General features: G+C 74.5%; 11 protein-coding genes (2 of these 11 only partly in view). All 11 read left to right on the top strand.

The genetic code is table 11. The features are described 5' to 3' along the window. Positions 1-3,014: the 3' end of an SDR family NAD(P)-dependent oxidoreductase gene (locus tag ACIQ6R_RS23595; RefSeq protein ID WP_404223431.1), read on the top strand. Its footprint begins 4,594 nt before the window's first position; the window shows 3,014 of its 7,608 coding nt (coding positions 4,595-7,608); the start codon falls outside the window, past its left edge; its stop codon occupies positions 3,012-3,014. An 11-nt stretch (positions 3,015-3,025) separates the two neighbouring features. Next, entirely contained in the window at positions 3,026-12,052 is a 9,027-nt protein-coding gene (locus ACIQ6R_RS23590) for an amino acid adenylation domain-containing protein (protein ID WP_404223170.1), read from the top strand. Continuing rightward, on the top strand, positions 12,049-13,731 hold the full coding sequence (locus ACIQ6R_RS23585; protein ID WP_404223169.1) for a cytochrome P450: 1,683 nt from the start codon (positions 12,049-12,051) through the stop codon (positions 13,729-13,731). The genes ACIQ6R_RS23590 and ACIQ6R_RS23585 overlap by 4 nt, the downstream gene beginning before the upstream one ends. A 277-nt stretch (positions 13,732-14,008) precedes the next feature. Then, positions 14,009-14,749 (top strand): SDR family NAD(P)-dependent oxidoreductase, encoded by a 741-nt coding sequence (locus ACIQ6R_RS23580; protein ID WP_404171307.1) that lies wholly within the window; start codon positions 14,009-14,011, stop codon positions 14,747-14,749. A gap of 56 nt (positions 14,750-14,805) precedes the next feature. Then, on the top strand, positions 14,806-15,909 hold the full coding sequence (locus ACIQ6R_RS23575; protein ID WP_404223168.1) for an SIS domain-containing protein: 1,104 nt from the start codon (positions 14,806-14,808) through the stop codon (positions 15,907-15,909). Positions 15,910-16,191: 282 nt separating this feature from the next. Next, positions 16,192-31,158, top strand: a complete 14,967-nt coding sequence (locus ACIQ6R_RS23570; protein WP_404223167.1) for an SDR family NAD(P)-dependent oxidoreductase — start codon at positions 16,192-16,194, stop codon at positions 31,156-31,158. Next, entirely contained in the window at positions 31,155-34,628 is a 3,474-nt protein-coding gene (locus ACIQ6R_RS23565) for an amino acid adenylation domain-containing protein (RefSeq protein WP_404223166.1), read from the top strand. The genes ACIQ6R_RS23570 and ACIQ6R_RS23565 overlap by 4 nt, the downstream gene beginning before the upstream one ends. Positions 34,629-34,693: 65 nt before the next feature. Continuing rightward, positions 34,694-35,827, top strand: a complete 1,134-nt coding sequence (locus ACIQ6R_RS23560; protein WP_404171295.1) for an OzmP — start codon at positions 34,694-34,696, stop codon at positions 35,825-35,827. Positions 35,828-35,850: 23 nt separating this feature from the next. Then, the gene (locus tag ACIQ6R_RS23555) at positions 35,851-38,496 is read left to right on the top strand and encodes a type I polyketide synthase (RefSeq protein ID WP_404223165.1); all 2,646 of its coding nucleotides are present in this window, start codon (positions 35,851-35,853) and stop codon (positions 38,494-38,496) included. A 65-nt stretch (positions 38,497-38,561) separates the two neighbouring features. Then, positions 38,562-57,083, top strand: a complete 18,522-nt coding sequence (locus ACIQ6R_RS23550) for an amino acid adenylation domain-containing protein (protein WP_404223164.1) — start codon at positions 38,562-38,564, stop codon at positions 57,081-57,083. After that, positions 57,080-57,671: the beginning of an ACP S-malonyltransferase gene (gene fabD, locus ACIQ6R_RS23545; protein ID WP_404223162.1), read on the top strand. Its footprint extends 2,675 nt past the window's final position; the window shows 592 of its 3,267 coding nt (coding positions 1-592); the start codon lies at positions 57,080-57,082; its stop codon lies off the right edge, out of view. Before ACIQ6R_RS23550 ends, fabD begins: the two co-directional genes overlap by 4 nt.

Raw genomic sequence — 57,671 nt, 5'->3', positions numbered from 1 at the left:
GCGACCAGCTCGTCGGTGCGGGTCTGCGCAACGGCCGCACCGTGTCCGTCAACTGGCCCCTGTGGGACGAAGGCGGCATGGGCACCGAGGGCACCGTCCGCGAGCAGCTGCGCGCCGCTGGGCTCGCCCCCCTCGACACCGAACGCGGCCTGGCCGCCCTGCACCAGGCCGTGGCCGGTGCCGCGGGCGGCGTCACGGAGGGCAGGCTGCTCGTGGTGGCGGGCGACCGCGAGGCACTGCTGACCCGGCTGACGGAGCGCGCCGGGAAGGCGACTCCGCAGTCCGCGTCGGCCCGGTCCGCGTCGGCCGAGCCCGCGTCGGCCGAGCCCGCGTCGGCCGAGTCCGCGTCACCCGAGCCCGCGTCGGCCCGGTCCGCGGCCGCCCCGGCACCGGAAGCTCCCGCGCCCGCCACAGTCACCGGTGGCGGATCCGTCCGGTCCGTCGAGGACCGTGCCGTGGCCCACCTCAGGCGCGTGCTGGCCTCCGCCCTCAAGCTCGGACCCGAGCGGCTGGACCCCGACACACCGCTGGAGCGGTTCGGCATGGACTCCGTGCTCGCCGTGACCATGGTCCAGCCCCTGGAGGACACCTTCGGGCCGCTGTCGCGCACCCTGCTCTTCGAGGTGCGGACAGTGCGCGGGCTGGCGCGGTATCTCGCGGACGAGCACGCGCAGGCACTGCGCGCACTCGTCGGCGAGGCGGCGCCCGAGGCCGTCCGGCCGCAGTCCGCCGTATCCGAAGCCCCCGGGGCGCACACCACCGCACCCGTGACGGCCCGGTCGAACAGCACCGCCCCCGCTCCCGCCCCCGCTCCCGCACCGGTCACGCCGGCGGCGGGCCGGGACATCGCCGTCATCGGCATCGGCGGGCGCTACCCGCACGCCGACGATGTGGACGGCTTCTGGTCCGTGCTGCGCGAGGGCCGGGACTGCGTCACCGAGGTCCCCGCCGACCGCTGGAAGACCGACGGCGATGCCCGGTACGGCGCCTTCCTCGACGGCGTGGACCGGTTCGACCCGCTGCACTTCGGCATCTCGCCCCGCGAGGCCGCCGCGATGGACCCGCAGCAGCGGCTGTTCCTGGAGACCGTGTGGCACCTGCTCGAACAGGGCGGCGTCACCCAGGAGGTCATCGAGCGGCGCTACGACCGGCGCGTCGGCGTGTACGTCGGCGCCGCCTACCAGATGTACCGGGCGGACGCCTCCGAACCGGTGCTCGCGGCGCTCACCTCGTCCGCCTCCTACAACCTCATCGCCAACCGGGTCTCGCACTTCTTCGGCCTGGAGGGTCCGAGCCTGGCCGTGGACAGCATGTGCACCTCCTCGGCGATGGCCGTGCACCTGGCCTGCGCCGACCTGCTGCGCGGCGAGTGCGAGCTGGCCGTCGCGGGCGGGGTCAACCTGACCGTGCACGAGGACAAGTACGTCGCGCTCTCCGAGATGCGGCTGCTCGGCTCCCACCCGGGCGCGCGCAGCTTCCGTGACGGCGACGGCTACCTGCCCGCCGAGGCGGTCGGCGCCGTACTGCTCAAGCCGCTGGACGCGGCGCTGCGCGACGGCGACGCCGTCCTCGCGGTCATCAAGAGCACGTCCTCGCTGCACGCGGGCCGCTCCAACGGCTTCATGACGCCCAGCCACCGCACCCAGGTGGCGACGATGCGCCGGGCGCTGGAGCGAGCCGGTGCCGAGCCCGGCTCCATCGGCTACGTGGAGTCCGCCGCCAACGGCACCGCCTTCTCCGACGAGGTCGAGCTGCGCGCCCTGCGCGAGGTGTTCACCGGTGTCACCACCCCGGTCCCGGTAGGCACCGTGAAGTCGAACCTCGGGCACCCCGAGGCGGCCTCCGGCATCGCCCAGCTGACCAAGGTCGTCCTCCAGATCCAGCACGGCCAGATCGCGCCGCTCGTCGAGGCCGGCACCGCCAATCCCCGGCTGGACCTGGACGGTTCGCCGCTGGAGCTGTGCGACCGGCTCACCGACTGGGAGCCGCGCGGCGGCACGCACACCGGCGGCCCGTCCCAGCCCCGCCGCGCCCTCATCAACTGCGTCGCGGCGGGCGGCTCCCACGTCAGCCTGGTCGTGGAGGCACCACCGGCCGCCGCCGAGGCCCGGACCGTCACCCCGGACACCACGCCGCAGCTCGTCGTCGTCTCCGCCCGGACCGGGGAACGCCTGCGCACGGCGGTCTCACGCCTGCTCGACCACCTGGCGGACCTGCCCGGCGAGGACGGTACCGACTCCACCGTGAGCCTCGCGGACATCGCGTACACCACACAGCTGGGCCGCGAGCCGCTGGCCGAGCGGCTCGCCGTGGTCGCCGCCGACCGGGCCGAACTGGCCCGTGGGCTCGCCGAACACCTGGCGGGCACCCCCACGACCGTACCCGTGTACCGGGGCAACGCCGACGACGACGCCGGACCCTGGACCTCCGTCCTGTCCGGCGCCCGGAGCAAGGCCTTCCTCACCGGGCTCGCCGAGGACCGGGCCCTGGAGGAACTGGCCGCCCTGTGGGTGCGCGGAGTCCGGGTGCCCTGGAGCGCGCTGCACACCGGGCGGCCCCGGATGGTGCCCCTGCCCGCCACCGCGTTCGAGGCGGGCAGCTACTGGGTGGGACGCGACCCGCAGGCGGCCGTGCCGGAGACGAGGGCGCAGGGACCCGTGCCGCCCGCCGGCGCGGTCACCGATGCCCAGCAGGCCATGGCGCAGGCCTGGGCGGACGTCCTTCAGGTCGACGCGGCCACGCTGACCGCGCGGACCGACTTCTTCTCGCTCGGCGGCAACTCGCTGCTGGCCACCCGGCTGATCAACCTGCTCAAGGAGCGGGCGGGCGTCGAGCTTCCGGTCGAGGCGGTCTTCGCCGCCCCCCGCCTTTCCGACATGGCCCGGGAACTGGGCGAACGGCTCCTCGTGGCCGGGGACACGAGCACGCCCGAGCTGGATCTGATCCTCGAGAGCATCGTCCTCGTCGAGCACATGGACGACGAGGAGCTGGACGCGCTGGACATCGAGAGCTGAGGCGGACGACGATGGGCACCACCAGTCAGGACACCGGCCTTGAGCTCATCCGCAGGATCCGCTCCCTGCCGGAGAAGCGGCAGCGCGCCCTGATCGCGCTGCTGCGCAAGCAGGGCGTCGACCTCTCCGCGCTCGAGAGCATCCCCCGGCTGCCCCGGACCGACGGCACACCGGTGCCGCTCTCCTTCACCCAGCAGCGGCTGTGGTTCCTCGCCCAGCTGGACGGCACCAGCGCCGCCTACAACATCCCGATGGCGATGCGGCTGCGCGGCCGCCTCGACCGCCCCGCGCTGCTGCGTGCCCTGGCGGCGATCGTCCAGCGGCACGAGGTGCTGCGCACCCGGTTCGCCGACGACGGCGGCGTACCGCGCCAGATCATCGGCGACGGCGGCGACTTCACGGTCACCGAGGAGGAGCTGACCGACCCGGCGCGGCTCGGCGCGATCTGCCGCGAGGAGGCCGCCACCCCGTTCGACCTGGAGCGCGGGCCGCTGATCCGGGTACGGCTGCTGCGGCGGTCGGAGCAGGAGCACCACTTGCTCGTCACCACGCACCACAGCGTGTCCGACGGCTGGTCGGTCGGCGTCTTCTTCCGCGATCTCGTCGCCCTGTACGAGGCGTTCCACGCGGGCCGCCCCGACCCGCTGGAGCCGCTGCCGGTGCAGTACGCGGACTACGCGCACTGGCAGCGTGAGCGGCTCGCCGGCGAACCGCACGGCCGTCAGACGGACTACTGGAAGCGTCGGCTGGCCGGTGTCGACCCCCGGCTGACGCTGCCCCCGGACCGGGAGCGCCCGCGGGTCAAGACCTACACCGGCGCCAAGGAGAACTTCACCTGCCCGGCGGAACTGCTGAACGCCCTGCGTGACGTCGCCAAGGTCCACGAAGCCACGCTCTACATGACCCTGCTGGCCGCCTACACCGTCGTCCTCAACCGCTACACCCGCCAGACGGACATCGCCGTCGGCACGGTCGTCGCGGGCCGCGGGCGGCGCGAGGTCGAGGATCTCGTCGGCTTCTTCGCCAACACCCTGGTGATGCGCGCGGATCTCGCGGACGACCCGGAGTTCCGCGATCTGCTGGCCCAGGTGAAGAAGACCGCGCTGGAGGCCTACGCCCATCAGGACGTCCCGTTCGAGGCCGTCGTGGAGGCCCTGGACACCGAGCGCAGCCTCGCCCATTCGCCCGTCTTCCAGACGATGTTCGTCCTCCAGGAGGCGCAGACCCGACGGGACGTCACTCTCGGCGGTCTCGAGGTGTCCCCGGTCGACTTCGACCTGAGCTTCACCAAGTTCGACCTGACGCTCGACCTGAGGGAGTCCCCCGACGGACTGGTCGGCACCGTCGAGTACAACCCCGACCTGTACGACCGCGAGACGATCCGGCGCTTCATCGGCCATTACACCCGGCTGCTGGCCGCCGTCGCCGACGACCCGGAGCAGCCCGTCTCCCGGCTCGCCATGATCGACGCCGAGGAGCGTCGCCAGGTGGTCGAGGTGTTCAACGACACCGAGCGCCCCTTCAGCGACGACCGGTGCCTGCACGAACTGTTCGAGGAGCGGGTGGCCCGGCACCCCGAGCGCACCGCGCTGGTCACCACCGACCGCTCATGGACGTACGCCGAACTCGACGCCTGGGCCGAACGCGTCGCGCGCGGCCTGCGCCGGCACGGTGTCGGGCCGGACACGCTGGTCGGTCTGCACGCCGAGCGTTCCGCCGAGATGGTCGCCGGCATCATGGGCGCCCTGAAGGCCGGCGGCGCCTACATGCCGATCGAGCCGTCCTACCCGGCGGCCCGCCGCACGGACCTCGTGGACCGCTCCGGGGTCGCCGTGGTCCTCACCCAGCCGCACCTGGACGCCGAGCCCCTGCACGGCGTCGAGCACCTGCTCGTCCTGCACCCCGACGGCACCCTGCGCGACCGGACCGGCACCGACGTCCCCGAGGAGCGGGACAGGGACGCCCCCGCGGCCGGACCCGGCGTGCACGCCGGTCACCTGGCGTACGTCATCCACACCTCCGGCTCCACGGGACGCCCCAAGGGCGTGATGATCGAGCACCGGGCCGCCGTGAACCGCATCGAGTGGATGCAGAACGAGTACCGGCTCACCGGTGACGACGTCGTCCTGCAGAAGACCCCCTACAGCTTCGACGTGTCCGTCTGGGAGTTCTTCTGGCCGCTGCTCGCCGGCGCGCGTCTCGCGATCGCCGCGCCCGGCGGTCACCGCGACCCGGCCTACCTGCTCTCCGCCGTCCGCGCGTTCGGCGTGACCACCCTGCACTTCGTGCCGTCGATGCTGCGCAGCGTCGTCCAGGAGCCGGACTGGGCGCGGTGCACGACCGTACGGCAGGTGTTCTGCAGCGGCGAGGCGCTGCCCCCGGACCTGTGCGTACGCCACTACGAGCAGCACACCGCGCCGCTGCACAACCTGTACGGGCCCACCGAGGCGGCCGTCGACGTCAGCCACTGGACCGTCCCCGCCGACGGCACGCCCCGCGTCGTCCCCATCGGCCGGCCGATCCAGAACATCCGGCTGCATGTGCTCGACGAGGCGCTCGCGCCGCAGGGTGTCGGCTGCGTCGGCGAGCTGTACATCGCCGGCGTGGGGCTGGCCCGCGGTTACCTGCACCAGCCGGAGCTGACCCGCGAACGGTTCGTGCCCGACCCGTTCGGCACTTCCCCCGACGCCCGCATGTACCGCACCGGTGACCTGGTGCGCCGACTGCCCGACGGCGACCTGGAGTTCCTCGGCCGCGCCGACGACCAGGTCAAGGTGCGCGGCTTCCGCATCGAGCCGGGCGAGATCGAGCACCGGCTCACGGAGCACCCCTCGGTCGGCTCCTCGGCCGTCCTGGTCCGTGAGGACCAGCCCGGCAGCCCCCGCCTGGTCGCCTACGTGGTACCGGAACCCGGGCACGCCCTCGCCGACCATCGTGCCGACCTGATCCGGCACCTCGAAGGCGTCCTGCCCGAGTACATGGTGCCGAGCGCGTACGTCGAACTCGCCGCCCTGCCGGTGACCGCGCACGGCAAGCTCGACCGCCGTGCCCTGCCCGCCCCCGGCATCGACGCCTTCGCCCAACGCGCCTACGTCGCACCCGTCACCGACACCGAACGGCATCTGGCCGAGGTCTGCGCCGACCTCCTCGGCTTCGACGCCGACCGGGTCAGCGCCGAGGACAACTTCTTCGCCCTCGGCGGCCACTCCCTGATGATCACGGTGCTGGTGGCGCGGCTGAAGGACAGCGGTCTGCACGTCACCGTCCAGGACGTCTTCACCGCGCCCACACTGGCCGACCTGGCGGCGCGCATCGACGCGACCGGGTCGGCGCCCGCCCACACCGTCCCGGCCAACCGGATCCCGGAGCACTGCGAACGCCTCACCCCCGACCTGCTTCCGCTGATCGACCTGACACAGGAGCAGATCGACACCGTCGTGGCCGCCGTGCCCGGCGGGGCGGCCGGCATCCAGGACGTCTACCCCCTGCTGCCCACGCAGGAGGGCATCCTCTTCCACCACCTGATGGACCCGGACAACGACCCGTATCTCGTCTCCACCCTGTACCGGGCCGACGACGAGCAGGCCTGTGCCCGGTTCATCGCCGCCCTGCAGCGCATCGTCGACCGCCACGACGTAATGCGCACCGCCGTTCTCACCGCCGGCCTGCCCGAACCGGTCCAGGTCGTGCACCGGGCCGCGCGGATCCCCGTGCGGCGGACCACGCTCGACGCCGGCCGGGATGTCGAAGAGCAGGCGAGGGAACTGCTCGCGCGCCAGGAGCGGATGAGCCTCGACAGCGCGCCGCTGCTGCGCCTGGTCGTCGCCGAGGAGCCGCACTCGCGGCGGCGCTACCTGCTCCTGACCGCCCACCATCTCATCGAGGACGCCACCTCCCTGCGGCTGATCCTCGCGGAGCTGGCCGCGCACATGGCGGGCCGCGTCGACCTGCTCGCCGCCCCGGCGCCCTACCGGGACTTCGTCTCTCACACCCTGGCCAGGCACTCCGCGGACGACACGGTGGCCCACTTCCGGGCGGCCCTCGGGGACGTGACGGAACCCACGGCGCCGTTCGGCCTCACCGACGTGCACGGCAACGGCCGACGGGTCGGCCGGCTGCGCCGAGCGCTGCCCGAGTCCCTCGCCCGCGACCTGCGCGCCCAGGCCCAGCGTCTGCGACTGAGCCCGGCCTGTCTCTTCCACGCGGCGTACGCCTGCTTCGTCGCCGCCACCAGCGGACGCGACGACGTGGTGTTCGGCGCCGTGATGTCCGGACGCCTGCAGGGCGTGCCCGGGGTGGAGCGCATGCTCGGCAACTTCATCAACACGCTTCCCCTGCGCACCCGGCTGGCCGGCCGGACCGTGCGCGAGCTGGTCGCGGACGTCGACACCGGGCTGCGGGAGCTGATCGCACGGGAGCAGAGCCCGCTGAGCCTGGTCCAGCGGTGCAGCGGCCTGGACGGCGACGCCCCGCTGTTCAGCGCCGTGGTCAACTTCCGTCACTTCGAGGCGGGGCAGGACGAGGCGCTGCCACGCGTCGACGACCACGGAGTGCGCTTCCTCGCGGCCGTGGACGCCATCAACTACCCCGTGACGGTGTCGCTCGACGACTTCGGCACCGAACTGTCGCTGGACGTCCAGGTCGAGGAGACGGTCACCTGCGAGGCGGTGGCCGACTGCCTCGAAACCGCGTTGGCGGGCCTGGTAGACGCCCTCGCCACGGACGACGGGGCCGGAACCGCCGCGCTGGACGTCAACGTCCTGCCGGCGGGCGACCGGCGGCGCCTGGCCGAGTGGAACGACACCGCGACACCCCTCTCGTACGAGACGCTCCCTGCCGCGTTCGAGGCTCAGGTCGCGCGTACTCCGGACCGCACCGCGCTGGTCTTCGAGGGCCGCACCCTGTCCTACGAGGAGCTGAACACCCGGGCCAACCGGCTCGCGCACTGGCTGATCGAGCGGGGCGCCGGGCCGGGTCAGCGGGTCGCGATCCGGATGCCGCGCTCGTGCGACCTGGTGGTCGCCGTCTACGCCGTGGTGAAGACCGGAGCGGCGTACCTCCCCATGGAGACCGACCTTCCCGACGAGCGCGTGGAGCAGGTGCTCGCCGACAGCGAGCCGCTGCTCGTCCTGGAGGAGCTGCCGGACACCACCGGCGGCCGGGACGACGACCCCCGGCCCCGGGTGGACAGGGACGACCCCGCGTACGTGCTCTACACCTCGGGTTCCACGGGCAGGCCGAAGGGTGTGGTGATCCCGCACCGCGCGGGCCTGAACTGGACCGCGTGGAAGCAGAGCCACTACGGCATGAGCGGCGAGGACCGGATGCTGCTGAAGACGTCGGTGGGGTTCGACGTCTCGGTGCCCGAGCTGTTCTGGCCGCTCCAGGTCGGCGCGGCCGTGGTGATCGCCCGTCCCGAGGGACAGAAGGACCCGGAGTACCTCGCCCGGCTGATCCGCGAGGAGCGGGTCACCGACCTCCACTTCGTCCCGTCCATGCTGGCCGAGTTCCTGTCCGAACCGACCGCGGGACTCTGCACCGGCCTGCGCCGCGTCGAGACCGCGGGCGAGGCGCTCCCGGTCGAGCTCGCCGAACGGTTCGCACGCGTGCTGCCGGACACCGAACTGCACAACCTGTACGGGCCCACCGAGGGCGGTCCCCTCACCGCCTGCCGCTACCGGGCCGAGCCCGGAGCGACCGCCGTGCCCATCGGCCCTCCGGTGTGGAACACCCGGGTGTACGTGCTGGACGAGGCGCTGCGACAGGTACCGCTCGGAGTGCCGGGTGAGCTGTACGCCGCCGGCGACGGCACGGCCTGCGGCTATCTGAACCGGCCGGACTTGACCGCCGAGCGGTTCGTGGCCAACCCCTTCGACCCTGGAACCCGCATGTACCGCACCGGTGACCTGGTGCGATGGCGTGCGGAGGGCACGCTCGACTACCTCGGCCGGGTCGACGACCAGGTGAAGGTGCGCGGCTTCCGCGTGGAACCCGGCGAAGTGGCGAACGTACTGCTCACGCACCCCTCGGTGCACCGTGCCGTGGTCGTCCCGCAGGGGAGCGGCGCCGCCCGCACGCTCGCCGCCTACGTGAGCCCGACTCCCCGGTGGCTGCACACCGCCGGCCGGGAGGAGAACGCCGCCCACCTCGAACGGTGGCGGCAGGACCGCGACGACCGGTACGCGCGCGGCACCGCGTCGGCCGGCCAGGAGCGCGTCGAGGCCGCGGCCCGGCAGCTGGAGCGCATACGTCCGAAACGGGTGCTGGAGATCGGCTGCGGCGGGGGCGAGCTGCTCCTGCGCTACGCCGCGGACTGCGCCTCGGTGCACGCGCTAGACCCGTCGGCCACGGCCCTCGACGCGGCCCGCCGCGGTGTGGCCGACCGGGGCTGGACGCACGTCACCCTGGTCCAGGGGGACGCCCTGTCGGTGCCGGAGCCGCCGGGCGGGAAGTTCGACACGATCGTGCTCAACTCGGTGGTGCGGCACTTCCCGAACGAGGGGTACCTGGAGGAGGTACTCGCCCTCCTGGCCCGGCGCCTGGAGGACGGCGGCAGCATCCTCGTCGCCGACGTCCGGAACCTGGATCTGTTCACCGCCCAGCTCTGCGCGGCCGAGCGGGATCGTACGGAGCCCGGCACCGCCGACGAGGAGACGGCCACCCGGGTGCGGCGCGACCGGCGCCAGGAGCGGGAACTGCTGGTCAGCCCGACGTACTTCGCGCGGCTGCCGGAGCGGCTGCCCGAGCTGGGGGCGGCCGACCTCATCCTCGGGCGGGGCGAGGGAGGCGGCGAGCCACTCGCCTACCGCTACGACGTGATCCTGCGCAAGGAGGCCGCGCCGGCCGTCTCCCTGCCGTGGCTGGAGGCAGCCTCCCCGGCGGAGCTGCGTGCCCTCCTGGACGGTGAGGTCCCCGACCGGTTCGGGGTGAGCGGCCTGACGAACCCCCGTGTCACCGACGCCGTACGCCTCGGCGCGGAGCTCGGGCACCGGCCGCATCCCCGAGCGGCCGAGCCGCCCGCGCCCCGCTCGCGGACGGCGGACGAGGTCGGGGAGCTGGAAGCCGTCCTCCGGCACGCAGAGGAGCTCGGCTTCCACGTGGCGGCCACCTGGTCGCAGGACCGGCTCGACGGCCTCGACCTGGTGCTCGGCCGGGACGAACTGCCCCCCGTACGGGCGCGTCACCCCTATCGGGCAGCCGCCGCCACCAACCATCCGCAGCTGGGAGGCAGGGGTTCTGCGCTGGCCCGCACCCTCAAGGAGCACCTCTCCGCGCAGCTGCCGCACTACATGGTGCCCGGCGTGTTCGTGGTCCTCGACGAACTGCCGGTCACACCGAACGGCAAGGTCGACAAGCGCGCCCTGCCGGCCCCGGACGAGGCCGACGTGACCAAGGAGCGGTACGTCGCCCCGCGGACCGAGGCAGAGCGCGCGCTGTGCCGGATCGTCGCCGACGTCCTCGGTCTCACCCAGGTCGGACTCCAGGACAACTTCTTCGATCTCGGCGGACACTCCCTGCTCGCGACCCGGCTCACCCTGCGGATCAGGAAGGAGACCGGTGCCGAGCTTCCGCTCCAGCTGATCTTCAGCGGGGCCACCGTCGAGGAGATGTCCGCCGTCCTGGAGCGGCCGGCGGAGCGGGAGAGCGGACCGTCGGCCCCGGCCGACCGGGCACAGGCCGACGAGTCCGGGGAGCGGGAACCGGCGCCCATCACGCTCCAGCAGCGTGACCTGTGGTTCCTCGACCGGCCCGCGCACCTGGGAACGGCGCACGACAACGTCCAACTGGCGTTCCGGATCAACGGCTCCCTGGACCGCGAGGCCTACACGCGTGCCGTGGAAGGGCTGGTGGAACGGCACGCGGTCCTGCGCACCGGCTATGTCCGGCTCGACGGCACCGTGACCCAGAACGTGCATCCCGCCGACGGCTTCGCGGTACGGTGGGCGACCGTCGACGAGGACGCGCTCACGCAGTGGCTGCGCGCCGAACGGCTGCGCCCCTTCGCCCCGGAGGGCCCGTACGCGATCCGCGCACACCTGCTCACCGTCTCCGAGGACCAGCACATCGGAGTGCTGACCCGGCCCTGGGGCGTCTTCGACGGCTGGTCCGTGAACGTCGTCCTGGCGGACCTGCTCGAGCTGTACCGCGCGTTCAGCAGGGGGAGGACACCGGAGCTGCCCGAACTGCCGTTGTCCTACGCCGGATTCGCCCGCTGGCAGGCACGCACGACCGACGCCGCCGAACTCTCCCGCCAGGAGGACTACTGGCGGCGGCGGCTGGCCGGGCTGCCGGCCTGTCTGCCGCTGCGCACCGACTACGAGCGCTGCCCGGTCAAGACGTACCAGGGCTCGTCGGTGGATCTCCAGATCTCCGCCGAACTGCTCGAACGCCTGCGCCGGCTGAGCCAGGAGCAGGGGGCCACGCTCTACATGACCCTGCTGTCGGCCTTCGCCGTCCTCCTGGGCGGCCGTCTGGACGGCAGCGAACTGGCCGTCGGAACCGCGGTGTCGAACCGGCCGCGCAGCGAACTGGAGCGCGTGGTCGGGTACTTCGTCAACCTCCTGGCGCTCCGTCTCGACGTGCCCGCCGACCGGTCCTTCCCCGATGTCCTGGCACAGGCCCGGCGCGTCACCACCGAGGCGCACGAGCACAAGGACCTGCCGTTCCCCGACCTCGTCCGCGCCCTGAACCCCACCCCCGAGCCGGGCTGCTCCCCGCTGTTCCAGGTGATGTTCAACCTGCTTCCCGCCGCCGCCCCCGGAGCCGGCGGTGACGGAACCGACCTGGAGGTGCTGCCCATCCGTTCCGTGACGACGACCACGAGGTACGACCTCAACCTCGTCGCGGAGGAGACGGTGTCGGGGCTGCGGGGCTACCTGGAGTTCAGCACCGACCTCTTCTCCCCGCGGACCGCCGAGCGCATGGCCCGCACCTACGAGCGGTTGCTGGCGGAGATCGTGGCGTCCCCGCGATCGGACGTGGCCCACCTGCGCGCCGCCGCGGCGGCGACGCCGCACTCACCGAGGACGCCCCGATGACCAATCCCTTCGACCGACCGGACACCGACTACCTCGTCCTCGTCAACGACCGGCGACAGCACTCGCTGTGGCCGTCGGCCGTCGATGTCCCGGCCGGCTGGACCGTGGCCTTCGGACCGGCGGGGCGGCCGGACTGCCTGGAGTTCACCGCGACGGCCTGGGCGGAGCCGCCTCCGGCGGGCCCGTGCCCGGTCGAGCACCGGACGGCACGGCCGGCGCCCGCACCACCCGACGCGTCAGGTCCGCAGGACGCGGCCCGGCACGGAAGCAGCAGAAGGAGAGACAGCATCATGACCGCGAGCACTCCCACGGTTTCGGCGCCGCCCCCCACCATGACGGGGCACCCGCTGTTCGGGTCGCTGATGGACCTCCAGAAGGACACGCTCGGCACCTACCTCAAGGCGCTGCGCGACCACGGTGACGTGGTCCGGTTCACGGTGGGCCCGCCGGGCATGCGGGCGGAGTTCTACGGTGTGTTCTCGGCGGACGGCGCTCAGCAGGTGCTGGCGTCCTCGGCGCAGACGTTCTCCAAGGAGAACCGGTTCCTCGGGGAGCTGCGACAGTCCTTCGGCAACGGGCTGCTCACCAGCATGGGGGACGAGTACCTGCGCCAGCGCCGCATGCTCCAGTCACTGTTCACGCCTCGTCAGGTGAACGAGTACGGCTCGGAGATCACCCAGGAGACCGGCAGCCTCGTCGAGCGGTGGCGGACCGCCCCGGACGCGACCGTCGACGTGGCGGAGGAGATGACGGGGCACACGCTGCGGACGATCTCCCGCATCCTCTTCGGCCGGAAGAACGACGTGGACGCGATGGTGCCCACCGTTCAGCGCAACTTCCCGCTGATCAACGCCTATGCGGTCAAACGGGCCTTCGCCCCGGTCAACCTGTCCCGGAAGGTGCCCACGCCGGGCAATCTGCGCGCCGCCAAGGCGCACCGTGAGCTGTACGAGGTGTGCGACGAGATCATCTCGGCCCGCCGGGCGGAGGACTCGTCCGGCTCGACCGGCAGGAACGACATGCTCAGCCTGCTGGCGCGGGCGCACGACGACGACGGGAACCCGATCAGTGCGGAGGAGACCCGGAACCAGGTCCTCGTCTTCCTCGTCACCGGCCACGAGTCCACCGCCACCACCCTGGGCCTCACCCTGCATCTCCTCGCCCGCCACCCCGAGGTGCAGGCCCGCGCCCACCGGGAGGTCGACAGCGTGCTGAGCGGCCGTGAGCCCGTCGCCGAGGACCTGGAGAAGCTCCCCTACCTGACGCGGGTGCTCAAGGAGACGCTGCGCCTGTACCCCGCCGCGCCGGCCCAGGGCCGCATCGCCACCGAGGACGTGCGGGTCGGCTCGTACACCATTCCGGCCGGCGCCGACGTGGTGGTCAGCTCCGGCGTCGTCCAGCGCCGTCCCGACATCTGGGAGGACCCCGAGGCGTTCGACCCGGACAGGTTCCTGCCGGAGCACGAGGCCGCGCGCCCGCGCTACGCGTGGTTCCCGTTCGGCGGTGGGCCGCGGGCGTGCATCGGCCAGCACCTGGCGATGCTGAACGCCACCCTCACGCTGAGCGTGCTGCTCAAGAACTACTCGTTCACCGCCGTCGACACCGACATTCCACTGAACACCGGAATCACCCTGCGGCCCACCGGCCAGGTCCGCTGCAGGCTCACGCCGAGAACCTGACCATACGGGCGGCACTCATTTTCCGGATGATGTGCCGCCCTTGAGTCCGGTCCTGTGAGTACGGTCTTGCTGGAGCGAATGCAATCGGGCTAGGCTGAGCTAGACCTCTGAAATGGAGCGCCACATTCTCTGCAGGCAGCCTCCGCCGGCCAGCTGATGTCCGGCCGGTATTCCTACACCTGGAAACATTCCGCGGTTGATTATTGCCGGGGTCGAAGCAGGATCAGATGAGTTTCTCTTTCCGGTATGTCCGTCGATGCGTACAGGAGGCATGAGGATGCACAAGGAATTCGCAGTGGTGACCGGCGGTACCAAAGGTATCGGGCTCGCCCTGAGCGGCCGCCTGGTGTCGTTGGGGTACCGGGTCGTGGCGCTCTACCGGGGCGACAAGGAGGCCGCCGCCGCGGCCGAGCGCCAGCTCGGCGACTCCTTCCGCAGCCTCCAGGCCGATCTGTCGGACCGCGACGCCGTGGCCGCCGTGGCGGAGGAGCTGCTCGCGGCGTACGGGGCACCGAAGGTGCTGGTCAACAACGCCGGGCGGAACATCGACCGCCCCTTCCTCGACATGTCGTTCGACGACTGGGACCAGGTGATCGCGGCCAACCTGTCCGCGCCCTTCTACCTCACGCGGGCACTCGCGCCGAGGATGCTCGAGGCGGGCGGTGGATCGGTGGTGAACGTCGCGGCCACCACGGGGATCCGCCCGCGGCTCGACGGGCTGAACTACTGCGCCAGCAAGGCCGGGCTCCTGCACTTCACCAAATGCCTCGCGATGGAACTCGCTCCGACCATCCGGGTCAACTCGCTCATTCCTGGAATGATTGACACCGAGGAAATGCGCACGCGATTCAGGACGGACGAACCGCAGTACCGCGACAAGTTGCTCGACGAGATCCCGCAGCGACGCATCGGAGATGTCGACATGATGGCCGACGCGTTGGAATTCCTGATCGGGGAGAAATCCTCATACGTCACCGGTCAGAAGTTGATCGTGGACGGCGGACAGTTCATGTGGTGACTCCGGCGTGAGCGAGAAGGCATCCACTCCCATTTTCCGAGAAGAGGCTGTGTATCGTGCGTACTCGAATGGACCGGTACGAGGAATTTCTCTCCGAGGGCTACCGGAAGGGCTTCACGAAGTCCGATGAATACTCGCTGGACGAGCTGTCCGACAGCCTGCGCGACCGCATCGCCGCAGGTCACTTCAAGCGTGTGGTCTTCACCGGCATGGGGTGCTCGGCGATCGTCTCCGACGTCGTGCGGGCCTTCTTCATCTCGACGGGCACCGAGGTGGAGTTCCACGTCTTCAACGACTACGACCACGCGTACCTGCTGCCGTCCTCCGTCATCGACGACGACCGGACCCTGATCATCCTGAGCTCCTACAGCGGCCACTCCCTGGAGCCCGCCCGGGCCTTCCACGCACTCGCGCACGCCCACGACCGGATGGTCCTGCTGACCTCCGGCGGGCGCCTGGCCGAGCTGGGCCGGGAGGCCGGCGTGTCCATCCTCCGCTGGGAGCTGAGCGAGCCCGACCGCGAGTACCCCCTGTTCCACGTGGGGCAGTACTTCGCCATCCTGCTGGACGTCTTTTTCCGGCTGGGCCTGGTCGCGCGGGACTTCGGCGACGAGGTGCGGGCGCTGCCGGACCACCTGGCCCACGACTTCACCGACGTGCACCGGGAACTGGCGCGGACGGCGGCCCTGCGGAGCCAGGACGCCAACGTCATCATGATCGCCCCGCCGGTGTGGCACGAGAGCCTGCTGAAGCTGGCCAAGATGCACCTCAACGAGATCGCCATGGTGCCGGCCACCCGCAACTATTTCCACGAGTTCTGCCACAGCGAGGTGGCGACCCTGTCGGACCCGACGCGCAAGCACAGCGTGCTGGTCTTCGCCGACGCGGACGACGACGAGTACACGCAGGCGAAGCGGAAGAACCTGATCGGCCTGCTCACGAGCGACCGCCCGGAGAACCGGAACATCGAGGTCATCGAGATACCCATGACCGAACCCACCTTCATGCGGAAGTACTTCACCGCCCTGGAGTTCGTCCAGCACCTCACGCTGGCCCTCGGCCGCGCCCGCGAGACGCAGTCCCGCAACCTCATCTCCGAGGCCGCCGGAAACCCCTGGTACCACGGCGACACCATCCTCGCGGAGGCGGCCGCCCACTAGGGGTGTCGTTCGGATCCCGCCGGGGCGCGGGGCCTGGCACGCGCTCTCCCCACTGCCTGAAGGGCGTGGGAGGCGCCCCAGCGGCGTTGTCGTCGGTTGCCGGGGCTCCGCCCTGTCGCCCTCCTCCGCCTTGCGGCCGCACGCACCGGACCCCGCTCGGCCCCACCGCAAGGCGCCGTCGATCGGAGCCGACCTGATCCGAACGACACCCCGTAGTCCGCCCCGAGCCGGAGCACCGTCTCTTCCCCAAGTGAGCGCAGGAAAATAAGGAGTGTTGGGTCAGTGAACAACCCGGTTCCGGTGGTCGCCGATACGGACGTCGCCATCATCGGCATGGCCGGGCGCCTCCCCGGCGCCGACGACCTGGACTCCTTCTGGCGCCTGCTGAGCGAAGGCCGCGAGGGCATCACCCGCTTCAGCCGCGAGGAACTGGCGGCGGCGGGGGTGCCCACCCGGCTGCTGGACGACCCGGACTACGTCCCCGCCCACGGGATCATCCCCGACGTCGACCTGTTCGACACCGGGTACTTCGAGTTCACCCCGGCCGAGGCCGCGATCACCGACCCGCAGCACCGCATCCTGCTCACGGCCGGCCACACCGCCCTGGAGCACGCCGGCTACGACCCCGCCCGCTACGACGGACTGATCAGCGTCTACGCCGGCGCGGCCATCAACACCTACCTCCAGCAGCAGGTCCTGCCCCACGTCGACCAGACCGCCACCTCCCGGCACTTCGCGGTGATGGTCGGCAACGACAAGGACTTCCTGGCCACCCGGCTGTCGTACAAACTCGACCTCAAAGGCCCGAGCTACGCCGTCCAGACCGCCTGCTCCACCTCCCTCGTCGCCCTCCACCTGGCCTGCCAGGGCCTGGTCAACGGCGAGTGCGACATGGCGCTGGCCGGCGGCGTCACCGTGAAACTGCCGCAGGCCAAGGGGTACCTGTACGAAGAGGGCGCGATCCTGTCCCGGGACGGGCACGTGCGCACCTTCGACGCGGACGCCAGCGGCACCGTCCTCGGCAACGGCGTCGGTGTCCTGGTCCTCAAGCTCCTGCGGGACGCGATCGCGGACCGGGACACCATCCACGCCGTCATCAAGGGCACGGCCACCAACAACGACGGCTCCGGCAAGGTGAGCTTCGCCGCGCCCGGCGCCGCCGGCCAGACCGCCGTCGTCCGCGAGGCGCACACCGTCTCCGGCGTCGACCCCCGCACCATCGGCTACGTCGAGGCACACGGCACCGCCACCCGCCTCGGCGACCCGGTCGAGGTCTCGGCGCTGACCCGGGCGTTCCGGGAGGCCACCGCCGACACCGGGTTCTGCGCCATCGGCTCCGTGAAGTCCAACATCGGCCACCTGGACGCCGCCGCCGGTGTCGCGGGCGTCCTCAAGACGGTGCTGATGATGAAGCACCGGACGCTGGTACCGACCGTCAACCACACCACCCCCAACCCGGCCATCGACTTCGCCGCCGGCCCCTTCAAGGTGAGCACCGAGACCACCCCCTGGACGGGGGACGGTCCGCTGCGCGCCGGCGTCAGCTCCTTCGGTATCGGCGGCACCAACGCCCACGCGGTCCTCCAGGAGGCCCCGCCCGCCCCCGTCGCCGGCGACGCACACCGCGCGCGGCACCTGCTGGTGGTGTCCGCCCGTACCACGACCGCGCTGGCCACGGCAGCCCGCAACCTGGCCGCCCACCTCGAAGGTGACGACCCGGCCGCACTCGCCGACATCGCCTACACGCTGGCCGTCGGCCGCCGCGCCCACGAGTACCGGCTCGCCGTCACCGGCACCGACCGCGCCGCCCTCGCCCGGGCGCTGCGCGAGGCCCCGGCCCCCGATCGGCCCGCGACCGGTGAGGTCTCCCTCGTCTTCGTCGACGACGTCCCGGACGCGGCGGACCTGGCCGACCGGTGGGCCGCCGCCGAGCCCGCCTTCGCCCGGCACCACGAGGCCGCACTCGCCGCGGGCGCCGACCGGCTCGGCGAGCGGGGACGGGCGTTCGCCGTGCAGTACGCGCTCGGCAGGCTCTGGCTCGACTGGGGCCTCACCCCGGTCGCGGTGCACGGCGACGGGCTCGCGGCCCGGGCCGCTGCCTGCGTGACCGGGGCAATGCGGCTTCGGGAGGCGCTGACCGGCGACGGCCCGGTACCGCCCGCCGCCCGCGCGCGCATCCCCGTGCGCGGCGCCCACGACGAGGTCCGCGGTGTCGCCCTCGGCGTCACCGACGGCCCCTGGGACGGCGTGGCCCGCGCCTGGCAGGCCGGCGCCGACATCGACTGGGCCGCCTGGTTCGAGGGCGAGGAGCGCGGCCGCGTCCCGCTTCCGACGTACCCCTTCGAGGGCCGTCGCTGCTGGCTGACCGGCCCGGACACCAGCGCACCCGCCGCGCTGGTCACCGGCCCCGGCCCGCACCCCATGCTGGACGAGAACGTGTCCACCCTGGACACTCTCGCCTACCGCAGCTCCCGCACCGGCACCGAGTTCTACCTTGCCGACCACCGCGTCGGCACCGAGCCCGTCCTGCCCGCCGCCGGACAACTGGAACTGGCCCGCGCGGCCGGCGAACTCTCCCTCGGCGGACCGGTCCGGCTGCGCGGAGTCTCCTTCGAGCAGCTGCTCTCCTACGCCACCGGGCCGCGCACCGCACTGGTCCAGCTGTGGCGCGAGCGCGACACGGTCGGGTTCGAACTCACCGCCGACGAGCGGGTGGTCGCGGCCGGTGAGATCCACCCCGGAACCGCCGAGCGCCCGGCGCCGGCCGACCCGGCGGCCGTCGCCGCCCGCTGCGCCGAGTCGGTCACCCACACCGACTGCTACGACCTCCTGCGCGCCCACGGCCTGGACTACGGCCCCCGCATGCGCGCCCTCACCGAGGTCCGCCTCGGCGACGGGGAGGCCCTCGGCACCCTCGCACTGCCCGACGACGCCTCGCTGGACGGCGTGCTGCTCAACCCCGCCCTCCTGGACGGCGCCCTGCACGCCCTGGTCGTGCTGCTGGCCCGCGCGTACGGCGAGCGGGCCGACGGCTTCCTGCCGCTGGCCCTGGGCGAACTCACCGTGCACGCCCCCGTCACCGGGCCCTGCCACGTCCACGTCGTGGCCGGCCGCCTGGGGGAGCGGACCGCGCACGCCGACCTCACCGTCGTGGACACCCACGGCCAGGTCCTGGCCCGCCTGCACGACCTCGCCGTGCGCGTCCTCGGCAAGCCCCGCGAGTCGGCCCTGTTGGCCCGCCGCTGGACCGCCGCGCCCGCCGAGCCCACCGGAGCACCCCTCGGCGACACGGCCGCCGTCGTCACCGCCGACCCGGCGCGCGGCGAGCAGCTCGCCGCCCACCTCACCGCCCTGGGCATCGGCACGGTCGGCCGCGACCTCGACCCGGCCACCGCGCCCGACGTCGTCCTCGTCGACGAACCGACCCCCGAACAGGCGCTCCACGTCGTCCGCACGCTCCTCGCCGCCCGCCCCACCACACCCGTGCGCCTCCTGCTGCTGCACCGCCATGACACCGACGGCCCACGCCCCGAACGCGCCGCACTCGCCGCCTTCGCCCGCACCGTCCGCGCGGAGAACCCCCTCCTCGAAGCGCAGGTCGTCGGCCTCGCCGAGGACACGGCCGAGGCGGACGCGCTCGCCGGGGAACTGGCCGGCCACGGCCGCGACCCGGAGGTCACCCACACCGCACGCGACCGACGCGTCCCGCGGGCCGAACCGGTCCAGGAAGCCGCCGCCCCGGCGACCGTCCGCGACGGCGGCGTGTACGTCGTGACGGGCGGCGCCGGCGGACTGGGCCGCGCCGTCGCCGGCCGGCTGCTCTCCCGCGCCGACGCCCGCGTGGTCCTGCTGGGCCGCGGCGAACGGCCCGCCGACCTGGACGAGCGCCTGGTCTACCGCAGCGTCGACGTGTCCGACCCCGACGCCCTGACCGCCCGACTCGACTCCGTCCGCGAGGAGTTCGGACCGCTCACCGGTGTCGTCCACGCCGCCGGCGTGCTGCGCGACGGCTTCGCCCTGACCAAGTCCGCCGAGGACTTCGCCGCCGTCCTCGCCCCCAAGACGGCCGGACTGCGCGCCCTGGACGCGGCCACCGCCGACGACCCGCTGGACTTCTTCGTCGCCTTCTCCTCCATCGCCGCCCACATCGGCAACCCCGGCCAGACCGACTACGCGTACGCCAACGCCTACCTGGAGGCCTACGCCGAACGGCACGGCCGGATCACCGCGATCGCCTGGCCGATGTGGGCCGAGGGCGGGATGCGCCAGAGCGCCGACGCCGCCGCGGACATCGCCGCCCGCACCGGTTTCGGCGTGCTGCCGACGGAAGCCGGCCTCGCCCTGTTCGAGCAGGCCCTCGGCACCCCCGGCGCGCTCGTCGCGGCCTACGGTGACCTCCGTGCCATCACCACCGCGCTCAGCGCACCCGTCGCCCGGGCGGCCCGCACCGCCTCGGCCCCCGCGCCCGCCGACGGCACCGGTCCGCGCGACGAGGCCCTGCGGCTGCTGCGCGAACTGATCGCAGCCGAGACCGGCCTGGACCCGGCCGAACTGGCCGAGGACGCCCCCTTCGACCGGCTCGGCATCGACTCGCTGATGATCGCCAAGCTCAACCGCGAGCTGGACCGGCACTTCGACGCCCTGTCCAAGACCCTGTTCTTCGAGTACGCCACCCCGGGCGAACTCGCCGACTACTTCGCCGAGCACCACGCGGCCGAGCTGACCGGCGGCACACCGGAGGCCGCATCCGTCACGCCCGCATCCGTCACGCCCGCATCCGTCACGCCCGCATCCGTCACGCCCGCATCCGTCACGCCCGCATCCGTCACGCCCGCACCCGTCACGCCCGCATCCGTCACGCCGGCGGACGTCACGTCAGCGGCCGAGGGCGCCGCCGCGCGCCCGCCGCGCGCCCCGCGCCGTACCGCACGGCCAGGCGCCGTCGAACCCGCCGGACCCGCCGAGGACGACACCGACGCCATCGCCGTCATCGGCCTGGCCGGCCGCTACCCGGCCGCCGACGACCCGGACGAGCTCTGGACCGCCCTGACCGAGGGCCGCGACGCCATCACCGAGATCCCCGCGGAGCGCTGGGACAGCGGCCGCTGGTACGACCCGGACCCGGCCGCGCCCGGCCTCGCCCACACCCGGTGGGGCGGATTTCTGCGCGACGTCGACCGCTTCGACCCGCTCTTCTTCGGCATCTCCCCGCGCCAGGCCGAACTGATGGACCCCCAGGAGCGCCTGTTCCTGCAGAACGCCTGGCACGTCCTGGAGGACGCCGGCTACCGCCGCTCCGACCTGGCCGGCCGGCCCGTCGGCGTGTACGTCGGCGTGATGTACGGCGAGTACCAGTTCCACGGTGCCCTGGACGCCCTGCGCGGCGGACGGCCGCTCACCGGCTCGTCCTTCGCCACCATCGCCAACCGGGTCAGCCACGCCCTGGACCTGTCCGGACCGAGCATGGCGCTGGACACCATGTGCTCCTCCTCGCTCACCGCGATCCACCTGGCCTGCGAGAGCCTGCGCCGGGGCGAGAGCGAACTGGCCATCGCCGGGGGCGTCAACGTCTCCGTCCACCCGTACAAGTTCGCCTTCCTCAGCCAGGGCCGCTTCCTGTCCTCCGACGGACGCTGCCGGGCCTTCGGCGCGGGCGGCGACGGCTATGTGCCCGGCGAAGGCGTCGGCGCCGTCCTGCTCAAGCCCTACCGCAAGGCGCTGGCCGACGGGGACCGCATCCACGGCCTGGTCCTGGGCAGCGCCGTCAACCACGGCGCCCGGACCAACGGGTACAGCGTGCCCAACCCGCGCGCCCAGCAGCACGCGATCACCACCGCGCTGGAACGGGCCGGCGTCACCCCGGAGGACATCGGCTACGTCGAGGCGCACGGCACCGGCACCGCCCTGGGCGACCCGATCGAACTGACCGGCCTCACCCACGCCTACCGGTCCGCCGGCGCCGCGCACGGCACCTGGCCGATCGGCTCGGTCAAGTCCAACATCGGACACCTGGAGTCCGCGGCCGGCATCGCGGGACTCACCAAGGTGCTGCTGCAGTTCCGGCACCGCACCCTGGTGCCCTCGCTGCACTCGGCCGAACCGAACCCGAACATCGACTTCGGGCGCTCCCCGTTCCACGTCCAGCGCGAGCTGTCCGCCTGGCCCGACGGGGACCGGCCGCGCCGGGCCGGCCTCAGCTCCTTCGGCGCGGGCGGCGCCAACGCGCACCTCGTCCTGGAGGAGTCCCCGAACCCCGACCCGGTCACCGACGTACCGGCGGGCGAGCAGCGCACCGGCGGACCCGTGCTGTTCCTTCTTTCCGCCCGCGACGAGGAGCGGCTGCGCGCCTACGCCGAGTCGGCCGCCCACTTCGTCCGCACCGAGCGCGTGCCGCTCGCCGACCTGTGCTTCACCACTCAGACGGGCCGCGAACCCCTCGACGCCCGGCTCGCGGTGGCGGTCACCGACGGCGCCGAACTCGTCGCCGCCCTGCGCCGGTTCGCCGACGGCGGCCCGGCCCCCGACCTCGCCGACGCGGGCCCGCTGACCGAGCGGGCCGTCCGCTGGCTGGGCGGCGCCGACGTGGACTGGGCGGCCTGGCACGCCGGCCGGCCCGGGCCCGCCCCGCGCCGGGTGCGCGCCCCGCGGTACCCGTTCGCCGAGGAGCGGTACTGGATCCCGCTCGACCCCGACCTGGGCACGGCCGCACCGCACCCGCTGGTCGACGCCAACGAGTCCACCGTCACCGAGGTCCGCTTCCGCAAGACGCTGCGCGCACGCGACCCGCTGCTGCGCGACCACGTGATCGAGGGCCGGCCGCTGCTCGCGGGCGCGGCGACGCTGGAGTTCGTCCGTGCCGCCGCCGCGCTCGCCGAGCCCGGCACCCGGCATGCCCTGCGGGAGGTGGTGTGGGGACGCGCCGTCGAACTCGTCGACGAGCAGCTCGAGTTGTACGTCTCCTTCCGTCCGGACGGTGCCGGGCTGGCCTTCGAGGTGTACAGCGGGGCCGGTGCCGACCGCACCACCCACGCCCGCGGCGGCGCCGTCCCGGCCCCCACCGCCCCCGATGCCGCCGAGGACCTCGCCGCGCTGCGCGCCCGTCTGTCCGTCGTGCGCGACGGGCCCACCGCGTACACCGAGTACGCGGCCGCCGGGTTCGCGTACGGCCCCTCCTTCCACGTCATCGACGAGATCCGGGCCGGGGCCGGCGAGGCGCTGGTCCGGCTGGCCCGGAACGGTGCCGCTCCGCATACCCAGCTGCCCCCGGCACTCCTCGACGGCGCCCTGCGGGCCTGCCACTGGACCGGCCGGACCACCGCGCCGCGCCCCGGTGAACTCGCCGTCCCCTTCAGCCTCGGCGCGCTGGACTCCTTCGCCCCGCTGCCCGAGGTCTGCTACGCGCACGCCCGGCTGGCCGGCGAGTCGGCGGGCGTGCGCCGCTTCGACCTGACCGTGTACGACGACCAGGGCCACGTGCTCGCCTCCGTACGCGACTTCGCGGGCCGCCTGCCCGGCGGACAGACGCCCCTCGCGAGCCCGGCCGCCGACGGGCAGGCGTCGCTCGCCGGACAGGCCGCGCCCGCGCTGGCGGCGCTCACCGACCGTACGCAGGCCGCGCCCACCACCCAGGCGGCATTCACCGGCCCCACGCAGGCTGTGCCCGGCGGACAGGCCGCGCCCACCACCCAGGCGGCGCTCGCCGACCGCACGCAGAGTGCGCCCGCTCCGCAGGCCGCGCCCGAGTCCGCCGCCGGCGAACCCCGTCTCTACGAGCCGTACTGGCGCCCCGCCGCCGACCCCGAGCCGACGGACGCCGCCGGGACCCTCGTCCTGCTCGGCCGCCACCCGGAGCTGGAGTCCGAGCTGGCCGCGACCGGCGCGTGGCGCCGTGTCGTCGCCATCGGCGAGGACACCGGCCGGCTCGCCGCCCTCGCCGACCAGGACGGGCTCGACCTGGTCGTCGTCCTCGGCGACGCGGACGACGGCTCGCCCGCCGACCTGCTCGACCGCGCCTGCGCCCCCGTCCTGGACGTGCTCGACGCGGCCCGCACCGGCGCGCTGCCCGGGCGGGTGCGCTGCCTGGTGCTGCACCCGCAGAACGCCGGCGAGGACCGGCCCGAGTGGGCCGCCCTGGCCGGGTTCGCCCGCTCCACGGGGCCGGTGGCGCCGCGCCTGGAACTGCTCACCCTCGGAGTCGACACCGCGGCCCCGACCGCCGAGGTCGCCCGGGCCGTGGCGGTGGAACTGCGCGCCGCACCCCGCGCCGCCGGCCTGGAGGCCCGCCGTACGGCCTCCGGCGAGCGGCAGGTGCGGGCCCTGCGCCCGCTCACCGGCCCGGCCACCGCGTCCGGCCCGCCCCTGCGGGACGGGGGCGTGTACGTGGTGACCGGCGGTGCCGGCGCCATCGGCCGTGTCCTCGCCGAGCACCTCGCCCGCACCCACGCGGCCAAGCTCGTGCTGATCGGCCGCTCCGAGCCCGACGAGCGGACCCGTGCCTGGCACCGCACGCTGACCGGCCTCGGTGGCGAGGTGCTCGCACTGCGCGCCGACGTGGCCCGGCCCGACGAACTCGGCACGGCGCTGGCCGCCGCCCGGGACCGGTTCGGCACGCCGCACGGCGTGTTCCACCTGGCGGGCGTCGCCGACGAGGGCCGCGCCGACGGCGACCGGGAGCGTTTCGCCCGGCTGCTCGGCGCCAAGACACACGGCCTGGTCCACCTGGACCGGCTGACCCGCGAGGATCCTCTCGACCTTTTCGTGGTCTTCTCCTCCGTCTCCTCGCTCATCGGGGACTTCGGAGCGGCCGGCTACGCCACCGCCAACCGCTTCGCCGACCTCTACACGGTGCTCCGCGACCGCCGGGTGCGCCGGGGCGAGGGGCACGGCCGCAGCCTGTCCCTGGCCTGGCCGCTCTGGGCGGTCGGCGGGGTCGACGGGCTGGTCCGCGAGGAGGAACTGGCCGCGTACACCCGCCGCAGCGGGATGCGGGCGCTCACCGCGGAAGCAGGACTCGACCTCCTCGCCCGCTCCTTCGCCGCCGGAGCCTCGTGGCTCGTCCCCGCCTGGGGCGACCCGGCGGCCGTCGACGCCGCCCTGACGGGTGCGTCCGCCCCGTCCCGGCCCGCCGAGCCGGCGCCCGGCGCGGCCGCCCGCGCCGGACGGTTGCGGACCCGGTTGGTGGAGCACCTGCGGGAGGTCCTCGCGGGCGTGCTCAAGTTGCCCGCCGGGCGCCTCGACAGCCGGGTCCCGCTGGACGACTACGGCCTGGACTCGGTGCTGGTCATGGAGTCCAACTCACTGCTGGGCAAGGACTTCCCGGGTCTGCGCGGCACCGTGTTCTTCGAGTTCCGGACCGTCGACGAGCTGGCCGGCCACCTCCTTACCGAGCAGGCCGAGGCCGTCACCCGGCTGTTCCCCGAGGAGACCGAGCCGTCGCGGCCGGGGACAAGGCCACTGAGGCAAGACCCCGCGCCTGCTCCGGCTCCCGCCCCCGGACCGCACACCCCGCCCGCCCCCGGACCGCACACCCCGCCCGCCCGCCCGGACGCCGACGAGCCGATCGCCATCATCGGCATCAGCGGCCGCTACCCCCAGGCGGACACCCTGGAGGAGTTCTGGCGCAACCTCGCCGAGGGCCGCGACTGCGTCACCGAGGTCCCCGCGGACCGCTGGGACGCCGACGCCCTGTACGACGCGGACCCGGCCGCACCGGGCCGCAGTTACAGCCGCTGGGGCGGCTTCCTGTCGGACGTGGACTCCTTCGACTCGCTGTTCTTCCAGATCGCGCCCAAGCAGGCCCGCACGATGGACCCGCAGGAGCGGCTCTTCCTGGAGACGGCCTGGTCGGCGCTGGAGGACGCCGGCTACCCGCCGTCCCGGATCCCGGCGCCCCAACACGGCGGCCAGGGACACGACGTCGGCGTGTTCGTCGGCGTCATGTGGGACGACTACGCGATCCTCGCCGCCGCCGAGTCGGCCCGCGGCAACCACCAGGTCGTGCTGGCCAACCGTTCCGCCATCGCCAACCAGGTCTCCTACTTCGGCGACTTCCGCGGCCCGAGCATGGTGATCGACACCGCCTGCTCCGCGTCCCTGGTCGCCGTGCACCAGGCCTGCGAGAGCATCCGCCGGGGCGAGTGCGGGTACGCCATCGCCGGCGGTGTCAACGTCGCCGTGCACCCCGACAAGTACGTGCACCTCAGCCACAAGACCATGCTGTCCGCCGACGGCCGCTGCCGGGCCTTCGGCGCGGACGGCACCGGGTACGTGCCCGGCGAGGGCGTCGGCGCGGTGGTGCTCAAGCGGCTGTCGGACGCGGTCCGCGACGGCGACACCGTGCACGCCGTGATCCGAGCGGACGCGGTCAACCACGGAGGCCGCACCAGCGGCTACACCGTGCCCAACCCGCAGGCCCAGCAGGCGCTGGTGGAACAGGCGCTGGCCGGTGCGGGCATCGACGCCCGCACCATCGGCTGCGTCGAGGCACACGGCACCGGCACCGCACTGGGCGACCCGATCGAGCACACCGCGCTGGCCCAGGCCTTCGCCCGCCACACCGGCGACACGGGGTTCTGCGCGCTCGGCTCGGTGAAGTCCGCGATCGGCCACCTGGAGGGCGCTGCCGGGATCGCCGGGCTCACCAAGGCCGTCCTGCAACTGCGCCACGGCACACTGCTGCCCACGCTGCACGCCGAGGAACTCAACCCGGTCATCGACTTCGGGAACTCGCCGTTCACCGTGCAGCGGGAGACGGCTCCGTGGCCGCGCGCGTACGACGGTGACGGCCGTCCGCTGCCGCGCCGCGCCGCCGTCAGCTCGTTCGGGGCGGGCGGCACCAACGCCCACGTCGTCGTGGAGGAGTACCTGGCCCCCGAGCCGGCCCCGGCCGAGCCCGAGCGGGCGGAGCTGATCGTCCTGTCCGCCCGGGACGAGGACCGGCTGCGCGCCCGCGCGGCGGACCTGGGCCGCACCCTCGCCCAGCCGGGTGCCCCGAGGCTGACCGACGTCGCCCACACCCTGCGCGTGGGCCGCGAACCCCTCGCCGTACGGCTGGCCTTCGTCGCCGCCGACCTCGCGGACGCGGCCGACAGGCTCGCCGCCGTCGGCCGGGGCGAGGGCGGGCAGTGGCTGCACCGGGGCCGGGTGGAGCAGCACCCGCCGCTGGCCGGGCTGCTGACCGACGGCGTCGGCGGCGAGGACTTCCTCGCCCACCAGATCGCGGCCGGCGCCGACGACCTCCTCGGCCGGCTGTGGGTCTCGGGCGTCAGCGTCGACTGGGACCTGCTGCACCGCATGCGTCCCGCCGAGCGCCGCCGGGTGCCCCTGCCGACGTACCCCTTCGAGCGGGTACGGCACTGGCTCGACACCACGCCCGCCCCCGCCCCCGCGCAGGGCCCGCGCCGGTGGGAGCGCCGGCTCGCCGCCGACGAGCCGGTGCTGCGCGACCACGTGGTCGACGGGCGGCCCGTCCTGCCCGGGGTCGGCCACCTCGGCCTGGTCGCCGAGGCGAGCGGGGGACTGGCCGGGCGGGCCTGCGCGGACGTCCGCTGGGTCGTCCCGCTGGCCCCGAGCGGGCCCGAGGAGACGGTGGCGGTGACCTTCGACGGCGACCGGTACGAGATCCGCGGCGCCGACGACGCCGTACGCTCCTACGGCCGCCTCGCCGCCGCCCCGCCCGCGCCCGCCGGCCTCGACGTCACCGCGCTGCGCGCCCGCCTGGACGAAGGCCCGGGCGAGGCCTCCTTCTACCGTGCGCTGGCCGGGCAGGGACTGCCGTACGGGCCGTTCTTCCGCCGCGTCCGGCAGGTGTGGACCGGTCGGGACGAGGTGCTCGGCCGGATCGGTGAGCCCGCCGGTGACGACCCGGCGCACGTCCTGCACCCGGGCGTCCTGGACGCCGCCCTGCACACCGTCGCCGCCCTGCTGGTCCGCCGCCGGGGCGAACACGCCCCGCCCATGCTTCCGTTCGCGGCCGACCGCGTCGAGGTGTTCGGTGCCGTCCCCACGACCGGCTGGTCCTACGTCCGGGAGACCGGAACCGACCGCTGCGAGGTGCTGCTCTGCGACGACGCCGGAGCGGTACGGGTCCGGTTCGAGGGCCTGACCTACCGCGAGGCCAAGCCGTCCGCGGTGGTCGTGCACCGGCCGGTGTGGACCGCCCGACCCGCCGACGAGCAGGACGGGGCCGCCCGCGGCGTGCTGCTGGTCGGGGAGCGGCTGGACGCCGAGCCCGCCGCCGGCATCGCCCGCGCCCACCACGGCGCCGATGTACGACGGCTCCCGGTCGGCCCCGACGGCCTCTCGGACTCCGAACTCGACCGCGCCCTGGCCGGGCCCGGCGCACCGGACCTGGTCTACTTCCTCGCCGCGGCCCCCGGCCGCGAGCCCGCCGGCCGCGCCGAGCTGCGCGCCCTGACCGACCGGGGCCCGGTCGCCCTGTACCGCCTGGTGCGGGCGCTGGACCGGCACGGCCTGCTGGAGCGTGAGACGCGCCTGAAGGTCGTCACCACCGGCGTCCACCCGCTGGAGGCGGGCGACGACTCCTCCCCGTGGGCCGCCGGGACCGCCGGCCTGGCCGCCGTCGCGGCCAAGGAGTTCCCCGCGCTGCGCGTGGCGCTCGTCGACGTACGCGCGGCGGAGGCCGCCCAGGCGGTCGGCGGGATCGTCGCCGAGCCGTTCCCGGCCCGGCCGGTGCCGGTGTCGCTGCGCGCGGGCGTCCGCCGGGTGCGCGCCCTGGAGCGGGTCGAACTGCCCGCCGCCGCACCCCGGTTCCGCCCGGGCGGCGTCTACCTGGTAGTCGGCGGGCTCGGCGCCGTCGGCCGGGACACCTGCCGGCACCTGGCCCGCGCCTACGGAGCGAAGCTGGTCGTGGTCGGCCGCTCCCCGCTCGACGAGACCCGGCGGCAGACCGTCGCGGAGCTGGAGAAGGCGGGCGCCGAGGTCCGCTACCTGGCCCTCGACGCCACCGACCCGGGCGAGCTGAGGGAGGCCGTCGATCTCGCCGTGCGGGAGTTCGGCGCCCTGCACGGGGTGATCAACGCCGCGATGGTGCTGGTCAACCAGGTCCTGAGGGAGCTGCCGGAGGACGGGCTGCGGACCGCACTGGAGTCCAAGGCCGACGCGACCTGGAGCCTGCTGCGGGCGGTGCGCGAGGTGCCGCTGGACTTCGCGCTCCTCTACTCGTCCGGCGTGGCCTTCGAAGGCAACCACGGCCAGGCCGGCTACGCCGCCGGCTGCACCTTCGCCGACGCCTTCGCCCTGCACGCCGCCCGCACCCTGCCCTTCCCGGTGCGGATCCTCAACCTCGGCTACTGGCACGCGGGCGGCGACCCGGAGCGGGAGCGGGTGCTGCGCCGCTTCGGCGCCGCCGGCATCCGGCCGCTGAGTGCCGAGCGGGGCATGGCCGTCGTCGAGCGGACCCTGGCGGCCGGACTGCCCCAGGTGTTCGCCCTGGACGCCGACCGGCCCATCCTGGACAACCTCGGCATCGACCCCGACCGCACCCTGCGCGTGCTGCCGGGCGGCGCGCCGGGCCCGCTGCCCGAGGTCCGCTTCCCCGGCGCGCCCGGGGAGGACCGCGAACTGGTCGCGCACCAGCGTGCGGTGGCCGAGGCGGAGGAGCTGGCGCTGCGCCTGCTGGCGTCGGTGCTCGACCGGGCGGGACTGTTCGGCGCGGGTGAGGCCTCCCGGGAGGAACTCGCCGCCCGCCTGGGCGTGGTGCCCGAGCACGCCGCGCTGTTCCAGGCGCAGCTGGACATGCTGGCCGAGGCGGACTGGCTGACCGTCACGGACGGGGGCCGCCTGCGTCCGACGGGCCGCGGGATCACACCTGAAGGTGAACTCGGCTCGTCCTTCGCCCGGTTGGCGGAACGCCAGCCGTCCCTCGCGCCGGTCGTCACGCTCCTCGGTGACTGTCTGACCGCGCTGCCCGACGTGCTCACCGGCCGCCGTCCCGCCATGGAGGTCCTCTTCCCCGAAGGCTCCGCCGAGCGGGTGGCCGCCGTCTACCGGGGCGACCCGGTCACCGACCGCTGCAACGCGGAGGTGGCGCGGCTCGTCGTCGAGCAGGTCGAGGAACGCCGGGCGGCCGACCCCACCGCGCCGGTGCGGATCCTGGAGATCGGCGCCGGCACGGGCGGCACCACGGCGGCCGTGCTCGCCGCCCTCGCCCCCTACGGCGACGGCGTCGAGTACGTCTTCACCGACGTCTCCCCGGCCTTCGTCCGCAAGGCCGGGAACCGCTTCGGCGGGCGGTACCCCTTCGCCCGCTTCGAGACGCTGGACATCGAGGCCGACGCGGCCGGGCAGGGCCTGACGCCCGGCGTCCACGACATGGTGCTCGCCACCAACGTCCTGCACGCCACCCGGCGGCTGTCCGACACGCTGACCGAGGCCAAGCGGCTGCTGCGGCGGGGCGGTGCCCTGCTGCTGGTGGAGGGCACCCGGGCGCGCCACCAACTGGCGCTCGTCTTCGGCCTGACCACCGGCTGGTGGCTGTTCTCGGACCCGGAGCAGCGCATGCCCCGCTCCCCGCTGGCGAGCGAGCGCCAGTGGCGGGACGCGCTGGCCGCGTGCGGCTTCACCGACATCAGCGCGGCCGCCCCGACGACGGAGGCCGGGCCGGCCTTCCAGAGCGTCCTCGCCGCCGTCAGCGACGGCGTGGTGCCCGGCCCCGGGCAGGCTCCGGCGGCCGAGCGCGAGCCGGCGCGGACCCCGGAACCGGCCCTCGCGTCCGCTTCCCCCGCGGCCCCGGACGCCCTCGCCTCCCCGGCCTCTCCGGCCACCCCGGCCACCCCGGCCTCTCAGGACGACACCCTGCGCCAGGTGACGGACGTCTTCGCCCGCGTCCTGGAGATGACCCCCGACCGGCTCGACCCCGACCTCACCTTCGAGAACTACGGCGTGGACTCGCTGGTGGTCCTGGAGCTGACCCGCGCCCTGGAAGCCGTCTACGGCCCTCAGCCGGCGACCCTGCTGTTCGAGCGGATCACCATCCGTCAGCTGGCCGGGCACTTCGGCCCCCGGGCGCACAGCCCGGAGGCCCCCGGCACCCCTGACACCACCACCGTCACCCCCCGGCCCACCTCCCCCCAGCCAACCGCCCCTCAGCCCACCACCCCCGCAGGGCCCGCACCCGCCCCGGCCGGCGACGCCGAGCGCCTGGTCGCGGGCCTGTCCGACGCAGCCGTCGACGAGCTGCTGGCCGAACTGCTCCCCCACCGCGGGGAGTCCGAAGGAGGCCGACGATGACCGCCGAGCCGTTCAGCTGTGTCGTGATCGGTGAGGAGACCCTCCTCGTCGAGTGCACCAGGCTGCTCGTGGCCCGCGGACACACGGTGGCCGCCGTGGTGTCCCCTTCCACCGAGCTGCTCGACTGGGCCGAGGAGGAGGGACTGCCCGCCGTACCGTTCGGCGCGGACCTCGCCGAGCGGTTGGCCCCGCTGCGCTTCGACTACCTGTTCAGCATCGCCAACCTCCGGATGCTCCCGGAGGAGGTGCTCGCCCTGCCCACCCGGTTGCCGGTCAACTTCCACGACGGTCCGCTGCCCAGGCACGCGGGTCTGTTCGCCACCAGCTGGGCCATCCTCGACGGCGACAAGCAGCACGGCGTCACCTGGCACGTGATGCACCTGGAGGCCGACGCCGGCGACGTGCTCAAGCAGCGCACGGTGCCCGTCGACCCGGCGGCCACCGTGCACGACCTCGACGTCGCCTGCTTCGAGGCGGGCGTCGAGTCCTTCGCCGAACTCGTCGACGAACTGGCCGCCGGCACGGTCATCCGCACGCCGCAGGACCTGAGCCTGCGTACCTACCACGGCCGGTACGACGGCCTGCCCCGAGGCGGTGTGTTCGACTGGCGCCGGCCCGCCGCCGACCTGGACGCGCTGGTGCGGGCCACCGCGTTCGGGCGCCGCCGCAACGACTTCGGCACGGCGCTGCTCGTCCACGGCGACGACCTGCTGGCGGTCCGCGCCGTGGAGGTCACCGACCGGCCCTCCACCGCCGCACCCGGCACCGTCGTCGGCGCCGGGCCCGACGCCCTCACCGTGGCCACCGGCGACAAGGACGTCCGCCTCACCGACCTCGCCACCCTGGCCGGGGAACGGCTCGACCCCGTCGCCCTGGCCGGGGAACTCGACGGCCGCTTCCCGCGGCCGTCCGACGCGGCGGTCGCCGAACTCGCGGAGGCCGCCCGCGCCGCCCACCGCCGGGAGGGCCGGTGGCTGCGTACCCTGCGGTCGCTGCGGCCCGTCCTTCCGCCGAGGTTCGGCCCGCTGTACCCGGTGGCCCGCCCGGCGGGCCCGGTCGTGCTGCCCGAGGCCCTGCGTGAGCGGGGGACAGGGCCCGAGCGGCCGGCCCTCGCCGCCGCCTTGGCCTTCCTCGCCCGGCTCACCCGTGGCGACGAGCGGCACGTCGCCGTGTCCGTCCCGCGAGCGGCCTCCCCGGCCGCCTCCGGCATCCTCGCGCCCGACGTGCCCCTGCACGTTCCGGAAGGTCTGCTCGACCTGACCCTTTCCGACCTCACCGAAGTGATCGGCACCGCGCTCGACGGACTCCGGGACCGCCCGCCGTACCGGCGTGACCTGCCCCTTCGCCACCCGGACCTGACCGGCGCCGCCCGCACCGGGCTGCCCGTCGCCGTCGTACTGCCCGGTGGCGCGGCCGAACCGGGTGGCCGGCCGCTGACCGTCCGCATCGACGCCGACGGAGCCGTCGGCTTCCACGCGGGCGCCGGGCTGACCGCGGACCACGAGCGGTGGCTCGCCGGACACTTCGCCGCCTTCCTCGACGCCCTCGCCGCCGACCCCCGCAGCCCGCTCGGCACCGCCGACCTGCTCGCACCCGAGGAGCGGGAACCGCTGCTCGGCCGGTGGAACGACACCGACGAGGAGTATCCGCGCGAGGCGACCGTGACCCGGCTGGTCACCGACATCGCCTGCGCCGCACCGGACGCCACCGCCGTCCGCTTCCAGGACCGTGCCCTCGGCTACGGCGAACTCGACGAGGCCGCCGACCGGCTGGCCCGGCACCTGGCCGGCCTCGGCGCGGGCCCCGGCACGCTCGTCGGCGTCTACCTGGAGCGCTCGCCCGAACTGCTGGTCAGCCTGCTCGCCGTCCTGCGCACCGGCGCCGCCTACGTGCCGATCGACCCGATCTACCCACCCGCCCGGATCGGCCACATGCTCCAGGACTCCGGCGCCCGCCTGGTCGTGACCGACGAGACGCTGGGCGGCACCCTGGCGGAGTTCCCGGTGACCCCGGTACCGGTCGCCGGCGCGCCCACCGCCGGGCCGCCGGCGGCCCCGCTCGACCGCTCCGACCCGGACGCGCCCGCCTACGTGATCTACACCTCCGGCTCCACCGGCCTGCCCAAGGGCGTCCAGGTCGGCCACCGGGCGCTGGTCAACTTCCTGTGGACCATGGCCCGCAGGCCCGGCTTCGACTCCCGGGACTCGCTGCTCGCGCTGACCACCGTGTGCTTCGACATCGCCGGTCTGGAGCTGTACCTGCCGCTGGTGCGGGGCGGCACCGTGGAGGTCCTCCCGGCCGCGGTGGCCGCCGACGGCGTCGCCCTGCGCGAGCGCGTGGAACGCTCCGCGCCCACCGTCCTCCAGGCCACCCCGACCACCTGGCAGATGCTGCTCGCCGCCGGCTGGACGGGTGATCCGGCACTGCGGGCGCTGTGCGGCGGCGAACCGCTCCCTCCCGAGCTGGCCGGACAACTCGCCCCCCGGGTCGGCGCGTTGTTCAACATGTACGGCCCGACCGAGACCACCATCTGGTCCACCGTGGACCGGGTGCCGCCCGGCGCGGCGGCCACCATCGGCCGGCCCATCGGCAACACCCGCTGCCACGTCCTCGACGAGCGCGGCGTCCCGGTCCCGCCCGGCATCCCCGGCGAGCTGTACCTGTCCGGCGACGGTGTCGCCGACGGCTACCTCGGCCGGCCCGAGCTGACCGCCGAACGCTTCGTCACCGCCCCCGGCGGCACCGGCCGCGCCTACCGCACCGGCGACCTGGTACGCCACCTGCCCGACGGCCGCCTGGAGTACCTGGAGCGGATCGACGGCCAGATCAAGCTCAACGGCTACCGGATCGAACTCGGCGAGGTGGAGTCCGCCCTGCGCCGGCTGCCCGGCGTCACCGCCGCCGTCGCCGTCGTCCGCGAGGACCGGCCCGGGGAACGCCGCCTGGCCGGCTACCTGGTCGGCCCGGCAGGCCCGCTCGACGCCGCCGGACTGCGCGCCGCCCTCGGCGAGCGACTGCCCGCCTACATGGTCCCCTCCGCCCTCGTCGCCCTGCCCCGGCTGCCGCTCACCCCGAACGGCAAGGTCGACCGCAAGGCCCTGCCCAAGCCCGACGTCGGCCGCGTCGCCGGCGGCGCGGCCGACGTCCGCACCGACCTGGAGCGGCGCATCGCCCAGGTCTGGTGCGAGGCGCTCGGCCTGGAGTGGGTCGGTGCCGAGGACAACTTCTTCGACGTCGGCGGCGATTCGCTGCGCCTGACGTCGGTGGTGGCGACCCTGCGCGAGAGGCTCGGCCTCCAGGTCACCCGCATCGACATGTTCGGCCATCCGACCGTACGGGCCATGGCCGTCCATGCGGCCCGTGCCGCCGACGCCGGCCGTCCCGCCGAGCCCGCCGTGTCCCGGCCCCGGCGCTCCCGGGACACGGCGGCGCTCGCCCGTCGCCGCGATCGCAGGGGGCGGCGCCCATGACCGGCCGGCCCGACGCCGCCACGCCCACCGCACCATCCGATCCGTCCGTATCACCAGGGGGTTCCGTGTCCAGCTGCCAGGTCTGCTCGCTCAAAGCCGGTCATCCGGGAGTGGTTCTCGACGACCAGGGGGTGTGCAACCTGTGCAACCTGGACTTCGCCGAGGACCTGCTCGTCAACTACCGGTACACCAGCGAGGTGTTCACCGAGTTCCAGCAGGCGCCGCCCGGCGCCGGCGAGTACGACTGCCTTTTCATGTACAGCGGCGGCAAGGACAGCACGTACATGTTGGACAAGTTCGTCAACGAGTACGGCAAGCGGGTGCTGGCCTTCACCTTCGACGTGCCCTTCGAGAGCGAGCACGCCGCCCAGAACATCGCGCTGGCCCGGGAGAAGATCCCGGCGACGTTCGTCCTCGACGCCGACGACGACAACATCAAGCTGATGATGCGCGAGGTGTTCAACCGTCCCGCGCCGAAGAAGCCCGGCAAGTACCTCGACGAGAAGCTGCCCTGCGTCTCCTGCCGCACCTTCTTCGTGCTGCGCGCGATCCTCATGGCGTACCGGCAGAGGATCCCGTACATCGCGCTCTGCGCCGACCCGCAGCAGATCCTCACCATGGAGTCCAACGTCCGGGAGGTCGTGCGGGACTTCTACAAGACGTTCGGTGAGCGCCTCGTCGACACGCTCTTCGGCGGGCAGCTGGAGGAGCTGCTCTTCGACGACGACGAGAACCTGCCGAAGATCGTCTTTCCGTTCATCGCCATGCGGCACGAGTACGACCCCGACCGCATCGTCGAGGAACTGCGCGCCAAGGGCCTCTACCAGTCGTCGCCGATGGAGACCCACTGCACGCTCTTCCCGCTGCTGAACTACTACTCGTACTCGAACTTCGACTGCATGTTCTACAAGCTCAACGCGGCCAGCCACGTGCGCTCCGTCAAGCGCAACGCCTCCTACGACCGCAACACCTTCAGCATCAAGTTCCCGCGCTCACTCGACCTCGCCGACGTGGAGGACCGGCTCGGCAAGGTCGTCAAGGAGATCGCGGCGGGCGAGGGCGACCGCGACGAGCACGAGCGCAGCCTCGTCGATCTCTTCCAGCGCATGGACGCCTCCGAGGACGCCGCACGCTTCGTCGCCCGCAGCTTCCTCGACATGCGGTCCGTCGCCGCCGACCTCGGCATCCGGCTGAGCTGACACCGAGCAGGAGAACCAGCACCATGACGCTTTCCGACTCCGACGTCGCCATCATCGGCATGGCCTGCCGCTTCCCGGGCGCCGACTCCGTCGACCGCTTCTGGGACGTCCTCAGCCAGGGCCGCGAGACACTGACCCGGTACACCGACGAGGAACTCCTCGCCGCCGGCGTCCCCGCCGCCCGGCTGGCCGACCCGCGCTATGTGAAGGCCGCCCAGACCATCCCCGGCACCGACCTGTTCGACTCCGGGCTGTTCCGATTCACCCAGGACGAGGCCGAGATCCTCGACCCGCAGCACCGGGTCTTCCTGGAGTGCTCACTGGAGGCCCTGGAGCGGGCCGGATACGACCCCGAGCGCACCGACGCCCAGATCGGCGTCTACGCCGGCGCCGGCATGAACACCTACCTGCTGCACAACCTGGGCGAGCGCTACCGGGCCGCGTCCTCCGTGGACCACTACCGGCTGATGCTCGCCAACGACAAGGACTTCCTCGCCACCCGGGTGTCGTACAAGCTCAACCTGACCGGCCCCAGCGTCAACGTCAACACCGCCTGCTCCACCTCGCTGGTCGCGCTGCACACCGCCTGCCTCGCGCTGATCGGCGGCGAGTGCGACATGGCCCTGGTGGGCGCGGTCCACCTCAACCCGCCGGGCCAGGGCTACCAGTACCAGGAAGGCATGATCTTCTCGCCCGACGGCCACTGCCGCGCCTTCGACGCCGAGGCCCGCGGCACCGTGATCGGCAGCGGCGCCGGAGCGGTCGTCCTCAAGCGGCTGAAGGAGGCGCTCGCCGACGGCGACTGGATCCACGCCGTCGTCAAGGGCTCCGCCATCAACAACGACGGCTCCGCCAAGACCGGTTACACCGCGCCCAGCGTCGCCGGGCAGGCCGCCGTCGTCGCCGACGCCCAGGAAGTCGCCGACGTCGAGCCGGAGACCATCGGCTACGTCGAGGCACACGGCACCGGCACGCCGCTCGGCGACCCCATCGAGGTCGCCGCGCTCACCAAGGCCTTCCGCGAAGGCACCGACCGGTCCGGGTACTGCGCGCTCGGCTCGGTGAAGACCAACATCGGGCACCTGGACACGGCCGCCGGCATGGCGGGCCTGATCAAGACCGCGCTGATGCTGGAACACCGCACCCTGGTGCCCAGTCTGCACTTCACCGAGCCCAACCCGGACATCGACTTCGCCGCCGGCCCGTTCTTCGTCAACACCGAGAAGACCGAGTGGAAGAGCGGCACGGGCCCCCTGCGCGCCGGCGTCAGCTCCTTCGGCATCGGCGGTACGAACGCCCATGTGATCCTCCAGGAGGGGCCGGCCCGCGGTCAGGCCCCGCAGGAGAGCCGGCCGGAGCTGCTGGTCCTCTCCGCCCGTTCCGAGGACGCCCTCGAACAGGCCGCCACCGCACTGGCCCGCCACCTGCGGGCCCACCCCGGCCTGGACCCGGCCGCCGTCGCCCAGACCCTCGGCCTCGGCCGCCGCGCCCACACCCACCGGCTGGCCCTGGTCGCGGACAGCACCCGCTCCGCCGCCATGGCACTCGCCCTCGGCAACGGCGAGCGCATCCGCCGCGGCGTGAGCGGACGCGAGCCGAGCGCCCCCGTCCTCGTCCTGACCGGCACCGGCGCCGACCCTGCCGACGCGGCCGAACTGTACGGGGCGGTGCCCGCCTACCGGGACGCCGCCGACGCCTGCGCCGCGGCCCTCGGGCGCACCGGCGAGGCCGGGGCCCTCCTCGCCGAGGACGGCGCGGTCGCCGCCTGCTGCCACGAGTACGCCCTCGTCACCGCCCTCACCGCCTGGGGCGTCGCACCGGCCGGCCTCGCCACCGCCGGCACCGGCCTCGCCACGGCCGCCGCCCTCACCGAGGCCCTCCCGCTCGCCGACGCCCTCGCCCTGGCCCGTGGCACCGCGCCCCACCGCGTCGTCCCGCCGCGGCTGCCCGTCGTATCGCCGCGCACCGGCCGCTGGATGACCGAGGAAGAGGGCCAGGACCCCGCCGTCTGGACCGGCCCGGCCGACGCGCCGGCTTCCTGGGGCGCGCTGCTCGACGGTACCGGGCGGCACGCGGTCCGCCTCACCCCACCGGACGGCGAACCGGGGGGACTCAGCCACCTGCTCACCCTCGCCGCCGACCAGTGGGTGCTCGGCGCCCCCCTCGACTTCGCGGCCGTGCACACCGGCCGGGACATCCGTCGGGTGCCCCTTCCCACCCACCGCTTCGAGCGACGGCGGCACTGGGTGGAGCCCGGTGACCACAGTGCCAGGCCCGAGGCGGCAGCGGCCGGGGACCGGCTGATCGCCCGCTTCGATCCGGCCGACCCGGAACACAACGTCGAACTGATCCGGGACCACCTCACCGAGTCGATCGGCAAGGTCCTCGGCGGCCGGCACCTCGCCGCGCCCGACACCAACCTCTTCGACCTGGGCCTGGACTCCCTGGTGCTCATCGAGGTCGTCGCCAAGCTCGGCGAGGAACTGGGCTTCGAGGTGCAGGCCGCCTCCTTCGTCGAGTTCCCCACCATCCGGTCCTTCGTGGACAACCTCGCCGAGCTGATGGGCCTCGCCCCCGGCGCGGCCCCGGGCGGCGACGGAACCGCCCCGGCGCCGCGCACCTCCCGGCGGGCCCAGCGCGCGGCCGCCCGCCACACCGGCCAGGCCTGACCTCCTCCCGGCGGCGACACCCCGGCCCGCAGCGGCCGACCGAAGACCTGTGAGAGAGAGCAACTGTGGACGACAAGCGAAAGCTGCTGCTGAGCCTGCTGGCCCGGGCCTCCGCCCCGGCCCCGGCGAGCGACGGCGTGGCGATCGTGGGCGTCGCCGGCCGCTATCCGCTGGCCGGGACACCCGCCGAGCTGTGGGACAACCTGGCCGCGGGCCGGTCCGGCATCCGTGAGGTGCCCGCCGACCGCTGGGACGCCGACGCCCACCACGACCCGGCGGGAGTGCGCGGCAGCTACAGCAAATGGGCCGGATTCATCGACGACGTCGACAAGTTCGACCCGCTCTTCTTCCAGATATCGCCGGCCGACGCCGAGGCGATGGACCCGCAGGAGCGGCTGTTCCTGCAGACCGCCGCCGCGGTCCTGGACGACGCCGGCCACCCGGCCGCCGACCTGGCCGCCCGGGGCCCGGTCGGCGTCTTCGCCGGCGTCATGAACAACAACTACGAGTGGATGGGCGGCGAGGCCACCGCCCTCGGCGTCCGCACCGACGCGCACTCCAACCACTGGTCGATCGCCAACCGGGTCTCGTACACCTTCGACTTCACCGGCCCGAGTCTCGCCGTCGACACCGCCTGCTCGGCCTCGCTCACCGCGATCCACCTGGCCTGCGAGAGCATCAGGTCGGGGGAGTGCCACAGCGCGATCGCCGGCGGCGTCAACCTGATCCTGCACCCGATGCACCTGCGCATGCTGGCCGACCGCGGGATGATCTCGCGCGGTGACCGGCTCAAGAGCTTCGGCGCGGACGCCGACGGGTTCGTCGACGGCGAGGGCGTGGGCGCCGTACTGCTGCGGCCCCTCAAGGACGCCGTCGCCGACGGTGACCGCGTCCTCGGTGTGATCCGCGGCTCGGCCATCAACGCGGGCGGCAAGACCGGCGGTTACACCGTGCCGAGCGCGGCCGCGCAGGCCGAGGTGATCCGCGCCGCCCTGCACCGCGCCCAGGCCGACCCGGCCACCGTCGGCTACGTGGAGGCCCACGGCACCGGCACCCCGCTCGGCGACCCCATCGAGATCGCCGGGCTCGTGGAGGCCTTCGGCGGGCGCGTCGACGCGGCGGAGCGGGCCGGGCGGCCGACGGTCGCGGTCGGCTCGGTCAAGTCCAACATCGGCCACCTGGAGTCGGCGGCCGGTGTCGCGGGCCTGACCAAGGTGCTGTTCCAGTTGCGCCACCGCACGCTGGTGCCGTCGCTGAACTCCGCCCGCCGCAATCCCGGCATCGACTTCAGCACCACGCCCTTCGAGGTGCAGCAGACCCTGCGGCCCTGGGAGCCCGCCGGGGACGACGGAGACCTGCCGCTGCGCGCGGTCGTCAGCTCCTTCGGCGGGGGCGGCGCCAACGCCTGCCTGGTCGTGGACGAGTACCGCACACCACCGGCCGAGCCCGTCGCCCCGGACGACCAGCTCCTCGTCCTGTCCGCCAAGAGCGAGGACCGGCTGCGCGCGTACGCCACCGAACTCGCCGCGTTCCTGCGCGGCACCACGGGTGCGGAACCGGCGGACGCCGGGCGGGACGCCCTGGGCGACGCCCAGCGGCTGTGCCTGCGCCTGGCCGCGGAATCCGTCGGCGTGGCCGCCGAGTACCTCGACCTGGGCACCGACCTCGCCGACTGCGGCTTCGGCGTCCCCGAACGCGCCCGCCTGGAGGCGGCGCTGGCGGCGGCGCTGGACGGCACCCTGCCCGCGGCGGTGCCCACCGCACGGACGCTGGGCGCGATGGCGCAGGCGGTGGCCGGGACGGTGGCCGGGAACGAGGGCGTCGCTGGGTCCGTCGGTGACGCGGTCGCGGGGACCGCGGGTGTCGGTGGGCCGGCGGGTGACGCGGTCGCGGGGATGGAGGGTGACCACGGGCCGGCGGGTGACCCGGTCGCCGGGACGGAGGGCGCCGGCGAATCGGCCGGCAACGCCTCGCGAGCTACGGATGCGACGGGCGCGGCCGGTGCCCTGGCCGGCGCCGGTGTCCGGGGAGCCACCCGACCGGCCGAGGGCTCGCCCCGCCTCGCCGACGTCGCGCACACCCTGCAGTCCGGCCGTACCCCGCACGAGTTCCGGCTGGCCCTGGCCGTCGGCTCGGTGGCCGAGGCGGCCACGCTGCTGGAGGCGTACGCCGAGGGCACGGCCGACGCCAGGATCGCCACCGGCCGGGCCACCCGGGCACGGGTCGTCCTCACCGGCACCGAGGCCGACGCCCTGGAGGCCGCGCTGGCCCGGCGGGACCTGGCGGCGGTGGCCGGGCACTGGCTGGCCGGCGCCGATGTCGACTGGACCCGGGTCACCCCCGCCGCGGCCCGCCGGACCGAGCTGCCGACGTACCCCTTCGCCCGCAAGCGCTACTGGATCCCCGAGCCCCCGGCCCGTACCGCCCCCGCACGGCCGGCCGGGCCGGACGACACCTCCGCGGAGCAGCTCCCGGACTTCTACCGGCCCTTGTGGGTGCGCGAGGGCACACCCGCGCCCGGCTCCGCCCCGCGCCCGGGCCGCGTCGTCGCCCTGGTGACCGAGGCCTCCGCCCGGCTCGCCGAGGCGATCTCGGCCCGCATCACCGACAGCCGTCCGGAGCAGGTCCGCATCGACGAACTGCCCCCGTCCGCCTGGCTGGAGCGGACCGACGGAGCCGACCTGGTGCTCCACCTCGGCGGCGTCGGCACCGGCATCGCCGAGGGCCTGGGCGCCGACCGGGCCGCCGAGCAGCTGCGCACCGGCACCCTCTCCCTGTTCCACCTGGTCCGCTCGACCAGTGCCGCGCGCGTCGTCGTGGTCACCAGCGACGTGCACCCGGTCGCGGGCGGCACCGTCGCCAATCCCTTCGCCGCGGGCATGCACGGCCTGCTCCAGGTGGTGGCCAAGGAACGCCCCGAACTGCGGGTCGCCGGGTTCGACGTCGCCTCGGCCGATCTCACGGACGAGGACGCGATCGCCGCCCTGGCCGACGCGATCCTCGCCGCGCCCACCGACGCCACCGGCCGCACCGTCGCCCTGCGCGGCGGTGCCCGCTACGTCCGCCGCCTGGGCCGCGTCACCCTGCCCGCACCCGGCCCCGTCTTCCGGGACGGCGGCGTCTATCTGCTCGTCGGCGGCACCGGCGGCATCGCCCAGGAACTCAGCCGCCACCTCGCCGAGCGCCACCGGGCCCGGCTGGTGTGGTTCAGCCGCGGCGACCTCGGCCCCGAACAGCGCGCCGCCGCCGAGGAGATCCGCGCCCTCGGCGGCGACGTCGCCCACGTCCGCGGTGACGCCTGCGCCACCGCCGACCTCGCCGCCGCCGTCGCCGAGGCGCACCGCCGCTTCGGCGCCCTGCACGGGGTCGTGCACGCCGCGATGGTGTTCGACAACCACGCCCTGGCCGACCTCGACGAGGAGACCTTCACCGCCGCGACCCGCGTCAAGACCGAGGGCGCCGCCGCGCTCGCCGCCGCCGTCGACGGCCGGCACCTCGACTTCCTGGTCTACTTCTCCTCCGCCGGCTCCTTCGGCAGCTTCGCCGGCAACGGTGCCTACATCAGCGCCTCCGCCACCGAGGACGCCTACGCGCTGTTCCTGCGCGACCGGCTGCCGTATCCGGTGACCGTCGTCAACCAGGGCTACTGGGGCCTGGTCGGCTCCGGCGCCCGGCCCGGACTCGCGGACATCTTCGCCGGGCTCGGCATCACCGGCTTCAGCCCCGCCACGGGCATCGCCGCCGTCCACCGCATCCTCGGCAGCGGGCTGCCGCAGGTCATGCCGATCCGCGCCGGACGCCGGGCCCTGGAGGCCATGGGCCACGACCCGGCCCTGGACGGCGAGGTCCTCGGCGACGGCCACCCGGCCGCCCTGGCCGCCGCGGCCGGACACCTCGGCACCGGCACCGCCGCCGGCCCGGCCGCCCGCCGCGTCCTCACCGGGTACGAGGAGCTGGAGGCCGTCTCCGCACCCATGCTGCTCGGCGTCTACCAGCGCATGGGAGCCTTCCGGCGCTCGGGCGAACGGCACGGCGCCGAGGAGCTGCGCGGCCGCCTCGGCATCCTCGACCGCTTCCGGCGGCTGCACGAGGCACTGCTCAACATCCTGGCCGACGCCGGTTTCCTGACCCGCGACGGTGACCTGGTCGCCACCGCCCCGGCCGTCGACGGCGTCGACGCGGACGCGCACTCGGGCCGCTGGGAGGCGGAGTTCGACCGGATCGCCGCGGCCTACCCGGACATCGAGCCGACGGTCACCCTCAACCGCCTGTTCCTCCAGGCGTACCCGCGCATCCTGCGCGGCGAGGTGGGCGCCACCGAGATCATGTTCCCCGGTTCCTCGATGAAGCTGGTGCAGAACTTCTACAAGGGCAACCCGCTCACCGACTCCTTCAACCTCCTGGTCCACGACACGGTCCGCCACTTCCTGGACCTGCGCCTGCCGCGGCTGCCGCGGGGCCGCACGGTCGAGGTCGTGGAACTGGGCGCCGGCACCGGCGCCACCAGCGAACGGGTGCTGCCCGCGCTGGCCGCGCACCCCGGGCGCGTCGGATACACCTTCACCGACATCTCGCCGCGCTTCCTGGAGCACGGCCGGGAACGCTTCGCCGCACGCTACGACTTCGCCCGCTTCCAGGTGCTCAACCTCGAACGAGGCCTGGCGGAGCAGGGGTTCGAGCCGGCCTGCGCCGACCTCGTCGTCGCCACCAACGTCGTGCACGCCACCAGCGACCTGCGGGCCACCCTGCGCAAGGCCAAGGCGCTGCTGCGGCCCGGCGGCTGGCTGGTCCTGAACGAACTGACCTCCGTTCGGCCGCTGCTGACCATCGGCGGCGGTGTCCTGGAAGGCTGGTGGGCCTTCGAGGACGGCCACCTGCGCATGCCCGACTCCCCGCTCGCCTCGCCGCAGGGCTGGGCCCGGCTCCTGCACGAGGAGGGGTACGCCCCGGTCCACGCGCTGGGCGCCGGCGACCCGGCGCTGGGCCAGACCGTCCTCGTGGCGGAGAGCGACGGGGTCCTGCTGACCGCGCCCGCGCCCACGCCGGGCCCGACCACCGCCACCGCCTCCGCCACTGCCTCCACGCCCGTCTCCACGACCGTCTCCGCTTCCGCCGCGGTTCCCTCTGGCGCGGCCACCTCCACCGACGTCCTCACCGAGCGCCTGCGCGACCTCGTCGAGCGGGTGCTCAAACTGGACGAGCGCATCGACCCCGGCCGCCCGCTGGCCGACTACGGCTTCGACTCACTCAGCGGCATGAAGATCGTCGCCGCCGTGGACGAGGAGTTCGGCGTCGCCGTACCGCTCGGCGACTTCTTCGAGCAGCCGACCCTGCGCGAACTGACCGCCCACCTGGCCGCCAACCGGCTCGCCGGGGCCGCGGCCGGCCCCGCCCTGCCCGAAGCACCCGGGACACCCGTCCTGGCACCCACCGGACCCGTCCCGACATCCACCGGACCCGTCCCGGCGCCCACCGGACCCGTCCCGGCGCCCACCGGACCCGTCCCGGCGCCCACCGGACCCGTCCCGGCGCCCACCGGTCCCGTCCCGGCCGACCCACCCGCCGTCTCCCCGGCCACCGAGGCCGCGGCCCGCGTCCTGCGCCCCCGTACCGACGGCGAGGAGAGCCGCCACCCCCTGTCCGAGGGGCAGCGCGCCCTCTGGGTGATCGAACAGATCGCCCCCGGCACCTACGCCTACAACCTGCCCCTCGCCCTCTGGCTCGACCGCGGCCTCGACGTGCTCGCCCTGCGGGCCGTCCTCCAGGACCTCGTCGACCGGCACGCCGAGCTGCGGGCCACCGTCCACGCCGGTGGCGGGGAGCCGTACGCCCGGATCGCGACCGAACCCGAACTCCCCTTCCAGCAGGTCTTCCTGACCGCCAGGTCCGACGCCGAGCTGCGTGACCGGATGCGCGCCGACCTGCGCCGCCCCTTCGAGCTCGCCGCCGGCCCCCTCGTTCGCGCCACCCTCTACACCCTGGGTGACGGCCGCAACGCGCTGCTGCTGACCTTCCACCACCTGGTCTTCGACGGCGTCTCCATCGCCCTGCTCCTGCGCGAGCTGGAAAGCGGCTACCGCGCGCTTCTCGAAGGCCGGGCCCTGTCCACCGAGCGCCCGGCCCGCGGCTACGCCGACTTCACCGCCTGGCAGCGCGAGCTGCTCGACGGGGCCGAGGGCCGGCGGCTGCGCGCGTACTGGACCGAACGGCTGCGCGGGCGCAGGACCACGGTGCCGCTGCCGCTGGACCGGCCCCGCCCGGCCGTGCCCGGCTTCCGCGGTGCCAGCCTGGACGGCCACATCCCCGCCGAGGTCGCCGACCGGGCCCGCGCGCTCGCCGGCGCCGAGCAGACGACCCTGTTCGGGGTCGTCCTGGCCGCCTGGTTCACGCTGCTGCACCGCTACGGCGACCAGGCCGACATCGCCGTGGGCACGCCGACGGCCGGACGCCCGGCGAACGGCTTCGACGACACGTTCGGCTACTTCATGAACATGGTGGTGCTGGCCGAACACATCGACGGCGCCGAGGAGTTCCGCGGCCTGGTCCGCCGCGTCCACCGCACCGTGCTGGACGCCCTGGAACACAGCGCGTACCCGCTGATCACCCTGGCCGACGACCTCCGCCGCGCGGACCCCGAGGCCGGCGCTCCCTTCAACGTCGCCTTCTACTTCCAGAACTGGACCCGCACCGCCCGCCGCGACGCGTCCGGCGACACCGTGGTGCTCGGCCCGGTCGAAGGGGTGCACCAGGAGGGCGAGTTCGACCTGACCCTGGAGGTCGTCGAGCAGGAGCGGGGCTGCCGCTACACGCTCAAGTACGACCCCGACCTCTTCGACGAACAGACCGTGGCGCGCCTCGGCGCCCACTTCGCCACCCTCCTCGCCGCCGCCGTCGAAACCCCCGGCACCCCGGTGGCCGACCTGGAACTGCTCACCGAGGACGAGCGGGCCCGCATCGCCCCGCCCGCCCCCGTCGACTACCCGGCCGACACCCTGGTCTGGGAACTGGTGCGACGGCAGGCCGACGCCCGGCCCGACGCGGTCGCGGTCCGCCACGCCGGGACCGAACTGACGTACCGCGCACTCGTCCGGCGCGTGGACGCCCTCGCCGCCCGGCTCACCGCCGCCGGAGCGGGCCGCGGCCGGACCGTCGGAGTGCTGCTCCCGCGCGATCAGGACCTGCCGGTGGCACTCCTCGCCGTCCAGGCCTCCGGCGCCGCCTACGTACCGCTCGACCCCGCCTACCCGCAGGACCGGCTCGCCTACATGGCCGAGGACGCCGGGCTGCACCTGCTGCTCACCCACTCCGCCTCGGGTGTCGCCCTCGCGGCCGTGCCCCGGCTGGTCGTCGACAGCTCCGAGCAGCCGCCGGCCCTGCCCTCGCCCGGCCCGGCAGGCCCGTCCGACGCCGCGTACGTCATCTACACCTCGGGCTCCACCGGCCGTCCCAAGGGCGTCCGGGTGCCGCACCGCGCGCTGACCAACTTCCTGTGGTCGATGGCCCGCGAACCCGGCTTCGGACCGGGCGACACCCTGCTGGCCCTCACCACCGTCTGCTTCGACATCTCCGGCCTGGAGCTTTACCTGCCGCTGGTCGCCGGCGGCACGGTGGAGGTGCTCGCCGCCGAGGACGCCCGCGACGGGCTGCGGCTGCGCGAGGCCCTCGAACGGGCCCGCCCCACCGTCGTGCAGGCCACTCCCGCCACCTGGAGCATGCTGCTGGCCGCCGGCTGGCAGGGCGACCCCGCCCTGAAGGTGCTGTGCGGCGGCGAGGCGCTGCCCGCCGACCTGGCCGAGGCCCTCCTCGCGGGCAACGGGCAGGTGTGGAACCTCTACGGCCCCACCGAGACCACCATCTGGTCGGCGGCGAGCCGCCTCGCTCCGGGCGGCCGGGTCACCCTGGGCGCCCCGATCGCCAATACGGCGCTCCACGTCCTCGACAGCGCGGGCAGGCCCGTGCCCACCGCCGTCGCCGGGGAGTTGTACATCGGCGGCGACGGCGTGGCCGACGGATACCTCGGCCGCCCCGACCTGACGAGCCGGCGTTTCCTGCCCGACCCGTTCGCGGCGCGCGCCGAGGCCCGCATGTACCGCACGGGCGACCTCGTACGACGGCTCGCCGACGGCACGATCGAGTACCTCGGCCGGCTCGACTCCCAGGTCAAGGTGCGCGGCTACCGGGTCGAGCTGGAGGAGATCGAGGCGACCCTGCGCCGGCTCGACGGCGTCCGCGAGGCCGTCGTCGTGGCCCGTGGACAGGCAGCGGGTTCGCACACCCTGCTCGCCTGCTACGTCCTGGAGGACGGCGCGGCCGAGCCGGACCGCGAGCGGCTGGCGGCCTGGCTGCCGGACCACATGGTGCCCGACGCCCTGGTCCGGGTGACCGGCTTCCCGCGCACCCTGAACGGGAAGACCGACCGCACCGCACTGGCCGCGCTGCCCCTGGCCGACCTGCGTGCCCGCTTCGGCGCCGGGTCCCCGCCCGCGGCCCGCTCCGGCGCCCCGGCAGGCGCCGCCGACGGCCGCACGGAGGCCCTCGTCACCGAGCTGGCGGGCATGGTCGCCGCCCTGGTGGACGCGCGCCCCGAGGACATCGGCGCGCACACGCCGCTCGGCGAGGCCGGCATGAACTCCGTCGGCTTCACCGCGCTCAGCGCCGAGCTGCGCAAGGCGTACGACATCACCGAGTACCCCACCCTCTTCTACCGCCGCGGCACCCTGCACGCGCTCGCCGAGCACCTGTGGGAGCAGCACGCGACCACGCTGGCGGCCCACTTCGGGACGGCCCCGCGGACACCCGCCACCGAACAGGCCGCCACGGCCGAGCTGTCGACGGCCCCCACCGGATCCGGGACGTCCGGGGCCCCCGCCGGGACCGGCACCCCGGTGGCCTCCGACGACCGCGAGGTCGCCGTCATCGGCATGGCCGGGCGACTGCCAGGATCCATGGACCTCGGGGAGTTCTGGGACCACCTCGCCGCCGGCGACGACCTGGTCGGCGAGATCCCCGCCGACCGCTGGGACTGGCGCGAACACCCGCGCTCCCGCTCCCGCTGGGGCGGCTTCGCCCCGGACGTGGACCGGTTCGACGCCGCGTTCTTCGGCATCTCGCCCCGAGAGGCCGAACTGATGGACCCGCAGCAGCGGTTGCTGCTCGAAACCGTCTGGCAGGCCGTCGAGGACGCCGGGTACCGCCCCTCCGAGCTGGCCGGGAAGCGGGTCGGCGTGTTCATCGCCGTCACCAACTCCGACTACCACGAGGTGCAGCGGGCCGCCGGACGCGCCACCGAGGGCCACACCCTCACCGGTGCCGCCCTGTCGATCGTCCCGAACCGGGTGTCGTACCTGCTCGACCTGCGCGGCCCCAGCATCGCCGTCGACACCGCCTGCTCCGGCTCCCTCACCGCCGTCCACCAGGCCTGCGCCGCCCTGCGCGACGGCACCTGCGACCTGGCCATCGCGGGCGGCGTCAGCCTCATCCTGGCCCCGGGCGTCTACGAGGCGCTCAGCCAGGGGGAGATGCTCAGCCCCGACGGCCGCTGCAAGGCGTTCGACAGCCGCGCCGACGGCTATGTGCGCGGCGAGGGCGCGGGCGTCGTCCTGCTCAAGCCGCACGAGCGGGCCGAACGCGACGGTGACGCCGTACACGCCGTGATCAAGGCCGTCGCCCTCAACCACGGCGGCCGGACCACCTCGCTCACCGCCCCCGACCCCGACGCCCAGGCCGACCTGCTGGTCGAGGCGTACCGGGCGGCCGGCGTCCACCCCGACACCGTCGGCTACATCGAGGCGCACGGCACCGGCACCGCCCTGGGCGACCCGATCGAGACCACCGGCCTGAGCACCGCCTTCCGGCGACTGCGGGCCGGGAAGGACGCGCCCGACGGGGCCGCCCCGTGCGCCATCGGCTCGGTCAAGACGAACATCGGCCACCTGGAGGCCGCCGCGGGTATCGCCGGACTCTTCAAGGCGGTCCTGTCGATGCGGCACGGCACCATCCCGGCCAGCCTGCACTTCCGCGAGCAGAACCCCTACCTGGAACTCGACGGCGGCCCCTTCGAGGTCGCCGGAACCGCCCGGCCCTGGCCGCGCCCCCGGGACGCGCACGGAACCGAACTGCCTCGCCGGGGCGGCGTCAGCTCCTTCGGCTTCGGCGGGGCGGGCGCGCACATCGTGTTGGAGGAACCGCACATGCCGGACAACCGCGACGAGCCCGCGGGCCAGCAGGTCTTCGTGCTCTCGGCCCGCGACGGCGACGCGCTCCGGCGCTCGGCCGCCCGCCTCGCCGACCACCTCGGGCGCCGGGACGTCCCGGCCGCGGACCTCGCCCACACCCTGCAGACGGGCCGGGAACCGATGCCGCACCGGCTCGCCGTCGTCGCCGACGGCACCGCGGCCCTGCGCGCCGAACTCACCGCGCACCTGGCCGGGCGCCCCTCCGCCGTGCGCACCGCCCAGGTGTCGGCCCCTCCGGCGGGCGACCCCGTCTCCCCGGACCCGCACGACCTCGACGCCCTGGCCGCCGCCTGGCTGCACGGCGCCGACGTCGACTGGCGGACCCTGCACGAGGGCACCGTCCGGCGCCGCGTCCACCTGCCCGCCTACCCGTTCGCCGGCCCCCGGCACTGGGTCGCCCCCGGCGAGCGTCCCGCGGAGCCGGGCCCCCGCCTGCACCCCACCCTCCTCGACGCCAACGTCTCCACCTTCGGCGAGCAGCGGTTCACCAAGACGCTGACGGGCGAGGAGTTCTTCCTGCGCGACCACGTCGTCGGCGGCGAACTGGTGCTGCCCGGCGTGGCCTACCTGGAGATGGGCCGCCTGTCGGGCGAACTCGCCGCCGGGGGAGCCCCGGTGCGCGGCGTCGACGACCTCGTGTGGGCGGCGCCGGTCCGGCTCGCCTCCGGCCACACCGGGCATCCGCTGCTGGTCCGTGTCACCGGCGACCGCTCCCGCGCCGCCTTCGAGGTGCGCGGCACCGCCGAGGACGCGCCGGTACACGCCGGCGGCACCCTGCGCTTCGACGACCCCGGCCCCCGGCCCGCCCCCGTCGACCCGGCGGACGTACGCGCCCGCTGCACCCGCGTGGAGGCGGGCACCGACTGCTACGACGGCTTCGTACGGCTCGGCTTCGCGTACGGTCCCGCCTTCCGGGTGATCGAGGAGATCGCCCAGGGCCCCGGCGAGGCGCTGGCGACGCTGCGCCTGCCGGAACCGCAGCGCGCGGACGCGGGCGCCTACGCCTTCCACCCCTCGCTGCTGGACGCCGCCCTGCAGACCGCGGGCCGGCTCGTTCCCGGCGCCGGGGACCCGGCGGGCCCCGCACCGTACCTGCCGTTCTCCCTGGGCTCGGTCCGGCTGTACGCCCCCCTGCCCGAGCGGGGTTACGCGTACGCCACTTTGGCCCGGCGCCCCGCCCCGGCGGGATCCCTCGCCTTCGACGTCGCCCTGCTCGACGAGAACGGGCAGGTGGCCGCCACGCTGGAGTCCTTCACCCTGAGGGCGGTGCGTGCGACCGACGCCGCGCGAGCGGCGGACACCGCCTCCACGCACGGGACGCGGACCGTGCCCGCCGCCGACGTCGTCCACGCCTTCGAGCCCGTCTGGACGGCCGCGCCCGCCGCGCACGGCCAACTCCCCGCGGCCGCACGGGTCCTGCTGCTGGACCCCGCGTCCGCCGACGCCACCGACGTGGCGGGCGCCCTGACGGCGGCGGGCGCCGATGTCCACCGTGTCCCGCTCGGCAGCGGCAGCGGCGGCACCGGCTTCGACGCCGAGGCCGCCGTGCGCGCCGCCGGAGCCGGGCCCGTCCACGTCGTCCACCTGGCCGGCGGCGACCGCACCGCCCGCGACTCCGTGGAGCACGGCTTCCACGCGGCCCTGGCCTTCCTGCGGGCCTGGCAGCGCGAACGCCGTGACGCGCTGCGCTACCTGTACGTCCACCCCGAGCCGGCCCCGTCGCCCGCCCAGCCGGCGATGGCCGCCTTCGCCCGCACCGTGCGCCTGGAGCAGCCGTCGGTCGCCCTCGGCGTGCTGGCCGTCGCTCCGGGCCGCCGGCTCGGGGAGGCCGTCGTGGCCGAACTGGGCACGGACGGCGGCCCCCGGGTGCGCGAGGACGCGACGGGCCGGGCCCGCCCCGCCTGGCGGGCAGTGAGCCTCCCGACCGCGCCGGACACCGCGTTCACCGGCACCGGCGCGCACCTCGTCACCGGCGGCACCGGCGCCCTGGGCCTCCTCGTCGCCGAGCACATCGCCGCCGCGCGGCGGGCCGCCGGTGTCACCGGCGGCGGCATCGTGCTCGCCGCGCGCACCGACCCCGGCCCCGGGACCCGGGCCCGCGTCGACGCCCTCGGCGCCCGGGTGGTGCTCGCCGACGTCACCGACCCGGCCGCCGTACACGACCTGGTGGCCGAGGCCCGCCGGGCGCACGGCTCGGTCTCCGGAGTCGTGCACGCGGCCGGCGTCCTGAGGGACGGGCTCATACGCACCAAACAGCGTGCGGACGCGGACGCCGTCCTCGCCGCGAAGGTGCACGGCACCGTGCTGCTCGACGAGGCGACGGCGGACGAGCCGCTGGACTACTTCGTCACGTTCTCCTCGGCGGCCGCGGCCTTCGGCAACGCCGGTCAGAGCGACTACGCCTTCGCCAACGCCTTCCTCGACCACTTCGCCGAGGAGCGCGAGCGGCGCCGACGGGAAGGCGCCCGGCACGGCAGGACCCTCGCGGCCGCCTGGCCTCTGTGGGCCGAGGGCGGGATGCGCGTCGACGTCGACGCCGAGGCCTACATGGAGCGTGCGCTCGGCATGCGCCCGCTGCGCACCGCCCCCGCCCTGCGGGCCCTGGACCGGGCCCTCGCCCACACCGCGCCCCGCCTGCTCCTGGCCGCCGGCGACCCCGACCGCATCCTCCGGGCCCTCGAAGGCGCCGAGCCGCACAAGGCCGGGTCCGCCGCCGAGTCCGCCGCCGAGCCCGGATCGCACGAGCGCGCGGAGGAACTGGTTCTGCGGCTGCTCGCCGAGGAGCTGAAGCTGCCCGAGGCGGAGATCGCCGTCGCCGAGCCCTTCGACCGATTCGGCGTGGACTCGCTCATCACCATGAGTCTCATCCGCCGCCTGGAGGAACACGTCGGCCCGCTGTCGAAGACCCTGCTCTTCGAGTACGTGACCGTCCGCGACCTCGCCGGCCACCTGGCCGGGGCGCACCCCGCCGCGTTCCCGGCCACCGCCCCCGGGACCGCCGCTGCCACGACCCCTGCCCCCGAGACCGCCGCTGCCACGACCCCTGCCCCCGAAACAGCCACTCCCGCGGCGACGGTGCTTCCGACGCGGCCGGCCGAGCAGGTCGCGCCCGCCGCGCCCGCCGCGCCGGCCCAGCAGGACGACGCCATCGCCATCATCGGCGTCGCGGGCCGCTACCCCCAGGCCGACGACGTCACCGAGTACTGGCGCAACCTGCGTGCCGGCCGGGACAGCGTCGAGGAGATCCCCGCCGACCGTTGGGACCACGGCCTGTTCTACGACCCGGACAAGTCCGCCACCGGCAAGACCTACGGCAAGTGGGGCGGCTTCGTGCCCGGCGCCGACCGCTTCGACCCGCTGTTCTTCCGGATGTCGCAGATCGAGGCGGAGCACACCGACCCGCAGGAGCGGGTGTTCCTGGAGACCGTCTGGCATCTGATGGAGGACGCCGGATACACCCGCGAGCAGTTGCGCGGCGCCCGCACCGGGGTGTTCGTCGGCATGATGTACGGCCACTACCAGCTGTACGGCGTCCAGGAGGCGTTGCGCGGCGAGGGCTTCGCGACCTCGTCGTCGTACGCCTCGGTGGCCAACAGGGTGTCGTACTTCTTCGACTTCACCGGGCCCAGCGTCGGCCTGGACACCATGTGCTCCTCGTCGCTGGTCACCATCCACCAGGCCTGCCTCGCCATCCGCAACGGCGACTGCGACGTCGCCGTGGCCGGCGGGGTCAACATCTCCAGCCACCCGGTGAAGTTCCTCCAGCTCGCCCAGCGCGGCTTCCTCGCCGAGGACGGGCGCTGCCGCAGCTTCGGCGAGGGCGGCACCGGGTACGTGCCCGCCGAGGGCTCGGGCGCCGTCCTGCTCAAGCGCCTGGACGCGGCCCTCGCCGACGGCGACCGGATCCTCGCCGTGGTCAAGGCGTCCGCCGTCAACCACGGTGGCGCGGGCGCCGGTTACAGCGTCCCCAACCCCAAGGCCCAGGGCGAGCTGGTGCGCACGGCGCTGGAGCGGGCCGGGCTCGCGCCCGCCGACCTCGACTACCTGGAGGCGCACGGCACCGGTACGGCGCTCGGTGACCCGGTGGAGATCACCGGCATGCTGCGGGCCTTCGGCGAGGAGCCGCCCGAGCGGCTGCCGATCGGCTCGGTCAAGTCCAACATCGGGCACGCCGAGTCGGCGGCCGGTATCGCCGCGATCACCAAGGTGCTGCTCCAGATGCGGCACGGCGAGCTGGTTCCGTCCCTGCACGCGGACCGCCTCAATCCGAACATCGACTTCACGGCGATCCCCTTCGAGGTCCAGCGCGAGCGGGCGCCCTGGCCCCGCCGTGTCCTGGCGGACGGCGGGGTTCGGCCGAGGACGGCGGGCGTGAGCTCCTTCGGCGCGGGCGGCACGAACGCCCACATCATCCTCCAGGAGTACGTCGGTGACGGCGCCGTCACCGCCGCTGCCCCGGCCGGTCCCCAGCTGGCGGTGCTCTCCGCGCGGGACACCGGCCGGCTCACCGCGCAGGCCCGGCGGCTCGCCGACCACCTGCGCACCGGGGAGGACACCGCCGCGACCCCCGCGCAGGTCGCCTGGACCTTGCAGACGGGCCGGGAGGCGATGGCGCACCGGCTGGCCGTGCTCTTCCACGATCTGCCCGAGCTGTGCGCCCGCCTGGACGAGTTCGCGGCAGGCGGCACCCCGGCCGGCAGCTGGACCGGCGTGGTCGACCCGCGCCGGCCCGTCGCGGGCGAGCCTCTCCCCGCCGACCCCGCCGCGTACGGCACCGCCTGGACCGGTGGACAGCAGGTCGACTGGCCCGCCCTGCACCCCGGCGGCCGGCCCGCCCGGGTGGCGCTGCCCGGCTACCCCTTCGACGGCGACCGGGTCTGGCTTGCTGCGGCCGACGCCGAACTGACCGCCCTCGGCGCCGGACGCGACGCGCACGGCGCCAGACGCCACGCGCATGGTGCCGACGTCGACGCGCACGGTGGCGGCCGGGGCGGGCACGGCGCCGACCTCGACGCGCACCGTGGCGGCCGGAGTGCGCAGGGCGCCGACCACGGCGCGCCCGATGCGAGCCACGGTGCCCGCGTCGACCGACGCGACCCCGAGGGGCTGCTGCTGACCCGGCAGTGGCGCCCCGCCCCGCCCGGGCCCCGTTCGGCGCCGCCCGCCCTGACCGCCGTTCTCGCCGCACCCGGTGCCGAGGCGCTGGCCGCCCGGCTCGCGGCGGTGCTGCCGGCCGCCGAAGTGCTCACCACCGACCGGATCGACGCCGAACTCACCGACCCCGGCACCCGCTGGGACCGCTTCGACGCCGTCGTCGACCTGGCCGGCTGCACCGGACCCGTGCTGCCGCCGCCGCACACCGCACTGCCGTCCTGGCTGCGCTGGCTCCAGCACCTGGTCGACCTCGGCCGCCGCGACCTGCGCGCCCTGCTCGTCTCGCGCGGTGTGCCCGCCCTCGGCGGAGCGGCCCGGGTGGGCCTGTACCGGATGCTGCAGAGCGAGTACCGCCACGTCCGCTCCCGGCACGTGGAGATCGACGGCGCCGCGACCGACGAGCAGCTGTGCCGCTGGGTCACGGAGGAGTTGTGCGCCGACGGCGAGCCCGCCGAGGTCGCCTACCGCGGGGGAGTGCGCCACCTGGCGACGCTCGCCGAGCCCCCGCGGGCGCAGCGCGCCGGACTCGGCTTCCCGGCGGACCACGTGCTGTGGGTGACCGGTGGCACGCGCGGCCTCGGACTGCTCACCGCCCGCCACTTCGTCGCCCGGCACGGCGTGCGCAAGCTGGTCCTCACCGGCCGCGAGGAGCTGCCGCCGCGCGCCGAGTGGGCCGCGCACATCGCCGAGGACGGCCCACTGGGCCGCAAGCTGCGCCCGCTGGCCGAACTGGCCGCCCAGGGCGTCGAACTCGAAGCCGTCGCGGTCCCGCTGGACGAGAAGGAGGCGCTCGCCAAGGTCCTCGCCGACGTCAGGCTGCGGCTCGGCCCGGTCGGCGGCGTGATCCACAGCGCGGGCTTCACCGACTTCGAGAACCCGGCGTTCGTCCGCAAGCAGCAGACCGGCGTCGCCCGCGTCCTCGCACCGAAGGTGTTCGGCCTGGACGCCCTGCTGGAGTGCTTCCGGGACGAGCCGCTCGGTCTGTTCGTGCTGTACTCGTCGGTCGCCGCCGCCGTCCCCGCCCTCGCGGTCGGCCAGAGCGACTACGCCATGGCCAACGCCTACCTGGACGCGGTGGCCGAGGCACGCCCGTACGGTCTGCCCCTGCTCAGCGTGCAGTGGCCGAGCTGGAAGGACACCGGCATGGGGGAGGCCCGCAGCGCCGCCTACCAGGCATCCGGCCTCGCCTCGCTCACCGACGCGCAGGGGCTGGCCCTGCTCGACCGGGCGCTGGAGAGCGGCGCCCGGGTCGTGATGCCCGTACTCCCGCGCCCCGGCGCCGAGTTCAGTGCCGAACGCCTGACGGCGCGGCGCCTGGAGGCCCCGCCCGCCGCACCGGCCCCCGCCCCCGCGGCTGCGGCCCCCGCGCCACGGCCGGCGGTCGGCGCGGGCGCGGACGTGCGCGCCGCCGTCGAGGCGGTGGCCTCCTGGCTGCTCGACCAGCTCGCCGCGGAACTGCGCTTCGACCGCGCCAAGCTGGCCGGGGACGTCCCGGTCCATGACTACGGCATGGACTCGATCATGGTCTCCCAGCTCGTCCAGACCGTGGCCCAGCGACTGGACGTCTCGGTCGACCCGTCGGCCCTGCTGGAACACCCGACGGTGGACGACTTCGCGGCGTACCTCGGCGAGGAGCACCGAACGGAGCTGCTCGCGGAATTCGGCGGCACGGAGACCGTCGTCACGGCACCCGAGGCACAGACAGGGGCTGAGGTATCGCCGGTGACCGCGACCCCGGCACCCGTCTGGGCCTTCGACGCCCCCTCCGCTCCGCCCGCCACCGCCCCCCGGCAGGCCCCCGTCTCCCACGCCCCCGGCTCGGCCCCGCGAGCCGACGCCGTGGCCGTGGTCGGCCTCTCCTGCCGCTTCCCCGACGCCGACTCCGCCGACGCCTACTGGGAGCTGCTGCGGGACGGCCGCAGCGCGCTGCGGCCCCTCCCGGACTCCCGCTTCGGCCGCTCCCTCGGCTACCACGCCGGACTGCTGCCGGAGGTGCTGCGGTTCGCGCCCGAGCGGTTCCTGCTGTCCGAGGCGGACGTCAAGGCGATGGACCCGCAGGCGCTGCTCCTGCTGGAGGAGGTCGACAGGGCCGTGCACCACGCCGGTTACCACCCGGCGGACCTCAAGGGCCGCAGGGTCGGCGTGTACGTCGGCGGCCGGGCCACCCACACCCCCGACCCGGCGGCCCTGGAGCTGGCCAAGAACCCGGTCGTGGTCACCGGCCAGAACTACCTCGCGGCCAACATCTCCCAGTTCTTCGACTTCCAGGGCCCTAGCCTGGTGGTGGACACCGCCTGCTCCTCCGCCCTGGTGGCGATGGACATGGCCGTCCAGGCACTGCGCGCGGGCACCGTCGAGTCGGCCGTCGTCGCCGGTGTGAGCCTGCTCGCGGACGACCGAGCGCACCAGGTGTTCGGGCAGCGCGGGCTGCTGAACCCCGGCCCGGAGTTCCACGCGTTCGACGGCCGGGCGGCCGGCCTGGTGCTCGGTGAGGGCGTCGGCGTCGTCGTCCTCAAGCCGCTGGCCCGGGCCCAGGCGGACGGCGACCGGGTGCTGGCCGTACTGGAGGGCATCGCGGTCAACAACGACGGCCGCACCGCCGGACCCGCCACCCCCAACCTGAGGGCGCAGAAGGACGTGATGGCCGAGGCGCTGGCGCTCAGCGGCCGTGCGCCGCGCGACGTCGGCTGGGTGGAGACCAACGCCTCCGGCTCGACCGTCACCGATCTGCTCGAACTGAAGGCGATCGAGGGCGTCTACGGCGCCGGCCCGGACCGTTCCACGCCGCTCGCGCTCGGATCGGTGAAGCCGAACATCGGTCATCCGCTGGCCGCGGAGGGCATCGCCGCGTTCATCAAGGTCGCCCTGATGCTCCACCACCGGCAGCAGGTCCCGTTCCGGTCCGGACAGCACCCCCTGCCGCACTTCGACCTGGACGCCTCCGCGATGTACTTCCCGAGAGAGCCCCGCCCGTGGACCGCGGGCGCGGACCGGGCCGCGCTCAACTGCTTCGCCGACGGCGGCACCAACGCCCACCTGCTGCTCGCCCCGGCCCCGGCGGACCACCACCCCGCCCGGGCGCCGCTGCCGCGGCCCTCCTCGGAGCGCACGGTCGTCATCCGGGGCACCGCCTCCGATGGGCCCGGCGCACCCGCACCGTCGGCGGCGGCCGACCTGTTCTGGGACACGTACCGATGACCGCGGCCGACGGGACGCCCCCGGCGACCGAGACGCCCACGGGGCGCCTGCCCGTGGTCTTCATGTTCTCCGGGCAGGGCTCGCAGTACTACCGCATGGGCCAGGAACTCCACGAGTCCGACGAGGTGTTCCGCACGGCCCTGCTGCGGTACGACGCCGTCGCCGCCGGGCTGCTGGGCGAGTCGGTCCTGGCCCGGATCCTCGACCCGGCCCGGCGCAAGAACGAGCCCTTCGTCGACACACGGCTCACCCACCCGGCGATCGTCATGATCGAACTCGCCCTGGCCGAGACCCTGCGCGCGAAGGGCGTCGAGCCGGACTACCTGCTCGGCTCCAGCCTCGGCGAGTACGCGGCCGCGGTCGTCTCCGGCAGCATCGACGCCGAGACGTGCCTGCGGCTGCTCGTCCGGCAGGCGGACGGCCTGCACGCGGGCCCGCGCGGCGGGATGCTCGCCGTCATCACCCGCCCGGGCGGCCGCGACCGGCTCCCCGCGCTGCCCGGCTGCGAGGTCGCCGCCCGCAACTACCCGGGTCACATCGTGGTCGCGGGCGCCGACGCGGACCTGGACCGGGCCGAGGCCACCCTGC

The organism is Streptomyces sp. NPDC096048 (assembly GCF_044763415.1).
Classification (GTDB): Bacteria; Actinomycetota; Actinomycetes; order Streptomycetales; family Streptomycetaceae; genus Streptomyces.
This window is presented reverse-complemented; position numbering and strand designations above follow the sequence as displayed.

Coding starts and splice junctions, on each gene's coding strand:
- ACIQ6R_RS23555 (WP_404223165.1), top strand. CDS start 35,851: ATGACGCTTTCCGACTCCGACGTCGCCATCATCGGCATGGCCTGCCGC.
- ACIQ6R_RS23580 (WP_404171307.1), top strand. CDS start 14,009: ATGCACAAGGAATTCGCAGTGGTGACCGGCGGTACCAAAGGTATCGGG.
- ACIQ6R_RS23565 (WP_404223166.1), top strand. CDS start 31,155: ATGACCGCCGAGCCGTTCAGCTGTGTCGTGATCGGTGAGGAGACCCTC.
- ACIQ6R_RS23585 (WP_404223169.1), top strand. CDS start 12,049: ATGACCAATCCCTTCGACCGACCGGACACCGACTACCTCGTCCTCGTC.
- ACIQ6R_RS23590 (WP_404223170.1), top strand. CDS start 3,026: ATGGGCACCACCAGTCAGGACACCGGCCTTGAGCTCATCCGCAGGATC.